The following is a 54,974-nucleotide window of genomic DNA, read 5'->3' as shown; positions in this document are numbered from 1 at the left end:
GCCGTGCTGTGAACGCGCCTGTCACCGATCTCGTGGCGCCGTCCCCGGGCACCGCCGCGACGCCCGAGGCCGATTTCGTCGACAGCCGCTTCACGGTTCCGGGCATGCGCTGTGCGGGCTGCATCGCCAAGGTCGAGCGCGGGCTGGGTGCGATCGCAGGGGTGGAGGCTGCGCGCGTCAACTTCTCGGCCAAGCGCGTCGCCGTCCACCATGCCGCCGCGATCACCGACGATGACCTGATCGAGGCCCTGCGCAAGCTCGGCTTCGAGGCCGAACGCGCTGCCGAAAACCCGCTGGCGCGCGACGATGGCGAACAGCGCCGGTTGGCGCGTGCGCTGGCTGTGTCCGGGTTTGGCATGATGAACATCATGCTGCTCTCGGTATCGGTCTGGTCGGGCGCGGACGCGATCACGCGCGACATGTTCCACTGGATCAGCGCGCTTATCGCGGTGCCGGTGATCGCCTATGCCGGGCGTCCCTTCTTCGCATCGGCCGCGATGGCGCTGCGCTATCGGCGCACCAACATGGACGTGCCGATCAGCATCGGCGTGCTGCTCGCCACGGGCATGAGCCTCTATGAGACACTGACCGGGGGCCCCCATGCCTATTTCGACGGCGCGGTGATGCTGCTCTTCTTCCTCCTTGCAGGGCGCGTTCTCGATGCAATGATGCGCAGCCGTGCGCGCTCGGGGATTGCCGCGCTGCTGGGGCGCATGGGCAAGGGCGCGCAAGTGCTGAACCCGGACGGCTCGACCCGCTACGTCGCGGCCGAGGGGCTGGCGCCCAACATGGTCATGCTGGTGGCCGCGGGCGAATCACTCGCCGCTGATGGCGTCATCGTGGCAGGGCGCACCCGCGTCGATTCCTCGATGCTGACGGGCGAGAGCGATCCCCGCCCCGTGCTGGAGGGCGAGACCATCCACGCCGGGATGATCAATCTGGGCGACCCGGTGCGGGTCAAGGTGACGGCGGCCGCGCAGGACACCGCGATTGCCGACATCGCGCGCCTCATGGACGAGGCCGGACAGTCGCGTTCGCGCTACGTGCGCATCGCCGACCGTGCCTCGCGCCTCTATGCGCCCGCCGTGCACAGCCTCGCCGCGCTCAGCTTCCTGGGCTGGTGGCTGGCGGGGGCAGGGGTCTACAAGGCGCTCCTCATCGCCGTTTCGGTGCTCATCATCACCTGCCCTTGCGCGCTGGGCCTCGCCGTGCCCGCGGCGCAAGTCGTCGCCTCGGGCGCGCTCATGCGCCGGGGCCTGCTCATCAAGGACGGTTCCGCGCTCGAACGTCTGGCTGAGGTGGATCAGGTGCTGTTCGACAAGACCGGTACGCTGACGCTGGGCGAACCGCGCCCGGTGGACCTGGACGTACTCGATGCGCAAGGCCGCAGCGTGGCGCTCGCGCTGGCGCAGGCGAGCCGTCATCCGCTCAGCCGCGGGCTGGCCAAGGCGCTGCGTGCCGCAGGTACCGAGCCCGCCGTGCTCGACGGTGTCAGCGAGGAAGCGGGGCAAGGCATGCAGGCGCGCTACCACGGCCGCGAGGTCGCGTTTCTGCGCCCCGAATTCGAGGTCGGCGGGCTTGCCGTCGACTTGCTCGTTGATGGCACGCGCACGCGCCTTGCCTTCTCCGATCCGCTGCGCCCCGATGTGCGCGAAACACTGGCAGAGCTTTCCGGGCAGGGCGTCACGGCGGCCATCGTTTCGGGCGACCGCGAAACCTCCGTTGGCGCCGTCGCCAAGGACCTTGGGCTGTTCGCCACCCATTCGATGAAGCCGGCCGGAAAGCTGGCGCTGCTCGAGCGGCTGAAGGGCGCAGGGCACTTCCCGCTGATGGTCGGCGATGGCCTGAACGACGGGCCGGCCCTTGCCGGAGCGCATGTCTCCATTGCGCCGGGCGGGGCCAGCGATGTCAGCCAGCAGGCGGCCGATGCGGTCTTCGTGGGCGAGCGGCTGATGCCGGTCGCGCTGGCGCTGCGCGTGGCGCGCCGGACCATGGCGATCGTGCGCCAGAACTTCGCGATGGCCGCGATCTACAACGTCTTTGCCGTGCCGCTTGCCATTGCGGGCCATGTGACCCCGCTCGTCGCCGCAATCGCGATGTCGGGCAGCTCGCTGGTTGTCGTGGGCAATTCGCTGCGTCTTGCCCGCGCGGCGGGCCGGGCACGCGAGCAGGCGTAAGCGCGCACCATGACGATTCTTGGCTTTCTGATTCCGCTCGCGCTCATCATGGGCCTCGTTGGCCTGGTCGGCTTCTTCTGGGCGATGAAGAGTGGCCAGTTCGAGGACCTCGACGGGGCGGCCAACCGCATCCTCATCGACGAGGAAGACGACAGCGACGACGCCGCGAAGGGGTGAGGCCAAGGCGCCCTTTCGGCCCTGCAATCATCCCCTGTGCGATCTTGTCGGCGTGGCTTGATCAATCGCAATGAAGCGCGCGGTAGGATCGCCCAAGGTCCCCTGCATGTGGACATATCACCCCGATCTGCTGGCGGTCCCGGTACCGCGCTACACGAGCTTCCCGACCGCGGCCGAATTCGGCGACGAGGTGGGCGAAGGCGACTTCGTCCAGGCTCTTGCCGACGTGCGCGGGGACATATCGCTCTACGTGCACATCCCGTTCTGCGAGAAGATCTGCTGGTACTGCGGGTGCAACACGAGCGCGGCCAACAAGGCCGAGCGCGTGGCGAGCTATCTCGACGCCCTCAACCACGAGATCGGCCTGGTCGCCGAGCGTGTGCCCAAGGGCGCAAAGGTCTCGCGCATCGCCTTTGGCGGGGGCAGTCCCAACGGCATCTCGCCCATCGACTTCGTGCGCATCGTCGACACGCTGATCGTGCATTTCGGGGTGACGAACCCGGTCATGTCGATCGAACTCGATCCGCGCACGCTGGGCTCGGAATGGGCCTCGGTGATCGGAGCCATTGGCATCGAGAGGGCGAGCCTTGGCGTGCAGACGTTCGCGCCGCACCTTCAGGAAGCCATCGGCCGCGTCCAGCCGACCCGCATGATCGAGAATTCGACCGCGATGCTGCGCGCGGCGGGGATCACCTCGCTGAACTTCGACCTGATGTACGGGCTTCCCGGACAGACCATGGCCGATCTCGACGCTTCGCTCGAACAGACCGTGGCTCTGGGCGCGGACCGCATCGCGCTGTTCGGATATGCCCACGTCCCGCACATGATCCCGCGCCAGCGCAAGATCGACGCCAGCGACCTGCCCGATGCCCAGGCGCGCTTCGCGATGGCCGCGCATGGCTATTCCTTCCTGCTCGATGCGGGCTACGTGCCGGTCGGTTTCGACCACTTTGCCCTGCCCGGCGACGGTCTTGCGCAGGCCATGTTGAAGGGCACCTTGCGGCGCAACTTCCAGGGCTTCACCGAGGACCCGTCCGAAGTTCTGCTGGGGCTGGGCGCTTCGGCGATCAGCGGCTTCCCGGGCCTGCTCGCCCAGAATGAGAAGAACACCGGGCGCTACCGCATGATGCTCTCGCAGGACCGGCTGCCGGTGAACCGGGGCATCGCGCGAACGGCGCAGGACCAGCACCGCGGCGCGGTAATCGAGGCGCTGCTGTGCCGGGGACGCGCGCGGATTGATGAGGCCCTGCGCGCCGAGGCCCTGCCACTGCTGCGCCCTTATCTCGATGCGGACTTGTGCGAGATCGATGGCGAGGATCTTGTCATCCGACCGGGCGGCGTGCCCTACGCGCGCTCGATCGCGGCGCGTTTCGATCCCTATCGCAAGGATTCGCTGCGGCGCTTCAGCTCCGCGGTTTGAGCGCGCCCTCGCGGGTATCGAACTCGACCCCGAAGAGATTGCCCTCGCGCCAGCGCACCAGGCCCCACAGCTCCTGACCGTCCTCCAGCCGCGCACGCACGACGCTCTCGGCGGGGGGCGGTGTGCCGAGTGCGGCTGCGCTCAGCCCGCGCGAGGATATGTCGCGCACCATCACTTCGATCGGCTGGCCACAGGCGTCGGTGAGCGCAAAGCGCGCGCACTGGCGAAGCCGCCGTTCGCGCGGGGTCGGGGTCGGTCGAAAGCGGTCATGTCCCATCCAAGACCAGAACGGCGCAGGGGGGCGCGAATTAAGGCTTCTGCGAAGAACTTCGCGAAAGATGTTCGCAGCACCTCCACGCGTGAGTGGGGCGCGTCAAGAATTGTGATCAACGCAACTGCGATTTGACCATGATCAAAGCCGGTTCCTGCCGCATCTGCGAGAAGAGAGTTGCCGGTCGCGCACCGCTGGCTGTCTCTGGCCCCGGTGCGAACCGCTTCTCCCCACCTTCGGGCGGCCCTACCTCGTGACGGGCCGCCTGTTTTTTGTCTGCGCGGCGCCTGCTCTCAGGCGCGGGTCAGGGCTTCGATGGGCAGGCTGTGCTGCGCCAGCGAAAGCGGATGCGGACGGTGGGAAACCAGCACCAGGCCCGTGCCCGTGCTTTGCAGCCAATCGCCAAGGCGCCGCACCAGTTCGCGTTCGGTTGCACCGTCGAGCCCTTCGGTCGGTTCGTCGAGCAGCAGCCAGGGACGCTCGGCCAGCAGCGCGCGGGCCAGCGAGAGGCGCTTGCGTTCCCCGCCCGAAAGCGGTGCGCCGTCCTCGCCCAGCATCGTGTCGAGGCCTGCGGGCAGGCGCGCGATCCTTTCGTCGAGGCAGGCAATGGTGAGCGCGGCGCGCATCGCGTCCTCGGTGATTCCGGGGCGGGCGAGGCGCAGGTTGTCGGCGATCGATCCTGTGAGCAAGGGCGCGTCCTGCGCGCTCAGCGCAAACTGGCTGCGCAAGGTATCCTCGGTGCATTCGGCCAGCGGGGCACCGTCGATCCAGATCGGCGCGGTACTTGCGCGAAGCCCGGCGAGCGCCTCAAGCGCAAGGGTCTTGCCTGAGCCGGATGTTCCCAGCAGGGCGATGTGGCCACCTGGGGCAAAGTCGTGGGTTCCCAGTCGCAAGGGGGCGGCGAGGGGGGGCTCGCTCGGCGCCGTCGGCAAAGGCTGCTCGGCAAGGTCCAGCAGGCTTTCCAGGCGGCGCAGGCCTTCCTCGACGCGGGCCTGGCGCAGCGCGGTGCGCGAGATTGCGGCGAGCGCCTCGATAGCCGCGGTGGCGGCGAGCAGGCCGAGCGCGGCAAGCGCGGGGCCGCCCGAGGCTGTGGCAAGGACGGCGATGGCCGCCAGCGCGCCGTAGAGGAGCTGGAAGGCCGCAACACCGGCTTCCGCCCGGAACAGCGTGCGGCGTGCGGCATCGAGGCGCGCGATGGGCTCGACCAGCTCGTCGAGGACTGTCTCGACAAGACCATAGGCGGCGATCTCGGCGCGGGCCTGCGCCATGTCGACATAGCGGGCGCGCAGCTCTCCCAGCGCTTCGGCGGCGTCGCGCGCGGGCGCGGCGGTGAGGCGGCGCGACAGTGCGGTCACGGCGAAGGGAAAGACAACGAGCAGCCCTGCCAGCAGCAGCGCGGGTAGCCAGCCCGAAAGGGCGGCGAGGGCCACGCCCGCCAGCGCGGCGGCCAGGCTGCCTGGGCGCGTGGGCTGGCGCACGATGAGGTCTTCGAGCGATTCGATGTCGCCGATCAGCCGCGCGCTCGCCTCGCCCGCCGAGACATCGGGGGCACGGCGCGTGTCCTGCGCGGCGAGCAGGCGGAAGAGGCGGCTGCGCAGGTCCGCCATCGCGGTCAAGGCGGCCTTGTGCGAGAGCATGCGCTCGCCGTAGCGGCTGACCGTGCGCAGAATGGCCAGGAGGCGGATCGCGGCGCTGGGGATCAGGTAGTTGAACGCCTGCACGGCCAGGAGGCCCGAGGCGCCCGCGATGGCCGCGCCGGTCAGGAACCAGCCCGAGACACCAAGCAGCAGCAAGCCGCTCAGCGCCGCGACCACGGCCGAGAGCGTGCCCAGACGCAGCACGCGGCGGACAGGGGCTGTCGGGCGGGCCAGTTCGACCGGATGCGAGGAGGCGGGGCGACTCACAGGGCGATCTCCTGTTGGGCGATGGCCCGGACGGTTTCATCGTGGGTGGCGACAAGGAGCGCCCGCTCGCGGGAAAGCTCCTGCAACACGGCCACGATCTGCGCGGCGCTGGCGGCATCAAGGTCGGCGGTGGGCTCGTCGCACAGGAGCAGCGGGCGGCCTGAAAGCAGCGCGCGGGCCAGCCCGATCCGGCGACGCTCGCCGCCCGAGAGGCCCGAGCCCTTGTGGTCGATGACAAGGTCGAGCCCGCCGCGTTTCTCCAGCAGCGGGCCAAGGCCGACCCGGCGGGCGGCGACCAGGACCGCGGCATCGCAGGCCTTTGGCGCGGCGAGTGCGAGATTGCGGCGCAGCGAGCCGGGCAGCAGCAGCGGGCGCTGCGCGGCCCAGGCTACGTTGGCGGGATCGAGCGGGTGTCCGGCGAAGGTCGTGATCCGGCCCGAGGAGGCCTCGATCTGCCCGGCGATGGCGGCCAGCGTGCTGGTCTTGCCGCTGCCCGAGGGGCCGCTCAAGGCCACGATGCCCGTGCGTGGCAGGCGCAGGTCGACAGGCCCGATGCAGACGGTGGGCCAGGCAAGAATCAGCCCCTCGACGACGAGCCCGTCGAAAGGGGGAGACTTTGGGGCCGAAGCGTCGGAGGGTTCTTCCTGGCGTTCGGGGGCATACTCGGCCAGCGCGCTCTCGGCGGCCTCGCCCATCTGCTTCTCGTGGTAGGCGGCGGCAAGGCGGCGCATGGGCAGGTAGACCTCGGGCGCCATGGCGAGCGCAAAGAAGGCGCGGCCCAGCGTCAGCGGCTCGGGCGGGGTGAAGGGCAAGAGGCCCAGCAGCGCGAAGCCGCAGTAGATCGCCACGAGCGCAACCGCGATGGCCGCAAAGAATTCGAGCACCGCGCTCGACAGGAAGGCCGCGCGCAGCACCGCGACGGTGCGGCTCGCCACGCCGTGGGTGGCGTCCTCGACCTGGCGGGCGATGCGCGCCTGCGCGCCGTAGTGCCGGATGAGAGGAAGATGCCGGACCCGGTCAACGAAGAGGCCGGAGAGCGCGGCCAACGCGTCGAGCTGACGTTCCGAGGCCCGCCGCGCGGCGGTGCCGGCAAAGATCATCCCGACCACGAAGGGCAGCAGCGTTGCCAGCAGGATCAGCGCGGAAAACCAGCTCGCCAGGGCAATGAGGCCGATGGCAAGGAGCGGGCCGACCACCGCCGAGACGCGGGCCGGCTGGAAGCGGGCACCGTGCTCCTCGATGGCCTGGACGTGATCGATGGCCAGCGCCGCGCTGGTTCCCGCGCTGACCGGTGCGGGGAGGCGCCCCCCAAGCAGCCGCGCCATCGCGGCGCGGCGCCAAAGGTTTGCACCGTTTTGCGCACCAGGCATTGCGAAATGGTGCACGAGGAGGACGCTGCTGGCGCGCAGGAGCGCTCCTCCTGCAAGGCAGGCGAGCCAGCCAAAGAGGGCCGTACCCGCCACAAGTGCTTCCACGCCGCCGGAAATTCCCCAGGAAAACAGGGCCGCACCGAGGATATCGAGGGCCCAGAACTGCCCGGCTCTTTTGGGTTTCATAAATCGGCAACTGTGTAAGTGATATTGACTCAAGACCTGGCGAGGCCTAGGCGGGGGCTATTGAGTGCAAGCGCGTGACGCAAGTGCCGCGTTCGAGCACGCCGCTACTTGGGATTGACTGCGATCAATGCCCGGAATGCCTTTGCACTCCAAGGGGCTACGCACGGATCGCACCAGAAATGCAAAGGTGACCCCCCATGATCGACTTCGCTGTCGTCGAATTGTCACGCCTTCAGTTCGCCCTCACGGCACTCTACCACTTCCTTTTTGTCCCGCTCACCCTTGGCCTGTCCTTCATGCTGGTCATCATGGAGAGCGTCTATGTCATCACCGGACGGCCGATCTGGCGCGACATCACGCGCTTCTGGTCCAAGTTGTTCGGCATCAACTTCGTCCTGGGGGTCGCCACCGGCCTCACCATGGAGTTCGAGTTCGGGACCAACTGGTCCTATTACTCGCACTACGTGGGCGACATCTTCGGCGCGCCGCTCGCGATCGAGGGCCTCATGGCCTTCTTCCTGGAAGCGACCTTCGTGGGCCTCATGTTCTTTGGCTGGGATCGCCTCTCCAAGCGCGGTCACTTGCTGACGACGATCATGGTGGCGCTGGGCTCCAACCTCTCGGCGCTGTGGATCCTCATCGCCAACGGCTGGATGCAGCACCCGACCGGTTCGAGCTTCAACCCCGACACCATGCGCATGGAGGTGACGAGCTTCTTCGACGTCGTCTTCAACCCGGTGGCGCAGGCCAAGTTCGTCCACACCGTGAGCGCAGGCTACGTGACCGCCAGCGTCTTCGTCCTGGGCGTTTCCTCGTACTACCTGCTGCGCGGCCGTTTCCTGGAACTCGCCAAGCGCAGCTTCACCGTCGCGGCTGCCTTTGGCCTGGCTTCCTCGCTCTCGGTCGTCGTGCTGGGCGATGAAAGCGGCTATGCCCTTGGCGACAACCAGCAGATGAAGCTCGCCGCGATGGAAGGCATGTGGCACACCGAGGCCAGCCCCGCAGGCCTTTCGGTCATCGCCTACCCTTCGCAGGAAAGGCGCGAGACGCTCTTCGAGGTCAAGGTGCCCTACGTGCTGGGCCTGATCGCCACGCGCTCGCTGACCGGCCAGGTCGAGGGTATCTATCCCCTCGTCGCCGAGGCCCGCGGCCGCATCGAGAACGGCCTTGTCGCTTACGATGCGGTCGAGAAGCTGAAGCTCGATCCCGCGAACACCGCCGCGCGCGCGCAGTGGGAGACCGCCAAGAACGATCTTGGTTACGCGATGCTGCTCAAGCGCTACGTTGCCGACCCGCGCACGGCCGATGCGGTGACCATCGACAAGGCAGCCTGGGACACCGTGCCCGAAGTGCCCGTCCTGTTCTGGGGCTTCCGCGCCATGGCGGGCATCGGTTTCGTTCTCATCGCCTTCTTTGCGACCGCCTTCGCGCTCTCCTCGACGCGTCGGTTCGACAAGCGCTGGTTCCTGCGCGCGGCTCTCTTCGTCATGCCGCTGCCCTGGCTGGCTGCGGAGCTGGGCTGGATCGTCGCCGAAGTCGGGCGCCAGCCCTGGGCGGTCGACGGCGTGCTGCCGACGTTCCTCGCCAACTCCAGCCTGACCGTGCCGCAGCTGTGGACCACGATTGCCGGCTTCACGCTCCTTTACGGCGCGCTGGCGGTGATCGAGGTGCGCCTCATGCTCGCCTCGATCCGCAAGGGGCCGGAGGAATACCGCCCCTGGCGCCCGGGCCGCGAAGAGCCCGCCGAAGTCGCGACGGCTTACACCGCCGTCCCCGCGGAATGATCTGAAAGGACAGATGAAATGCCTTTCGTACCTCTCGATTACGAAACCCTGCGCCTGATCTGGTGGCTGCTCCTGGGCGTGCTCCTGATCGGCTTTGCGATTGCCGATGGCTTTGACCTTGGCGTGGCCGCCCTCCTGCCGTTCGTGGGCAAGACCGATGTCGAGCGGCGCCAGGTGATCAACACCATTGGCGCCACCTGGGAAGGGAACCAGGTCTGGTTCATCCTCGCGGGCGGCGCGATCTTCGCGGCCTGGCCCTTCGTCTACGCGGTGAGCTTTTCAGGGTTCTACCTTGCCATGTTCCTGGTGCTGGCCGCGCTGATCCTGCGTCCGGTGGGCTTCAAGTACCGCTCCAAGAAGGCCGATCCGGCCTGGCGTTCGCGCTGGGACTGGGCGCTGTTCGTGGGCGGCTTCGTGCCCGCGCTGGTCTTCGGCGTGGCGGTCGGCAACGTGCTCCTGGGCGCGCCCTTCCGGCTCGATAGCGACCTTCGCACCTTCTACGAAGGCTCGCTGCTGGGTCTGTTCACTCCCTTCTCGCTGCTGACGGGCCTGCTGTCGGTGACGATGCTGGTGCTGCATGGCGCAGGCTGGCTCAGCCTCAAGCTGGAAGAGGGCCCGGTGCTCGACCGAGCCCTGAAGTTCGGCAAGATCGCCGCGCTCGCCTCGCTCGTGCTGTTCGTGCTGGGCGGCGTCTTCGTGGCCTACGGCGACATGGGTTACCGCCTTGCCGCCGAGGCCGATCCGGCTGGCCCCTCCAACCCGCACCTGACGGGCGCGGTGGCCGCTGCTGGCGCCTGGCTCGACAACTACGCCGCGCACCCCTGGATGCTGATCGCCCCCGTGCTGGGCCTCCTTGGCCCGGTCCTCGCGTTCCTGGGCATTTCGGGGCGCAAGCACGTGCTGGTCTTTACAGGTTCGACGCTGGCGAACGTGGGCATCATCGCCACCGTGGGGCTCTCGATGTTCCCCTTCATTCTGCCCAGTTCCATCGATCCGGCCTCGAGCCTGACCTTGTGGAACGCCTCCTCGAGCCAGGGCACGCTGTTCATCATGCTGCTCGTCACGCTCATCTTCCTGCCGATCGTGCTTCTCTACACCGCCTGGGCCTACAAGGTGATGTTCGGCCGCGTGACCGACGAGGAAGTCCGTCTCAACCCCGATTTCTACTGAGGAGTTCGTCCCATGTGGTATTTTGCCTGGATCCTGGGTGTGGGCCTTGCCGTCAGCTTCGGCGTCATCAACGGCGTGTGGCACGAGTTCCACTCCGACCCGTCCGAGGATCGTACCGTCCTCGACTGAGCAGCGGTTGGCCTGACCAGAACGCCGCCTGTGTCCCAAGGGATGCTGGCGGCGTTTTCGTGTGGGGCAAGGACGTCTTCTCCCAAGGGGCCATCGCCCCTTGACCCCATACCGGGCGACCTCACCATATTCGGCCACGGCGGCGCGTGGGAGGTGAGGTAGGCGGTATGGGGAGCCCGAGGGCGATGGCCCTCGGAACCATTCCTTGGCCCTTCAGTCCTGTTTGCCAGGCAGGTGGATACAAAAATCCCGGCCGAGGCCGGGATCATGTGCTCTCAGGCAACGTGCCTCAGTGCGTGGCGGCAGTTTCCGCCCGCGCCTTGCGCCACCTCTGGAAGGTCTTTTCCGAGATGCCGCCGACCTCGCGGCAGCTTTCGACCACGCCCTTGCCCTGCGCGATGAGGGCGAGGATCGCCTGGCACCTGGCCTCCTTGTCGGGGATCGCGCTCACAGGACGCCGCCGGACTTCAGCAGCATGTAGATGGCGACGACGAAGATGAGGACGGCAAAGACCGTGGTGAGCAGGCCCTGGCCGGAGAGGCGTCGGGCGGTCCAGGTACCACCGAAGCCGCCGAGCACGCCCCCTGCGATGAGAACGGCGGCCAGCATCCAGTCGACGAGGCCCGAGAGCGCGTAGTTGGCCGCGGTGGTAAGGCCAAAGGCGGTCACCGCAACGAGGCTGGTGCCGACCGCGTTGATCATCGGCATCGAGGTCGAGGCGATCAGGCCGGGCACGATGAGGAAGCCTCCCCCGATCCCGAAGAAGCCCGAGAAGGCCCCGGTGCCAAGCCCGAAGCCCAGCACCTTGGGGGCGTTCTCGCGATTGCACTGCGCGCCGGGTATGCCCATGTTGCGCCGTCCCCGGATCATCAGTCCGCCCACCACCATCATCACGAGCGCGAAGAGGAAGAGCAGTTTCTGCCCGTCGATGGCCTTGCCCAGGGTCGAGCCGAGGAAGGCGCCGAAGATCCCGGCAAAGGCGTACATCCCCCCGCAGCGCCACTTCACGTTGCCCGAGCGCGCGTGCTGGATGAGCCCGGTTGCCGCGTTGATCGCCACGGCAAAGGCGCTTGTCCCGATGGCGACGTGGGGGCTGGGCACGCCGACAAGATAGACCATCAGCGGCACGGCCAGGATCGAGCCGCCCCCACCGACAAGGCCCAGGGTAAAGCCCACGAGAACGCCCGAGAAGGCTCCTAGGAGCAGGTAGGCGAGGTCGATGTGGGAGGCGTCGAGCATGGCGGGGGACCGGTTCAGCTGGGGGAGGGATCAGGAGTTCAGAGCAGCGGGGCGGGCGGCACCAGCCACTCCCGGCCCTTGAGCATGCCGTGCCAGTAGATCGGGGGCAGGGCGTCGGCCTTGAGGTGCCAGGCCACGCGCGAGGGCCTGGTCCCGTCGATCAGCCACCTGGGCAGCGAGGGGGCGAGCTTGCCGCCGTAGGTGAACTCGGCCAGGACGATGTGGCCGCGATCGACCGTCAGCGGGCACGAGCCATAGCATCGTAGGCCGCGACCGGGTCCTTGCCGTCGAGGGCTGCGAGCACGTTGACGGCAACCACGGGCGCCTGCTTGCGCGCGGCCGCGGCGGTCTTGGCGTTGGGGGTGCTGCACCCATCGCCCAGCGCGAAGACATTGGGCCAGCCCAGCGACTGGAGCGTCACCTGGTCGACCTCGGCGTAGCGGCTGCATCGGCAAGCGGGCTGTTCGCGATGATCGGGTTGCCCTCCTGCGGGGGGACGGCGTGGAGCATCTCGAAGCTGCGGGTGATCTCGCCCGTTTCGGTGCGGAACGTCGCTTCACGCGCAGGGCCGTCGACCGCGACGAGGGTGGAGCCGAACTTCAGGCCGATGCCGTAGCGCTCGACCGTCTCCATGAGCGCGGGCACGTAGTCGGGCACGCCGAACAGGACGCCGCCTGCGTTGTGGAACTCGACCTCGATGTCGCCCAGGACGCCGCGCTCCTCCCACTCGCTGCACGAGAGGTACATGGCCTTTTGCGGCGCGCCCGCGCACTTGATCGGCATTGGCGGCTGGCTGAACAGCGCGCGGCGCGGGGCCGGCGTGCGGGCCAGCTTCTGGACCATCTGCCAGGTGTAGGGAGCAAGGTCGTAGCGGTAGTTGGAGGTTACCCCGTTCTGGCCGAGCGCGGCCTCCAGCCCCTCAATCTTGTCCCAAGCGAGGCGGTTGCCCAGCGCGACGACAAGCACGTCGTAGGTGACGGCTGCGCCGCCTTCCAGCTCGACGGTGTTGCTGTCGGGCGCGAAGCCGCTGACGGCCGCGCGGATCCAGCTTGCGCCCTTGGGTAGGACCTCGCGGGTCTTGCGCACGGTGTCGGGCTGCTGGAAGACGCCGCCGCCGACCATGGTGAAGCCGGGCTGGTAGAAGTGGTCCTCGCTGGGCTCGACGATGGCGACATCGAGCGCGGGGCTGCGCTTGAGGAGCGAGGCCGCCGCCGCGATCCCCGCCGAGCCGCCGCCCACGATCACCACCTTGTGGTGGAGCGCGCGTCCGTTCGTGGCTCCGTTGGCGGCCGACCGGCGTCGCGCCGCGCAGGCGACCTTTTCGGAGCGGTTTCCGGTGCGGCAGAAGGCGAGGGTCGGGCCGGGATTTTCCGCGAGGATCTTCGCGAATGCCTCGGCCTGGTCCTCGGGCGCGATCTTGCCGCCGACGGGCAGGTAGAAGGGCGCGATACCCCGCCCCCGCGCGGCCTGCGCAAGCTCCTCGAAGTTCGGCTGGCCGGGCTCTTCGTTGTCGGGGCGGTTGCAGATCAGCGTGGTGATGCCGGCGGAGACGAGACCGTCGATGTCCTGCGGGTGAACCTGCCCGGAAACGTGGAGCTGACCTTCGATGTGCCGCGTCTGCATGCGCGCTTCTCCTGGAATATGCGTACTTCTGAGGTGGGGGGGAATCAGCCGCGGCGCCTGTCGACCAGGCGGAAGGCGAGCATGCCTGCCAGCATGGCGGCGACGAAGACGCCGGCGGAGACGGGGTGTAAGACGAGCGAGGCGATCGCGGGGCCCGGGCACAGGCCGCCAAGCCCCCAGCCCACACCGAACAGCGCGGCGCCGCCGATGAGGCGTGCGTCGATGAGGCGCGTGCCGGGTAGGGCGAAGTCTTCGCAGGCGAGCGGGCGGTGCATGCGGCGCTGGAGCGCCCAGGCGAGCGCCATGACGAGGACCGCGCCGCCCATCACGAAGGCGAGCGTGGGGTCCCAGTCGCCCGCAATGTCGAGGAAGCCGCGCACGCGCGCCGGGTCCATCATGCCGGAAAGGGCAAGTCCGGCGCCGAACAGCAGGCCGGAGAGTAGAGCCATCAGATTGCGCATGTCAGATACCTCCTCCCAGAGCGTTGACCAGCGCGACGGTCACCATGCCGGTCGCGATGAAGGTGAGGGTGGCGACGATCGAGCGGGGCGAGAGGCGCGAGAGGCCGCACACGCCGTGGCCGCTGGTGCAGCCACTGCCCAGGCGCGTGCCGACGCCCGTCACCAGGCCTGCGATGGCGAGAAGGACGAGCGAGGGCGGAAACTGCGCCGGGATGCCGCCGATCAGCGCCGCCACGGCCAGTGCGCCTGCCGGAAGTCCGGCGAGGAACAGGGCTGCAAGCGGCCAGGGCGCGCCGCCCGAAAGGCCCGCGACGCGCGCGGTCATTCCGCTGATCCCGGCGATGCGGCCGGGGCCCAGGAGCATGACGGCACCGGCAAGGCCGATGAGGACGCCGCCGGCCAGTCCGTGGAGCGGCTGGGCATCTGGAAACGATTGCATGAACCAGTCGAACATGAGGGGGGCTTTCTGTCTCTCTGGAAAAAAGGCTGCTTTAGAGGGCGTTGACGGGAATCTTGAGGTAGCGCACGCCGTTGTCCTCGGGCTCGGGCAAGTGCCCGCCGCGCATGTTGACCTGGACCGAAGGCAGGATGAGGTTGGGCATCGAGAGCGTCGCATCCCGGCGGGTGCGCATGTCGACGAAATCGTCCTCACTCACGCCGTCGTGGACGTGGACGTTGGCGGCGCGCTGCTCGGCCACCGTGGTCTCCCAGACGAACTCCTCGCGGCCAGGTGCCTTGTAGTCGTGGCACAGGAACAGCCGGGTTTCGGGCGGGAGCGTCAGCAGGCGGCGGATCGAGCGGTAGAGCTGGCGGGCATCGCCGCCCGGAAAATCCGCGCGCGCGGTGCCGTAGTCGGGCATGAACAGCGTGTCGCCCACGAAGGCCGCATCGCCGATCACGTAGGCCATGTCGGCCGGCGTGTGGCCGGGGACATGGAGCGCGGTGCCGGTCAATGTGCCGAGCGTGAAGGTCTCGCCATCGGCGAAGAGGTGGTCGAACTGCGAGCCGTCCCGGGCAAAGCGCGTGCCCGCGTTGAAGATCTTGCCGAAGACCTCCTGCACGCGCACGATCTCGCGTCCGATGGCGAGCTTGCCGCCCAGCTTTTCCTGGAGATAGGGTGCCGCGGAAAGGTGGTCGGCGTGGGCATGGGTCTCGATGTGCCATGCGACTTTCAGATTTTTTGAAATCACGTAGGCAAGGACCTGGTCGGCCGAAGCGCTCGAGGTGCGACCCGAAGAGGCTTCGTAATCGAGGACCGAGTCGATGATCGCTGCTTCGCCGCTGGCCGGGTCGTGGACCACGTACGTCACGGTGAAGGTCGTTTCATCGAAGAAAGCTGCAATTTCCGGTTGCTTGGCGCTGTCGCCGCGCGCCGTTTCGATCTGGGTGGCGGCCTGGCTCAGGGCCGTGTGGGGGGCTGGTGCGTCAGGCATGTCGTTCTCCAAATTTTGATTTAATGTAATTATGTAACTGTCTTGCGTCAAGAGGCATCTTGCGCTAGAACTTTTCCATGGAAGACGAGACCCGCAAACACTGTTGTCCCTTGCGTATCGGCGATGCCGTGCCCGCGTTCACCGCGCGCAGCACGCAAGGCCCTGTGGCGATGAAGGATTTTGAGGGGCGCTGGCTGGCGTTTTTCTCGCACCCGGCCGATTTCACGCCGGTATGCACGTCCGAATTCGTCGCCTTCGCGCGCGCGGCTGAACGCTTTGCCGAACTGGATTGCGCGCTGATGGCGCTTTCGGTGGACAGTCTCTACGCGCATTTCGCATGGTTGCGCGCGATCCGTGACCATTACGAAGTCGAAGTGACCTTTCCGGTTGTCGAGGATCCCACGCTGGTGATCGGCCGCGCCTATGGTATGGTGGCGAACGACGCCCATGATGCCGGGACGGTGCGCACCGTCTTCATCATCGACCCCGCGCAGGTCGTTCGGGCCATCGTGACCTACCCGGTCGAGATCGGGCGCTCGGTGGAGGAAGTGCTGCGGATTGTCGCGGCACTGCAGGTCGCCGATGCCGGCAAGGGGCTGCCGCCGGAAGGCTGGGAGCCGGGCAAGCCGCTTTTTGCCCACCCCGAGCCGACGATGGACAGCGTGCTGTCGGCCGACAACCCGGTCGGCTGGTTTCTGAAGGAGTGTGAATGATGGCCAGTGCATCCACCCCGCCTTCGCCGCCCGGAGGGGACGGCGCCCCGATCGAGCTCATCAAGGCGATCGCGCATCCCCTGCGCTACGAGATCCTGTCCTGTGTCGCGCGCGGAGAGCGCAATGTGGGCGAGATCGAGGCCGCCACGGGGATCGGCCAGCCCACGCTCTCGCAGCAGCTCTCGGTGCTGCGCAACGCCGGGCTCGTCTCGGCCCGGCGCGAGGCCAAGCTGGTTTTCTACGCAGTCGAGGCCGAGGCGCTTGAACAGGTCTGCTCGGCTTTCCAGGCGATCTGCCCGGCCGAGTTCCAGGGGCGGATCGTCGCCAAGCTGACGGGCGGTGCGGTCACCTCGGTGCAGCCTTTGCCGGCCAACACGCAGGACGGCAGCGACACGGCGGCGCTGCGGCGGCGCGGTGGGGCGGCGGTCTTCGCCAAGCTGGACTGATCGCTCGGGTACCGTGCAGCGGCCCGTAGTCTGAAGCTGCGGACATAGAAAAGGCGGCTCTGCGGCCGCCCTTTCCCTCTCCGAACCGGGAAACGAAAACAGCGCCAATCGGCGCTGCTTGTCGTTCAAATCTGTATCAGCCGCCCTTGGCGTCGCTCTCGTTCGCGGCGAGGCCCGACTGCATGTAGGGAACCGGGTTCACCGCGGCACCGTCCACACGGACTTCGTAGTGCAGGTGGGGGCCAGTCGAGCGGCCGGTCGAGCCCACGAAACCGATGAGATCGCCCTTGTGGACGGTCTGGCCTTCGGCAACGTTCAGGCGCGAGAGGTGGCCGTAGCGGGTCTGCAGTTCGCCGCCGTGCTCCAGCGAGATGTAGAGGCCATACGAGCTGAACATCGAGGCGCGGCTGACGATACCGTCGGCGGGCGCGTAGACCGGGGTACCGGTCGGCGCGGCGAGGTCGATGCCCTTGTGGCCCTGGCGACGCCCGAGGATCGGGTGGTTGCGCATGCCGTAGCTGCTGGTGGTAACCGAATGTTCGAGGGGGTTGCGCGAGGGGATCGAAACCGGGGCGATGGCGCCGACCTTGGCCGCGGGCTTGGCGGCGGCAAGGCCGGTTTCCTCGAAGTTCTGCCAGGAGCTGAACAGGGTGCGGAACTGGGCGTCTTCGTTGCCCGAGGCCGACTGGCCGGCCGACTGTGCCGCGCGCAGCGGGGCGGCGATGTCGGCAGACGCCGCGCTGGAGTTGGCCATGGCCGGATGGGCGGCGATAGCGCTGCCCGCGATCACGGCGGCACCGGCCACTGCGCGGATTTTGGCGAAGACTTTCGTTACGACCACTCGCAATACCTTGTTATCCGCCGAACCCCTGAGGGCAAGGCGCTTGAACCCTTCGACCGCGATCCTGGGATGCGGACCGTGTCGAACCTTGATTTCGGAGATGGTCGGAACCCCCCGCCGTCTCTCGAGTTTCAGTTATGACCGGGAATGTTAATCAAACAAGGGCGGCGTAGAATTCGCGCGATAAACCGGCAGCCGAGCGCGCCGAGTCGTTGAACGGTGGCTTAACGACCCCGTGGAAATGGCGGGAAACCAAGGTTTTCCAGAGAATCGCAGGCGCCGCATTTCGGCGCTTCGCCTCCGCGTCGAAATGATTTGCACCGTACCGGACGTGCCGGATTTCATCGTCAAGGATTCGTTGGAGGATAACGGCGCCCCGTGCATCGCCTAGGGCTTTAACCCTATCGCGGGTGCCCGGCGTCACGTCGAGCCCGCGCGCTTCGAGCACCATCGGCACCACGGCAAGGCGCGCGGCGACATCGTGGCGGGTCTCGCTTGCCGCGTCCCACAGCCCACCATGGGCGGGAAGCGCGCCGTAGTGGCTGCCCATGGTCGCGAGGTGCCGCTCGATGAGGGCGAAGTGCAGCGCCTCGTCGGCCGCGACGTTCAGGAAATCGTCGATGAACTCCCGGCTCATTTCGCCCCCGAAGCGCCCGGCCATGTCGAGCGCGAGGTCGATCGCCACGAACTCGATGTGCGCGAGCGAATGCCACAGGGCGATGCGCCCGCGCTCCGAGCCCGCCTTGCGGCGCTTGGGCATATCGCGCGGGGGGGAGAAGTTCGGGATGGGCCGGGCGGCCCGGCGTGTCGGGCATGGCCACGTCGAAGACCGGCGCAAGGCGGCCCTGGCGCCACTCACGCACCAGCTTGCGGGTCGCCATGACCTTGGTGCGCGGGTGGGGCTCGAGCAGGGCTGCCCGGATCGCGCGCGCCAGCGTTGGCGGCGGGTTCGACATGTCGCAGGTCATGGCGCTCAGAGGGCCTTGGCGGCCTCCAGCACGGCCTTGGCGTGCTCCTTGACCTTCACCTTGTCCCAGACCTGGGCGATCCTGCCTTCGGCGTCGATCAGGTAGGTGGTGCGCACCATGCCCATGTAGGTGCGGCCGTAGTTCTTCTTCTCGGTCCAGATGCCCAGCGCATCGGAGACGCCGTTCTCTTCCGCATCGGTGGCGAGAGGGGCCTTCAGGTCATGCTTGGCGATGAAGTTCTGGTGCTTCTTGGCCGAATCCTTGCTGACGCCCAGCAGCGCCACGCCCGCCGCGTCGAACTCCGGCTTGAGCGCGGAAAAGTCGATGTTCTCGGTCGTGCAGCCGGGGGTGTTGTCCTTGGGGTAGAAGAACACGACGAGCTTCTGGCCCGCAAAGTCCGAGGCCTTCACGCTGCCGCCTTCGGGCGTCTCCATGGCAATGTCGGGGAAGGCGTCGCCGGGGCCGGGGCGTTCGGTCATGGTGTCTCAATCTCCAGTTCTTCGCCAAAGGCGTCGCGCCAGGCCTGGGCCACGCAGCTGCGTGCGCCCGCCAGCGCGGTTTCGAGTTCGCTCCAGTCCCCATAACCACATGCGCGCACGAGGGCCAGCCGTGCGGCGGGCACAGGCAGCTGCGAATCGGGCGCGAGCAGGCGCGCGGCAACGAGGAAGCGGGTGAGCGTGTCGTGCGCGGGGCCCAGGTCCTCCGGCAACAGGCCGTGCGTCGCGAGCGCGGCGATGGCGTGCCCGAGATCCGGGACAAGCCCGCGCCCGCTGGCAAGCTGGGCGTGGTGGACAAGGAACTCGAGGTCGACGAGCCCGCCGCGCGCGAGCTTTACATCGAGCGGGCCCTTGGCGGGTTTGTGCCCGGCCATGCGCGTGCGCATCTCCAGCACTTCGCCGCGCAGCACCTCGGGATCGCGCGGGCGGGTGAGGACGCGGGCGATCTCGTGCTCGACGGCAAGGCGCGCTTCGGGAGATCCGATGAGGACGCGCGCGCGGCACAGCGCCATGTGCTCCCAGGTCCAGGCGTCCTCGCCCTGGTACTGGCGGAAGCTTTCCAGCGAAGCTGCGGGCGGTCCCTGTTCACCCGAGGGGCGCAGGCGCGTGTCGACTTCGTAGAGCGCGCCCTCGGCGGTGGGCACCGAGAGCGCGGCGATCGCGCGCTTGGACAGGCGGTTGTAGTAGAGCGTGGCGCCCAGCGGGCGTTCGCCGTCGCTCTCGGCCTGGAAATCGCCGGTGAAGAGGTAGATGAGGTCAAGGTCCGAGGCGTGGGTGAGGATCCCGCCGCCAAAGCGTCCGAGGCCGAGCACGACCATTTCGCTCCCGGGAATCGTCCCGTGGCGCTGGGCAAACTCCTCGCTCGCCGCGCGGGTGAGGACGAGGCTGGCGGCCTCGGCGATGCGCGCGAGGCCCTGGCCGATGGCGATGGGATCGTTGACGCCTTCGATCAGCTGGACGCCAAGCCGGAAGCGCGCCTCGCTGACCCGGCGGCGCACCGTGTCGAGAACGCGCTCGTAGTCGCTCCCCGGCTCAAGGCGCGCGAAATTGGCGACGAGGCTGTCGACGTCGCCCGGAAGTTCGAAGGCGCTGGCGTCGATCAGTGGATCGAGGAGGTCTGCCCGGCGGGCAAGGGCATCGGCGAGCGGGGGGGCGAGGCTGAGAATGTTGACCAGGACGCCCAGCAGCGCGGGGCGCGCCTCCAGCAGGCGGAAGAGGTTGATGGCGCTGGGCAGGTTGCCCAGAAGCTGCTCCCAGCGCAGCACCGCGCGTTCGGGCTCGGGCGCCTGCGCCAGCGCGGCCATGAGTTCGGGGCGCATTGCCTCGAACGCGGCGCGGGCTGCGTCCGAGCGCAGGGCGCGCACCCGCCCGGAGAGCCAGCCCTCGATCCGCTCGGCCAGCGCGGCCGGATCGGCGAAGCAAGGTCCTCCAGCTCGTCGCGAAGGCTCGCTTGGGCGGGCATGGCAACGGCCGCGTCGGCCTGGAGCGGGGTGTTGGCCATGACCAGCGCGTCGTAGCGCGCGCCCACCTCCTGCGTGATCGCGGCGACTTCCTCCACCAGCGCGGCGCCATCGGCAAGGCCATCGAGCCGGGCGGCGGCGTCGAGCGCCTCCGGGTCGGAGGGCAGCGAATGGGTCTGATGGTCGCGCAGCATCTGCAGGCGGTGCTCGATGGTGCGCAGGCGGTCGTAGCTTTCGCCCAGGAGGCGCGCGTCCTCGGGCGGGACGAGGCCAGCCTCGGCCAGCGCATCGAGCGTCGCGCGCGTGCCGCGCAGGCGCAGCGCGGGCTGGCGGCCACCGTGGATCAGCTGGTGGGTCTGGGCGTAGAACTCGATCTCGCGAATGCCGCCGCGGCCTTTCTTGAGGTCGAAGCCGGGGCCGACAGCTTCTGTGCCGCGTGCGCTGGCGCGGATCTGGCGGGTGAGGCGGCCGATCTCGGCAATGGCCCCGAAGTCGAGGCTCTTGCGCCACACGAAGGGGCGGATCGCGGCGAGGAACTGCTCGCCAGCCGCGATGTCGCCCGCACAGGCGCGCGCGCGGATGAAGGCGGCGCGCTCCCAGGCGAGCGCCGAGCTTTCGTAGTGGGTGAGCGCGGCGTTGATCGAGATGGCGAGGGGGCTGACTTCCGAGGCCGGGCGCAGGCGCAGGTCGACGCGAAAGACATAGCCCTCGCCATCGACGTTCGAGAGTGTCTGGACGACATGGCGCGCGACGCGCTGGGCAGCCTCGCCCGGATCGTCGCGCTCGCGCCGGGGCAGGGTCTCGGGATCGAACAGCAGGATCGGGTCGATGTCCGAGCTGTAGTTCAACTCGCCCGCGCCGTGCTTGCCGAGCGCCAGGGCCAGAAACCCGCCGGGCTCGGCGTCGGGCGCGCGGCGGCGGATGCCATCGGCGATGGCGGCATCGAGCGCGCGGTCGGCAAAGGCGGACAGCTCGCCCGTCACTTTCAGGAGCGGGAAGGCACCGGCCAGGTCGCCGATGGCCAGCGTCAGCGCGAGGGCCTGGCGCTCGCGCCGCAACGCCGCGCCCACCGAGGGCGCGGCGTCCCCGGCCGTGCGCGCCATCGCCAGCGCGGCCTCGCCATCGCCCGCAGCCAGCACGTCGGCCAGTTCGGGGCGTCGCTCGAGCAGCGTTGCAAGAAACGGTGCATGGGCACGTGCACGCGCGAGCGCGCCGCTCCAGTCCTCTCCGGTCGTCGTCGTCATGGTGCCTGTCCTGCCGACTTGGACTGGGCCGGGCAAGCGCCTTGTTCACCGCGCGCGCCTCTGGCACCTCTGGGCCAGGGGCGCCGCCGGGGCGCCATATTGCCAATCCAGGGGACTTCCCGTGAAGAACCGCCTTCTCCTTCTTGCCGCGCTGGGCCTCTCGGCCTGCTCCTCCACGTCCTACTCCGGGCCCGATATGCCCAAGGGCACCGCGCTGCCCCCGCCCGAGCGGCCTGTCGCGGACGAGACGGCGGATGCGCTGCCGAGCAAGGCCAGGGCGATCATGGGGGAGGTGACCGCCACGCTCTCCTCCGATGCGCTGGAGGGCCGCGCGCCCAGCACCGCGATCGAGCCCAAGGTGCTCGATGCGATCATCACCCGCTTCAAGGCCGCCGGATTGCAGCCGGGCAATCACGGCGAGTGGCTGCAGGAGGTCCCCACGGTCGAGATCACCGCGACCGATCCCACCCCGATGGCGGTGACGGGCAAGGGCACCTCGCAGACCTTCGGCTACGGCGATGGCTACGTCGCGGCGAGCTACCGCGTCGTGCCCGAGACGCGCATCGCGGACAGCGAGCTGGTCTTCGTGGGCTATGGCATCAACGCCCCCGAACTGGGCTGGAACGACTACGCCGGGATCGACATGAGGGGGAAGACGGCGGTCATCCTCGTCAACGATCCCGATTACGCTGCCGAGACCGAGGACGGGCTCTTCAAGGGGCGGCGCATGACCTACTACGGGCGCTGGACCTACAAGTTCGAGGAAGCGGCCCGGCAGGGCGCGGATGCCGCGCTGATCGTGCACGATACGTTTCCGGCCGCCTATGGCTGGAACGTCGTCAACTCCAGCTGGACCGGCGCGCAGTATTACGTCCAGACCCCGGATGACGGGGCGAGCGCGACGAAGGCCAACGGCTGGATCCAGAAGGCGGTCGCCGAGACCTTGCTGAAGAGCGCGGGGCAGGACCTTTCGGCGCTGAGCGAAGCGGCCAGGCGGCCCGGCTTCAAACCCGTGCCTCTGGGCCTCAAGGTCCGCTTCGGGTTCGACAACAAGGTGCGCAAGTCCTCCTCGCACAACGTGGTGGGCGTGCTCCCCGGCACCGAGCGCCCGGACGAATACGTGCTCTATACCGGGCACTGGGATCATCTGGGCCACTGCACGCCCGATGCGAGCGGGGACGACATCTGCAACGGCGCGGTCGATAACGCGACCGGGATCGGCGCGCTGACCGCGCTGGCGAATGCCAACGTCGAGGCCGGCGCAACCGCGCGCAGCCAGGTGTTCCTGGCCGTGACGCTGGAAGAATCGGGGCTGCTGGGCTCGGAATACTATGCGGCCAACCCGGTCTTCCCGCTCGATCACACGGTCGGCGGGGTGAACATGGACGCGCTGCTGCCCGGCCCCCGCGCGCGCAGTTTTGCGATGGTGGGGGGCGACAAGTCGGACCTGACCGCGCTGTTCCGCGCAGCGCTGGCTGATGAGGGGCTTGGCGAAGTGCCCGAAGACCACTCGGAGCGGGGCAGCTACTACCGCTCGGACCACTTCTCCTTTGCCAAGCGGGGCGTGCCGATGTTCAACTTCGAGCGCAGCACCGACCTTGTCGAAGGCGGGCGCGCGGCGGGCGATGCGCTGAGCGAAGACTATGTCACCAACCGCTACCACGCCCCGTCCGACGAATATTCGGCGGACTGGAACTGGGATGGCATTGTTCAGGAGGTGTCGCTCTTCTATCGGCTCGGCCGCGATCTCGCCGATTCGGACAGTTGGCCGAACTGGCACGAGGACGATGAATTTAGGGCCGTGCGCGACAAGGCATGCGCGGCATCCCAAGGAGGCTGTTGAGTTGTCTTTCGCCCTTCCCCCCGAGTGGCACCCGCAGGACTGGATCTGGATCGGCTTCCCGCACGATCCGGTCGAATGGCCCGGCTTCCTGGAGGCTGCGCAGGAGCAGATGGCGCAGTTCGCCAGCGTCGTGGCCGAAGCGGGCCAGGAAGTGCGTCTGATCGTGCGCGACGAGGCCAACCGCGCGCGCGCGGCTTCGCTCGTCTCGGACAAGGTCACGCTGGAGGTGCGCCGCTACGGCGATGTCTGGCTGCGCGATACAGGGCCTCTGGTGACGATGGACGCCAAGGGCGCGCGCAAGGCGATGCGCTTCGGCTTCAACGGCTGGGGCGGCAAGTACCTGATGGACGGCGACCAGGAGATCGGCGCCGAGCTCGCCCGTGATGCCGGGCTGGCCGTCGAGACGGCGGACTGGGTCCTTGAAGGCGGCGCGCTTGACGGCGATGGCACCGGCCTTGTCGCCACGACCGAGCAGTGCCTGCTCAACCCCAACCGCAACCCGCACCTCACTCGCCAGGATCTGGAACTGCGCCTGGAGCGCGATCTGGGCTACGACAAGGTGCTGTGGCTGGGCGATGGCCTCATCAACGACCACACCGACGGGCATGTCGACAACCTCGCGCGCTTCGTCGCCCCGGGCGTCCTCGCCCTGCCGCGCGCGACCGGCGTGGACGATCCCAACGCGGCGATCTACGCCGATGCCAAGGCCCGCGCCGAGGCGATGGGCGTGCGCGTGGCCGAAGTTCCCTCGCCGGGCCGTGTCAAGACGGGCGGGCGGATCGAGCCCGCCAGCTACATGAACTTTGCGATCACCTCGAACCTGGTGGTCGTGCCGATCTACGGCACGAAGTACGACGAGGAAGGCGTCACCGCCATCGCCGAGCTGTTCCCCGACCGTGATACGGTGGGCGTAATGGCCGATGCGGTGCTTGCGGGCGGCGGTTCGTTCCACTGTTCGAGCCAGCAGATGCCCTCGCTTCCCAGCGGTGATTAACGTTTTTGCAAGGGCTCGGGCGCATAGCAGCGTCATGGCCCGAGTCCTTGCCCTTGCCTTCCCGTTCACGCGGCGCCCGGCCCTGCCGGTGGCGCAGGGCGTAGCGCAGGATGTGGCGCGCGGCCTGGTGGTGGCGGGCTGTGCCCTCGCGCTGATTCTCGCCGGGGTCGATCTCGGGCTCTGAGCCCGCGGCATTTTTCGGACATTTCATCGGATTGACGGGGAAGGTCTTTGCATAGGGCCTTCCGGCGCGCTGTTGGCCGCGTCTGATGCACTGCACAACCTCTCTATCGCAGTGCAGCAAGATTTCGTCGCAATCGGCTGATGCAGGCGTAACCAAGGCTTCCCACTTTCCCTCCTCGACACCACATCTGGGAGTGTGAACATGCGCCAATTCAGTGAAGCCGAAAGCGCCGCAGGGCGCGAAGCGCTCGTCGGCAACTTTCTCCTGTTCCTGTTCGGGTGCGGGGTACTGGCCTTCTTCGTCTCGGTGGACCGGGTCGACTGGCTGCGCATCCGTCCGGCCAGCGGCAGTTCAGCTGCCATGGCGCAGGCCGGTGCCAAGCCTGCATCCGTGCCCCTGATCGAACGCGCCGAACCGCGCGAAGGAGACGTCCGAAACCCATGATCGTTACTTCGGCCCCCCGTCCGGCCCGCATCATCCGCGAAGTCTGGAAGCCGCTGGCCGTCCTGTTCGTGTGGGACGTGATCGTCACGTTCACCTACTACGTCCTGCCTTTCGACGCGCCCGAGCTGCCGGTGACGCTGTTTGGTTCCGCGCTCGCGCTGTTCCTGGGCTTTCGCAGCAACTCGGCCTACAACCGCTGGTGGGAAGGCCGCCAGCTCTGGGGCCTGATGATCAACGCGAGCCGCAACATCGCGCGCGCGGCCCGCAATTTCCTGCCCGACCCAGAAGGGGAGGACTACAAGCGGCGTATTGTCCTGCGCCAGATTGCCTATGTTCACGCGCTGCGCTGCCAGCTGAGGCGCCAGAAGCCCGACGAGGAGGTGATCCGCCTCCTTCCCCGGCACGAGGCGGACCTGGCCCTCCAGCGCACCAACGTCGCCAACGGCATTCTCGATGGCACCGGTCGGCGCATCGACGAGGCGCGCCGCAAGGGCTGGATCGACACCATCCAGCAGGCCCAGATGGAGGCCGTTCTGGTCGACATCGCCAATTCGCAAGGGGGCATGGAGCGCCTCAAGAACACGCCGCTGCCCCACCAGTACCGCTGGCTGCCCACGGTCTTCACGCATATGTTCTGCGTGCTGCTCCCCATCGGGCTGGTCGAGACGCTGCAGTTTGCAACGCCGCTCGGCTCCACGCTGGCGGGCGCGATGTTCCTCGCCGTCCTCACCATCGGCGATGAACTGGTGGATCCTTTTGCCAACGACGTCCATGACCTTCCGCTCAACCAGATGTGCCGCACGATCGAGATCGACCTCCTGCAGTGCATCGGCGAAGAGGCGCCCGAGCCGCTCAAGCCGGGGAAGGACGGCGTGCTCTGGTAAGCGCTTGCCCTGCGCGGGCCCTCGGCGCATAGGCTGGTCCATGGCACGAGCAGATCGTCTTGAACGCATGGACCGCCGCCGCGAGGAGGCCGAAGAGGAATACACCGCCGCGCTGATTGGCGCGCTCAAGGTGACCGCCGCCGGGCAGTGGGGGCTCTTCGGGCACACCCGCGACAAGACCCACGTGGCCAAGGCCAGGCCGCTCCTCGCCGAACTGGAGGAGCTGGCCGACGAGATCGCGGACCTGCGCGAACGGCTCGACCTTGAACCCTTCGCGCTCCACGCCGAATTCCTTGCCGCGCGCGGGCCGGTGAACTCCCATGCCGTGGGTGAGCCCAAGCAGGCGCAGGCCTGGCTCGCGCGGCTGGAACAGGATCAGTAAGGTCGGTCCGAGGGCCATCGCCCTCGGGCTCCCCAAACTGTCGAGCTCACCTTATGTGCGCATCGGCGGGGGAGCGAGGTGAGGTCACCCATTCTGGGGTCAAGGGGCTATGGCCCCTTGAATCTTATTTCTACTTCGTACGGTTCTACCCCAGTTCGAACGTCGTGATCCCGTAGATCCGCTTTTCGTCGAGCGCGGGGGCTTGCCCCAGGTACATGCGCGCGCAGCCGAAGACCTCACGCAGGCCGTGGCGTTTCACCAACGCCATCGCGCCCGGGTGCGTCTCGGGCACGTCGAGCGTCACGAGGCCATCCTTGCCGTGTGCGGCCAGCGCGCAGAAGAGCGCTTCGGCGGCCTCGTCGTCATCGGCGAAGAGCGGGCCGATCTTGGTGCCCTCGCGGCAGGGGCGGATCGTGCCGAAGCCCGCCAGCTTTCCGTCCTTCACATAGCCGAGCGAAAGGGCGCCCTCCTGGGCGATCCAGCGTTCGAGGAACGGCTCGCGCGGGGCGGGAAAGCAGGTGCGGTCGTAGGCTGTGACCTCGGCGAAAGGCACCTCGGACAGCGGGGCCAGGGCGGCATCGGCGCGCATCGCGGCCTCGGTTGTCGGCCAGTCGGTGGGGATCGTGAACTGGAAGCGTAGGTCGCGGTGCGCAAAGACGAAGCCGCCCTTGGCGTAGTAGTCCTGCATCGTGAAGACGCCGTCCATGCCGATGGGGCGTCCCGGTTTCAGACGCGAGAGCAGCATCTCGCGCCGGTTCTGCCACAGCCGGTCGCCCAGGCCCTGCCCGCGCCAGTCGGGGCGCACGATGAAGAAGCCCATGAAGCCGAACTCGCCGCCGTAGGAGGCGATGGTGCCCCCGCCGATCAGTTCGCCGTCCATCTCGGCGGCGATGAAGGCGTTGGGCTCGGCCTCCCAAAACAGGTCGGCATCGTGCAGGCCCGGGTTCCAGCCTTCGTTCGCCGCCCATTCGACAAGGCGGTTGGCTTCGCGGCGGGTCATGGCGCGGATGGTGAGGTCGCTGAGCGTCATGCCGGGCAACCTAATGCGCCTGCGCCGATTTGCCAGCGATGTTGCGTCGCGGGCTTGCAAGTCTTTCTATCGGCGCAACAGCATCGCCCCGAAGATGGCGAGATGCAGGGCTATTCGCGGATCGTGGCGAACCAGATGACGTGCTTGGGGCCCTTGCCGTTCGAGCGCGAGGCGACCTTGCGCTCCTCGACCGCGAAACCGGCGCGTTCGAGCCGGCGGGTGAAGTCGGGATCGGGCCCGGCGGACCAGATCGCGAGCACGCCGTCGGGCGTCAGCGCGCGCTTGGCGGCGCGCAGGCCGGACTTGGAATAGAGGACGTTGTTGTCCTCGCGCACGAGGCCGTCGGGGCCATTGTCGACATCGAGCAGGATCGCATCGTAATCGCCTTCCGCGCCCGCGATGAAGGGGGCCACGTCGGAGAGGATCAGGTTGACGCGCGGATCATCGAGGCAGCCTGCCTCCAGCTCCTTCATCGGGCCCTTCGCCCATTCGATGATCTCGGGCACGATCTCGACCACGGTGGCCTTGCCGTTCTCGGGCAGGACCCGCAGCGCGGCGCGCAGGGTGAAACCCATGCCGTAGCCGCCGATCAGCATGTGCGGGCGCCTGGCGTGCTTGATGCGCTCGAAGCTCATCGTCGCCAGCGCCTCTTCGGAGCCCCACTTGCGGGTCGACATGAGTTCGTTGTGGCCAAGGACGATCATGAAGTCCTTGTCGTGGCGGTAGAGTTCGAGCTTTTCGCCGTCCGGCACCCATGCCGTATCGAGGAGTTCGCGCTGGATCATGGTTCAGCCTTCATAGCACAGGTGGACGATGGGAAAGGGACGCCCCTCGGCGTCGGTCGGGGAGCAGCCGGTGCGCACGAAGCCGCGCGCAAGGTAGAAGGGCAGGGCGTTGTCGGCCTGCTCGTTGGCATCGACGCGCGGGGCCGGGTGCAGCTCGAGCGCCTTGCCGACCAGCGCGGAGCCGAAACCCTGTCCGTGGACGTCGGGGTGGACGAAGAGCGCCTCGATCATGTCGCCGTCAAAGACCAGGAAGCCCTGAACCATGCCCTTGGCGTCCTCGGCCACCCAGAGGGCAACCTCGGGGAGCATGGCCGCGACCTGGACCTCGATCTGCGCGCGCTCGTCCGCGGAAAGAAAGCCGTGCGTGGCCACGACGGCCGCGCGCCAGATATCCAGCGCGCGGGAAACGTCGCGGGGCTCGCCCGGCCGGAGGATCACCGCAGGTCCGGGGCCGTGGCGGCCTCGCGCAGCATCGCGATGGCCTCGTCGAGCGGCATGACCTTCTGGTCCTTCTCACCCAGCGTGCGGATCGCGACGGTGCCTTCCTCGGCCTCGCGCGCGCCCACGACGAGCAGGTGCGGGACCTTGGCCAGGCTGTGCTCGCGCACCTTGTAGTTGATCTTCTCGTTGCGCAGGTCCGCCTCGACGCGGATGCCCGCGGCCTTGAGCTTGGCGACGGCCTCCTTGGCGTAGTCGTCGGCGTCCGAGATGATCGTGGCAACCACCGCCTGCACAGGCGCGAGCCAGACCGGGAGGCGGCCCGCGAAGTGCTCGATCAGGATGCCTATGAAACGCTCGTAGGAGCCGAAGATCGCGCGGTGCAGCATGACCGGGCGGTGCTTGGCGCCGTCCTCGCCAATGTAGGCGGCATCGAGGCGCTCGGGCAGGACGCGGTCGGACTGGATCGTGCCGACCTGCCAGGTGCGCCCGATCGCGTCGGTGAGGTGCCATTCCAGCTTGGGCGCGTAGAAGGCGCCTTCACCGGGCAGTTCCTCCCAGCCGTACTCTTCGGTGGCAAGGCCCGCCTCGATGACCGCGTTGCGCAGCTCGTCCTCGGCCTTGTCCCACATCTCCTCGGTGCCGAAGCGCTTTTCCGGGCGCAGCGCCAGCTTGATCGAGTAGGTGAAGCCGAAGTCCTTGTAGATCTTGTCGGCCAGTTCGCAGAAGGCGCGCACTTCGGCGACGATCTGGTCCTCGCGGCAGAAGATGTGCGCATCATCCTGCGTGAACTGGCGCACGCGCATCAGCCCGTGCAGCGCGCCGTGCGGCTCGTTGCGGTGGCAGCAGCCGTTCTCGTAGAGGCGGATCGGCAGCTCACGGTACGAGGTGATGCCCTGGCGGAAGATGAGAACGTGCGCGGGGCAGTTCATCGGCTTCAGCGCCATCCAGTCCGCATCGTCGGAAACGATCGGGCCTTCGTCCTCGGTGTTCGGCGTCTCGTCGGGAATGACGAACATGTTTTCGCGGTACTTGCCCCAGTGGCCGGACTGCTCCCACTGGCGCGCGTCCATCACCTGCGGGGTCTTGACCTCCTGGTAGCCCGCGCCGTGAATGGCGCGGCGCATGTAGTCCTCCAGCGCGCGGTAGATGGTAAAGCCGTTGGGGTGCCAGAACACCGAACCGTGGGCTTCCTGCTGGAGGTGGAACAGGTCCATCTCGCCGCCCAACTTGCGGTGGTCGCGCTTGGCGGCCTCTTCGAGGCGCGTGAGGTGGGCGTTGAGCTGCTTCTTGTTGAGCCAGCCGGTGCCGTAGATGCGGGTCAGCTGCGCGTTCTTCTGGTCACCGCGCCAGTAGGCGCCGGCCACGCGCATCAGCTTGAAGGCGGTCGGGTCAAGCTTGCCGGTGGAGGGCAGGTGGGGGCCGCGGCACATGTCGAGCCAGGCGCCTTCGGAATGGGGCTGGCCCGACCAGTAGACGGTAAGGTCCTCGTCGCCGGGAAGCTCGGCGGCCCATTCCGCCTTGAAGGTCTCGCCTTCGGCGGTCCACTTGGCGATCAGCTGCTCGCGGGTCCAGACCTCGCGCACCAGCGGCTTGTCGGCCTTGATGATCTCGCGCATCTTTTCCTCGATGGCGGGAAGATCGTCCATCGAGAAGGGCGCGCGGCCTGCCGGCGCCATCACGTCGTAGTAGAAGCCGTCATCGGTCGAGGGGCCGAAGGTGATCTGCGTGCCGGGCCAGAGCGCCTGCACCGCCTCGGCCAGCACGTGGGCGTAGTCGTGGCGAGCGAGATCAAGTGCCTCGGCCTCATCCTTGGCCGTCACCAGCGCGAGCTGCGCATCGCCTTGGAAGGGGCGGGTGAGGTCCACCAGTTCGCCGTCGATCCTGGCCGCGAGGGCCGCCTTGGCAAGGCCCGGACCGATGGCCGCGGCCACGTCGAGCGGAGTCGCGCCTTCGGGCATCTCGCGCACGGAACCGTCGGGAAGGCTGATCTTGAACATCTCGGACATCGAACTCGTCTTTCGCTCCTGGGCCGCGCGGGCGGTGCCTTGGGCCTTTGGCACAAGCGCACGCCTCGCGGAAGGTCCGGCGTCGGCTATTTTGGCTTGGGATCGGGAGATTGACGCCACATCGCCCGAGCCCGGGCAACGGCGCTGCGTGGTCTCAGCCCACGACCTGCCGTGCCCGGGCGCGCCGGGTGGTGGTGGTCGTGGTGGGTGTTACACGCTTGGTCATCGAACGCGCTTCTAGCAGGGAAGTGCGGGCGAGTCACGCGGCCCGGCCGGCTGGCACCACGCTGTCGGCCGACCTGTCATTATGTCAACTATGCTTGACACGACTCGCGGTGCAATGACAAGCAGGCTTTACACAAAAGCAAGGGAGCTTGTCGTATGTCCCGTAATGTTTCGCTGCTCTGGGGTGGCGGCGTGATCGCTGTGGCCCTTCTCAACATCGCCGAGGTCCTGCCCGACTGGACCACGATTGCCGCAATCCTGACCATGCCCGCGATGGTGGCCCTGCGCATCCGCAAGGGGCGCACGCACGGGAAAGGGTGCTGAGCGTGGGCCTCTCGAGCACAAATCCGGCGTATCGCCGCTATCTGCGGCGCTTCATTCCGATCACGTTTGTCTACGTGGCCCTGTTCGCGCTGGCGACCTGGGTGATCCCTGACGACGCCCCGGCCAGCGTGCTGACGGTGGGTGTCGCGATCCTGCCGGGGCTGGCCGTCCTGGGCTGGATCTGGGCGATGGCGCGGCTGCTGGTCGAACTTCAGGATGAGTATCTGCGCATGCTGGAAGTGCGCAAGTTCCTGGTTGCGACAGCGCTGACGCTGGCGGTTTGCAGCGTCTGGGGCATTCTCGAACTCTATTCGCCCCAGGTGCCGAAGCTCCCGATCTTCTTCGTATTCCCGATGTGGTGCGCAGGGCTGGGGCTGGGAATGGTGGTCAACAAGCTGACGCTTGGCGATGCGGGGTGCATGTGAAGAACCGCCTGAAAGTCCTGCGGGCCGAGCGTGGCTGGAGCCAGCAGGACCTGGCCGGAAAGCTCGATGTTTCGCGCCAGAGCGTCAACGCCATCGAGACGGGACGTTACGATCCCTCGCTGCCACTGGCCTTTCGTATTGCCGAAGTATTCGAACTTGCGATAGAAGAGATCTTCCTGAGAGGAGAGTAACGATGCCGCGCGCATCTCGTCCCGTTCGTACACGGCTGCTCATGCTGGCCGCTTCGCTGGCCCTGTTCGCAGGGCTGGGGGCGCTTGCATTTGAGCGTTTGGGCGCCGAAAGCGTCGCATCGGACATCACGGGCGCGCCGATCTACGCGATCACGCAGACGGGCAATCACATCCTTGTCGAGGTCGTGAGCCCGATTCTCTACTGAGGCCGCTTGGGGCGCCGCTCGGCGATCCGCTGCCAGCTCCACATGGTGAACCCGCCTGCGGGAAGGCACAGCAGGGCCAGGGCCGCCGCGAGCAGGTTGGGCGCAGGGGCGAGCGCCGCGCCGAGGAGGACGGCATAGGGCAGTGTCCACCAGCCCCGGCCGCGGCGTTGCAGGAGCGCGACGACCAAGGCGCTCGCCGAAGCTGCCAGGATCAGCGCACTCCAGGCAAGCTGGGCTGGGCCCAACTGGGCGAGAACTTCGCCCAGATTTGCAGGGCCGGGCACGCGGGCGAGGAAGGCCTCCGGGCGGCCAAGGTAGGGCCAGGTCCAGGGCGCCGTGGCGACGAGCACGATGCCGAGCACGAGTACACCTTCCCCCAGTACACCGCCAAGACGCCGCCACGTGAAGGGCGCGCGCAGCGAGTCGAGGACGAAGAGCAGCGCGGGCACGAGAAGGCTCGCCGGCTCGGTCAGCGCGGCGAGCGCGAAGACGAGACCCGCGCTCCCAAGGTGCCAGCGGCTCGTGCGCACGATCACCAGTCCGCACCCGGTCAGCACCAGCGCGGTGAGGAAGAGCCCAGGGCCCGCCAGCGGAACCGACGTTATGGCACGCGGCGAGATCGCCAGCAGCAAAAGGCTGATGCGCGCGGCGGCCTCGCTGGCAAACAGGCGTCGCCCCAGCACCAGAGTCAGCGCGCCGATGGCAAGGGCGTTGGCGAGGTTGAACAGTCCCAGCGTGACCGCACTTGCGCCGAAACGGGCATAGGCCAGCGAGAGGACCATGGGCCAACCGATCGGCGTGAAGATAGCCGGGTCGCCGGGCGCGGCGAAATAGCCTCCGCCAACTGCCAGCGCGAGCGCCGCTTCGTGATGCCACTGGGCCTCGGGCGGGACCGCGATGTCGAGGAACAGCGCCCCGACCCGCAGCCCGAAATAGAGCGCCCAGATTGCGAGCAGGACCGAGCGCTGCTGCGCGAACCATTCCAGCCGCCGCGCGGTGCGCGTGGGCTGAGTGGGAAAGTGGATGATCTCGGCGCTCATGGTGGATTTTCGTAGATGCGGCGGCGAAGGTGGGCAAGGGGGCGTGAAGAAGGAAGATAGGATTCAAGGGGTTATTACCCCTTGACCCCCAAATGGGCGTCCTCACCTTCCACACGCCACTTTGGCTGAGATACGCGAGGTTGCCCGTTCGGGGTGCCCGAGGGCAATGGCCCTCGGATCTGTCCTTGCCCTTCTCGGTCCCAGCCCCCACCTTGCGCGCCATGACCGAGATCCGCTTCCACGAAATGGCCGATGGCCGCCGCATCGCCCACCGCTTCGCGCCCGGACAGGGCCCTACGCTCGTCTTCCTGCCGGGCTACATGTCCGACATGTCGGGCAGCAAGGCGACGGCGCTGTTCGAAATGGCCGTCCACACCGGCCGCGCCTGCCTGCTTGTCGACTATTCGGGCTGCGGGGCGAGTGACGGCGATTTCGCCGACGGCACGCTCAGCCGCTGGCGCGACGAGGTGGTGGCCGTGATCGAGGCGGCCGCGCTCGACAAGGTGGTCCTGATCGGCTCCTCGATGGGCGGCTGGCTGATGCTGATGGTGGCCGATGCCCTGCCCGACAAGGTCCACTCGATGATCGGCATTGCCGCCGCGCCCGATTTCACCGACTGGGGCATCGCGCAGATGGACAAGGGACTGCTTGCCGATGGCGAAACCATCTACGAAGACAACCCCTATGGCCCCGAACCCACGCCGACCCACCCCGCCTTCTGGGCCGACGCAGGCGAACCTCCAGCTGGAAGCACCGATCGAGTTCTACGGTCCGGTGCGTCTCCTCCACGGCCAGCGCGACGAGGACGTGCCTTTCGACCTTTCGCTGCGCTTGTGCGAAATGCTGCGTTCAGACGATGTGCAGGTGACTTTCATCAAGGACGGCGACCACCGCCTTTCGCGCGAGACCGATATCGCGGTTCTCATGCGCACCGTGGCCGACCTGCTTCTGGCCCGTGACCCGGAAAGCTGATCGTCCGCACGGCCGACCGGAGACGTAACCCTCGATGTCGATTTCGCTGCTTCTGATGCCCCTTCTCGCCCAGGCGGCGGGGACCATCGGCTCGCCCTATGCCTCTTCGCTTCCGCTCGAGATCATCGAGAAGAAGAACGACGAGGCGCGCAAGCAGGCGCAGGAGCGGGCCTATGCCGGGCCCGCCGCGCCGGTCAGCCGCAAGGGGTGCATGGACCTTGTCCAGTCCGATCCGCAAGGCTCGGCAAATCTGGCGCAGGAGGCTCTCTATGAGGCGATGGGGCGCGAACGCGTGCGCGCCGGCCTGTGCCTGGGCGCGGCGCTCACCGTGCTGGAACGCTTTGACGAGGCGCGCGAGGCCTTCGTCACCGCGCGCGATGCGACCGAGGCCGAGGACCACGTAAGCCGCGCGCGGCTGGGCGACATGGCGGCCAACGCCGAACTGGCACAGGGCAACGGCGCCAAGGCGCTGCTGCTGCTGGGCCCCGCACTCACCGAGGCCAAGGCGAGCGGCGATGACCGCGTTCTCGCCGAAGTCCAGATCGACCGCGCGCGCGGGCTTGTCGCCGTCGACCAGGCCGAGCAGGCGGCCGATGCCCTTGCGGCGGCGCGCGTTGCCGATCCGGAGAACGCGCAGGCCTGGCTTCTTTCGGCGACGCTGGCGCGGCGCCAGGACCAGCTGATTGTCGCCTCGGGCCAGATCGAGACGGCGGCCAAACTGGCACCGCGCGATCCGGCGGTCGGCCTGGAGGCGGGCGTGATCGCGATGCTTTCGGGCGATGCGGATGCCGCGCGCCGAAGCTGGCAGTCGGTACTGGACGTCGCCCCGCAGAGCCCGGAAGCCCAGACCGCGAAAACCTATCTTGCGCAGACGGCCCCCGATGATGGGCCGGAGCGCCCCTGAGACACCAGACTACGGATAACGATGCCCATGGTACCCCTTTCGGTTCTCGACCTTGTCACCGTTCGCGAAGGCGACAGCGTGGCCCGCTCGCTCGACATCACCGTCGACACCGCCAAGGCCGCCGAGGCCAACGGCTTCAAGCGCTACTGGGTGGCCGAGCACCACGGCATGGCCGGCATCGCGGGGGGCGCGACCTCGGTCGTGCTTGCGCACATCGGCAACGCGACCAGCACGATCCGCATCGGCGCGGGCGGGATCATGTTGCCCAACCACACGCCCTACGTGATCGCCGAGCAGTTCGGCACGCTTTCGGCGATGTTCCCGGGCCGCGTGGACCTGGGGCTGGGCCGTGCGGCGGGCGCGGACGGGCGGCTGGCGAACGCCTTGCGCAAGGACATCGTGAGCGCGTCGGAACGCTTCCCGCAGGACGTCGTCGAACTGCGCGCCCGCTTTGCCGGACAGGCCGTGGGCGGGGTGGAATCCCCGCAGGCGAGCGGGGCGGATGCGGAAATGTGGATCCTGGGCTCCAGCCTCTTCGGCGCGCAGCTCGCCGCCATGCTGGGTCTTCCCTATGCCTTCGCTTCGCACTTCGCGCCCACCCATCTGGACGAGGCCGCGCGCATCTACCGTGAGCGCTTCGAGCCCTCCGAATTTTGCGACAAGCCCTATTTCATGGCCGCGATCAACACGATGGCCGCCGAGACCGAGGAGGAGGCCTGGTACCTCTCCTCCTCGACCGACCAGAGCTTCGTGGCGTTGCGCACGGGTAGTCCCGGCAAGCTGCAGCCGCCGCTTCGCAATTACCGCGAAAGTCTCCCCGGTCCGGCGCGCGCGATGCTCGAGCAGATGCGCGGGGTCGCCGCCGTCGGCACGCCCGACCAGGTGCGCGCGGGGCTCGAGGCCTTTGTCGCGCGTACGCAGGCCGACGAGCTGATCCTGAGCGCCTCGACCTTCGATCCCGCTGCGCAGATCCGCTCGCTCGAACTGATCGCCGGGGCATTCGACTGAGCCGCGGGGACAAGAGCCGGTACAAGACCATGTGCGTGCAGGGGTATTGCCAGCGCCGCCGCAAGCGGCCAGACAGGCCCGGCCAGGAGGGGATATGAACCAGTCTGATGTTGTTATCGTGGGGGCCGGCCACGGCGGCGCCCAATGTGCGCTGGCTCTGCGCCAGAACGGTTTTGAGGGCTCGATCACGGTGATCGGGCGCGAGCCGGAGTACCCCTACGAGCGCCCGCCGCTCTCCAAGGAGTACTTCGCCCGGGAGAAGACCTTCGACCGCCTCTACATCCGCCCGCCCACGTTCTGGGCCGAAAAGGACGTGACCTTCCGCCTTGGCTGCGAAGTCATCAAGGTCGATCCCAAGGCGCATACCTTGCGTCTTTCGGACGGCGAGACCTTCGAATACGGCAAGCTGGTCTGGGCGACCGGCGGCGATCCGCGCCGCTTGTCCTGTTCCGGCGCCGAACTGGCCGGTGTCCATGCGGTGCGCACGCGCGCCGACTGCGACACGCTGATGGCCGAGGTGGACGCCGGGATCCGCAAGGTGGTGGTGATCGGCGGGGGCTACATCGGCCTGGAAGCGGCCGCTGTGCTGGCCAAGCTGGACCTGGAGGTCACGCTCCTCGAAGCGCTGCCCCGCGTCCTTGCGCGCGTGGCGGGCGAGGAGCTTTCCGCCTTCTACGAGAAGGAGCACCGCGAGCACGGGGTGGACCTGCGCACGGGCGTTGCGGTGGAATGTCTTGAAGGCGATGGCAAGAAGGTCACAGGGGTCAAGCTTGCCGATGGTTCGGTCCTTCCCGCCGAGGCGGTGATCGTGGGCATTGGTATTGTGCCCGCCGTCGGCCCGCTGATCGCGGCAGGCGCGGCCGGGGCCAATGGCGTCGATGTGGATGAATACTGCCGCACCTCGCTTCCCGACATTTACGCCATCGGTGATTGCGCGGCCTTTGCCTGCGGCTTTGCGGGCGGCGATGTCATGCGCGTGGAATCGGTGCAGAACGCCAACGACATGGCGACCTGCGTCGCCAGGGCGCTGTGCGGCGATGAACAACCCTACAAGGCCTTCCCGTGGTTCTGGTCGAACCAGTATGACCTGAAGCTCCAGACAGCGGGCATCAACAAGGACTTCGACACCACCGTGGTGCGCGGCGATCCCGACACCCGCAAGTTCTCGGTGGTGTACCTGCGCGCGGGGCGCGTCGCGGCAATCGACAGCGTCAACATGGTCAAGGACTACGTCCAGGGCCGCAAGCTGGTCGAAGCGGGCGCGAAGGTCGACGTCGACCAGCTCGCCGACCCGGAGGTTCCTCTCAAGTCGCTGCTGTGAAGCGATAGGTCCTGTATCGCACCTGCGGGCTGGACCTGTGCAAAAATGTCGTTAAGGCCCGCCCTTTCGTAATTTTCGAAGGGGCGGGCGTCGACGCACGCACGCACCCGTGCAAGGGGTGAAGCGGTATGAACGCGCGGACAGACGCGGAAAGCAGGCAGGTGCGCGGGTTCGAGCCCTATCGGCGCAACGCGCGGGTGCTGGGCGCGAGCCTGGTCGGCACGGCGGTCGAGTTCTACGACTTCTACATCTACGCCACGGCCACCGCGCTCGTCTTCGGGCCGCTGTTCTTTCCCGCCGATTCGGCCTCCGCGCAGCAGCTGGCGGCCTATGCCAGCTTTGCCATCGCGTTCCTGGCCCGTCCCATCGGCGCCACCTTCTTCGGCCATTTCGGCGACCGCGTGGGACGCAAGTCCACGCTGGTCGCCTCGCTCATGCTGATGGGCGGGGCGACCGTCGCGATCGGCTTCCTGCCGACCTACCAGAGCATAGGTTGGTACGCGCCGCTCCTCCTGTGCGTGCTGCGCTTCGGGCAGGGGCTGGGGCTGGGCGGCGAGTGGGGCGGCGCGGCGCTGCTGGCGGTGGAGAGCGCGCCGCCGGGCTGGCGCGCGCGCTTTGGCATGTTCCCGCAGCTGGGCGCGCCGCTCGGGTTCTTGGCGGCCAACGGCTTGTTCCTGATCCTGTCCGGGATTCTGAGCGAAGCGCAGTTCATTGCCTGGGGCTGGCGCCTGCCGTTTCTGCTGAGCTCGGTCCTTGTCGGGCTGGGCCTGTGGATTCGCTTCAGGCTCTCCGACAGCCACGCGCTCGACGCCACCGGGCACATCGCGCCGCCCAAGGCCATTCCCCTGTTCGAGCTGTTCAAGGGTCACCTGCGCCAGACGGTTGCGGGGACCTTCGCGGTCGTCGCCTGCTTTGCCATCTACTACCTCACCACCGCCTTCGCGCTGGGCTATGGCACGGGAGAGCTGGGCTATGACCGGCAGGATTTCCTGGGCGTCCAGCTCTTCGCGATCCTGTTCATGGCGCTGGGCATCGTGGTGGCAGGCTACGCCGCGGACCGTTGGTCCTCGCGCTCGGTGCTGCTGTTCGGCTCGCTGTGCGCCATCGGTGTGGGGATCGCGATGGGGCCGATGCTGGGCGCGGGCTCGCTCGCCGTGATCGCGCTGTTCCTGGCGATGGGCCTGTTCACCATGGGCCTCGTCTACGGTCCGCTGGCCGCGCTCCTGCCGCAGCTGTTCCCGGCACGGGTGCGCTACACCGGCTCCTCGATCGCCTTCAATGTCGGCGGGATCCTCGGCGGTGGTTTTGCCCCGGCGGTGGCGCAGGGGCTGGTCGACCAGGGCGGACTGGCCTTTGTCGGCCTCTACATCTCCGGCGCGGCGGTACTCACGCTGGTCGGGCTGCTCAGCCTTTCGCGCAATACGGAGCGCGACTTCACGGTTTAGAAGTGCGCATATATCGAATAGTGTAGTATGGTTTTATCGTTTCTGCATGGCGCGGTGCGAGCGCTCGAAATCGCAGATCATGCAGGGCCTGTGGGTCTGCTATGAACTGGGCGAGAAGCGCGAGGGCTTCTTCGTCGAGTTCGGGGCGACCAACGGCCTGAAGAACTCGAACGCCTGGCTGCTGGAACACGAACTGAGCGGTATCGCCGCCTTTTCCGATGGCGATCACTTTGCGGATCGGCGCCGCAGGATCACGCGCTCAGGCGGTGGAATGCCCATTCGGCGGCTTCGGCCACCACCTCGTCGGCATCCGCGCGCAGCGCTTTGACCTGTGGGAGCAGGGCGCTCCACCCACTGTTGCCCGCCGCATAGAGGCAGTTGCGCACGAACCGGTTGCGCCCCACGCGCTTGATCGGGGAGCCCGAGAACAGCTTGCGAAAGCCCGCATCGTCGAGGGTGAGCAGGTCGGCGAGATCGGGGGCGGTCAGCTCCGCGCGCGGCAGGAAGGGCTTCATCGTGTGGGCTGTCCGGGCAAACTTGTTCCAGGGGCACACCGCCAGGCAATCGTCGCAGCCATAGATGCGGTTGCCCAGCCCTGCGCGCAGATCCTCGGGCACCGGGCCCTTGTGCTCGATGGTGAGGTAACTGATGCAGCGCCGCGCATCGAGCTGGTAGGGCGCGGGGAAGGCGTCGGTCGGGCAGGCGTCCTGGCAGGCGCGGCACGAGCCGCAGGCATCGCGCGCGGGCGTCGAAAGCGGGAGCGCAAGCGTGGTGTAGATCTCGCCCAGAAACAGCCAGGAGCCATGCTCGCGGCTGACGAGGTTGGTGTGCTTGCCCTGCCAGCCAAGCCCGGCGGCGGCCCCCAGGGGCTTTTCCATGACGGGCGCGGTGTCGGTGAAGACCTTGACCCCCGCTTCGCCAAGGCCGCGCGTGTCCGCCTCGGCGACAAGCCAGCGCGCCAGGTGCTTGAGCGCCTTCTTGACGGTGTCGTGGTAGTCCGCGCCTTGCGCATAGACCGAGATGCGCGCGCGCTCGGGATCGTCCGCCAGCGCCAGCGGATCGTGCGCGGGGGCGTAGCTCATGCCAAGGGCAATGACCCGCTGCGCCTCGTTCCAGAGCCCTTGTGGCGAGCGGCGGTGATGGGCGCGCTCGGCCATCCAGCCCATCGTGCCGTGCATGTCGGCCTCCAGCCAGGCCTCGAGTCGCGCGGCGCGTTCGGGATCTTCCTCGGCATCGGCAATGCCGAAGGCGCAGAAGCCCAGCGAACGCGCTTCCTTTTCAAGGTCTTCTCGAAGGGCACTTAGGACGGTCTTAACCAAGACGGCTCCATGGACGGGGTTCACACGCCGCAGCGCGCGCACGAAGATAACGGGGTCGATATGGAGTGTGCACTAGGAGATAGGCCCATGACGGGCAATGCGCCATCGCGGGAGAGTGCGGCTCAGGGACCCGTATCTTCGACCCCTGCGCGTCCTCTGGCGATCGAGGCGCGGGGCTTGATCAAGAGCTTCGATGGCACGCGCGCGGTCGACGGGGTCGACCTTTCCGTGCCCGAAGGCGCGGTCTACGGCATTCTCGGGCCCAACGGGGCGGGCAAGACGACGACCTTGCGCATGGTGCTGGGCATCATCGATCCCGATGCGGGCGTGCGCCGGATCCTGGGCCACGACCGGCCGCACGAGGTGGCCCACGCCATCGGCTACCTGCCCGAGGAGCGGGGGCTCTACCCCGCGATGAAGGCGGTGGAGGCCATCGCCTTCCTGGGCGCGCTGCGCGGCTTGCCGCTCAAGGAGGGGCGCAGGCGCGGGCGCGAACTGCTCGAACGCCACGGCCTTGGCCACGCCGCTGACCGCCAGATCCGCCAGCTTTCCAAGGGCATGGCGCAGCAGGTCCAGATCCTGGGCACGCTTGTCCATCGCCCCCGTTTGGTCATTTTCGATGAGCCCTTCTCCGGCCTCGATGCGCTCAACCAGGGGCGGCTCGAGGCGATGATGCGCGATCTCGCCGCCGAAGGGACGACCGTCATCTTCTCCACCCACGTCATCGCCCATGCCGAGCGCCTGTGCGACGAGGTCGCGATCATTGCCGGGGGCAAGGTGCCCTTTGCGGGCTCGGTTGACGTCGCGCGCGACCGTATCCCGGCGCAGGTCCGCCTGGAGACGCGGGCGCGCGAGGGCGCCTGGCGCGCCGCGCTTCCCGAAGATGCCCGGCGCGAGGGGCGTTTCTGGTATTTCCCGCTTCCCGAAAGCGGCATTGAACCCTTGCTGCGCGCGCTGATCGAAGGCGAGGCGGGCATCCTCTCGCTCTCGATCGAGCGGGCGGGCCTCCACGATGCCTTCGTCGCCATCGCTGGCGAGGCGGCGGCGCGCGCGATGGGGCAGGACACGCCGGAGGAGACCGGTTCGTGAGTGATATGCGAGAGCCAGGCCACTCGGGCCGCCTGTCCACGCTGTCGGCGGCCTGGGTGATCGCCCGGCGCGACTTCGTGGCGATCCTGTTCAGCCGCGCCTTCTTCTTCTTCCTCCTGGGGCCGCTGTTCCCGGTCCTCGTCGGCATCCTGGCAGGCTCGGTCGGCCAGCGCGTGCAGCAGACCGCGCAGAGCCCCGAGATCGGCCTCGTCATGGCCGAGGCCGAGGCGCGCCGGATCCTCGCCGCGCGCGAGGTCCTGGCTGCGCGGCTGGGGGAAGCGGTTCCGCGCATGACCCTGGTGCATCCACTGGCCGAGGGAGAGGACTATGAACCGCGCAGCGCCCTGGAAGGCCGCGCGGCCAATATTGCCGCGATCCTTTCAGGGACCGCCGAGGCGCCGCAGTTGACCGGCCCGCGCACGCGGATCGAGAGCTGGCGCGGCCCGGTCGCGATGGTCGCTGCGCAGGCGCAGGCGGGTGAACTTGCGCCCTGGCCCAAGGTTCGGCTGGAAACCACCACCTCGAGCAGCGCGGTCGAGCGGCGCGGGCGCCTCACCACCGCGCAAGGCGCCCAGACGCTGCTGTTCCTCCTGACGATGATGCTGGCGGGCATGGTCCTCTCCAACCTCGTCGAGGAAAAGGGCAACAAGATCATCGAGGTGCTGGCCGCCGCCATTCCCATGGAGGCGGTCTTCATGGGCAAGCTGTTCGCCATGCTCGGCGTTTCGCTGGTCGGCATTGCGACCTGGGGCGCGACTGTGGGCGCGGTGCTGCTGGCCGGCAGTTCGGTGCTGCCCACGCTCACCACGCCCGCGGTCGGCTGGCCGATGCTCGTGGTCCTGGGCGTGGTCTACTTCGCCACGGCCTACCTGCTGCTGGGCTCGGTCTTCCTGGCCGTAGGTTCGCTGGCGACGACCGTGCGCGAGGTGCAGACGCTCTCGATGCCGGTGACGATGGTGCAGTTGCTGGTCTTCTTCCTCGCCAGCTACGCGATGACGCAGCCGGGTACGGCCATCGAGTACTTTGCGCTCATCTTCCCTTTCAGCGCGCCCTTTGCGATGCTGGCGCGCGCCGCGCAGGACCCGGCGCTCTTGCCTCATGTTCCGGCGGTGCTGGCGCAGTGCGCCTGGGTGCTGCTGCTGGTGCGGCTGGGCTCGGCGCTGTTCCGCAAGCGGGTGATGAAGTCGGGCCCTGCGCGGGTGAAGAAGCCGCGTCGCTCGCTGTTCAGGCGCAAGGCAGGCGCGAAGGTGTAGTCTTCTCTCGTGCGAATCACAGGCGGGAGCGGCGTGGCGGCTTCCGCGCGATTGGGGAGAGACCATGGCGCAGATCCGTTCCGAAAGGCGACCTTCGGGTGGCTTCGATGCTGGCCGCAGGCGTGCGCTCGGCTTTCTGAGCAGCGCGCTGGCGAGCGGCATTCTGGCCGCCTGCGGCGCGCAGGAGGCCGATGCGAAAACCTATCCGGTGCAACTCACCAAGGCGCAGTGGAAGGCGCGGCTGACCCCGCTGCAATACCGCATCCTGCGCGAAGGAGCGACCGAGCGGGCGGGTTCGTCTCCGCTCGACACCGAAAAGCGGCGTGGCATTTTCGCGTGCGCGGGGTGTGACCATCACCTTTTCGATTCGGCGACCAAGTATGACAGCCGCACCGGCTGGCCCAGCTTCTGGCGGCCTCTGCCCGGCGCCGTCGGCACCTCCACCGACCACAAGATCGGCTATCCGCGCACCGAGGTCCACTGCGCGCGCTGCGGCGGGCATCTGGGTCATGTCTTCAACGACGGGCCGCGGCCCACCGGCAAGCGTTATTGCATGAACGGGGCGGCGATGCGCTTCATTCCGCGTTGATCGCAGGCTTGGGTACGCCCGATACGGCGGGCGCAAGCGGCTGGACGAAGGCAAGGCGGACGGAAATCGCCAGCGCGAGCGCGATCAGGCTTCCTGCAAACAGGGCGACCCCGCCCCAGCCCGCGTGGGTCCAGGCGTAACCGCCCGCCGAGCCCAGGACGCTCGATCCCATGTAATAGCCGAAAAGGTAGCTTGCGGTTCCTTGCGCGCGGGCCGTGCGCGCGCGGCGACCGACCCACGAGGAGGCGACCGCGTGGGCGGCGAAGAAGGCCACGGTGACGACCCCGATGCCCGCGATCACGAGGGGAAGAGCCTGGGCACAGGTCAGCGCGATCCCAATGAGGAAGAGGGCGAGCGGGGGCCACAGCGCGCGGCGCGGGCCGAACTTTCCCGAAACATGGCCTGCCAGCGCCGAACTGGCCGAGCCGAGCAGGTAGAGAAGGAATATCAGGCCGACCTCGCCCTGCGAGAGCGCATAGGGCGCGGCCAGCAGGCGGTAGCCCGCGTAATTGTAGACCGAGATGAAGGCGCCCATCAGCAGGAAGGCGACAAGGAACAGCCAGGGCAGCGCGGTGTCGGCAAAGAGCCCGGCGAAGCCCTTGGCATAGCCCGTCAGCGACTGGCGGCGCGGCGTGAACTGGCGCGAGTGGGGCAGGATGCGCCAGAAGACGAGCGCGAGAGCGAGGGCGGCAAGGCCGGTCGCGCCCAGCGCCGTACGCCAGCCCCACCATTCGGCGAGCAGGCTGACGAGCAGGCGCCCGCTCATCCCGCCCACGGCAGACCCTGCGATATAAAGCCCCATCGCGCGCCCGACGGCGGCGTCCTCCACTTCCTCGCTGATATAGGCCATGGCGACCGCCGGAACGCCTGCCAGCGCGATCCCGCACACGAGGCGCAGCGCCAGGAGGCTGTGCCAGCCGGGCAGGAGCCCGAGCGGGGCCGTCAGGACGGCGGCGCCCAGCAGGGAGCCGATCATCATGCCGCGTCGTCCGATGCGCTCCGAGATCATCCCTGCGACCAGCAGCACGAAGGCCATCGGGCCCGTCGCGAGCGAGACCGCCAGGCTCGCCTCCTCGGCGTTGAGGCCATAGTCGGCGCTGAACTGCGGGAGCAGCGGCTGGGTGCAGTAGAGCAGCGCAAAAGTGGACAGCCCGGCAAACAGCATGGCCGCGCATAGGCGGCGGTAAGCCCCTGTTCCGGGGGAGATCTTGGCCTGGGTCATCGCCCCTTCCTATGGGGACGGGACCCGGGCGGTGCAAGGTGAAGCGCGCCGAAGGCTTCAGGACGGCGGACCTGTGTGAGCGGTGTCTCCACCGCGTGGGGTCACAAGTGGTGGTCCGCCGTCCCGCTCCTCAGGTCCCGGTCGCGCGGGCGGCGGGCACGTCCATCCCGGCACGCTCGAGGATCTGGGAGACACTGCGCTGGGTGGCCGCGATGGGCGCCCCGGCGACGAGGTTGGCAAAGCGCTGGCGCTCGGCGGCGATGCGCTCGGCGAGCTCGCCTGTCGGCACGAAGTCGTCGATCTCCTGGCGCGTGACCGTCCCTTGCGTCTCGAGCAGGTACTCGGTGACGATCTGGCGGTCGCGCTGGATCCACACCTCGCTCATCAGGGCCATGACCATGCGCGCGACGTCGGTGACGCTTTCGGGGCCCAGGTAATCCGGGCCGGTGTCGGTCTTGGGAGTGTTCATGCCTGGGCCTCCACAGCGGTGCTCTCGGGTTTGCGGGCGCGGGTGATCCAGGGGTACTGGTCCTGCCCGATGGCGTAGGATTCCACGGCTTCGAAACCAGCCTCCTCAAGCATCGCATCGAGGCTCTCATGCAGCACCGGCGAGAAGAAGGGCTCCTCGCGGTGGAGCGTGTCCCAGTCGAGGATGACGGCGTGGAACATCGAGACCGCGCGGAACGGGGGCGGGTCGGAAATGACGATGTCCGCGCCCGGCTTCATGATCCGGAACAGCTCGGCAAAGAGCGCGCGGTTGGCCTTGGGCGGCAGTTCATGGTGCAGGGCATAGGTGATGACCCCGTCGAAGCTGGCGTCGGCCTCCCCGGTATCGGTCGCGCAGTCGGCCTGCTTGAGGTGGACCGGAAAGCCGAAGCGGGCGGCCATGCGCGCGCCGTTCTTCAGCAGCAGGGGCGAAAGGTCGGCGCCGTGCAGTTCGGCCTCGGGAAAGACGCTGTGGACGGCCTTGAGCGTCGAGACCCCGCCGCAGCCCGGCTCGTAGATGCGCGCGTAGCTGTCCTTGGGGAACTGGCGGATGGTCTTGAGGCGCTGGCCGACGATGTCATCGCCGATGCCGACCGCCGCATAGCCGCCCTTGCTGAAGACATAGGGGCCCACGCCAAAGGCGAAGAGCGCGCCGTAGAGGTCGTATCCATCCCAGCCACCCGGCTCCAGGTGCCACTCGATGGGGGCGAACCAGGCGGGGATGGCGAGGTCCTCGGCCAGGGTCAGCGAGCCAGCCTCCGGTGTCTCATCCGAGCCTTGCGCCATCGCCGCGTCATAGGCCAGGAACTCGGCTCGCCGCTCCTCGATGGCGGGGATGCCGCGGTTGAAGTTTTCCTCGGCGACGTAGCGCTGGAAGAAGCGTTCGAGGCGGTAGATCGCATCGCCCTCGCACACGGTGCGGGCCTTGGCGATGCGCTCGCGCTCGGAAAAGGCGGGGGTGGGGGAGGCGTGGTCCTCGCCCAGCATGCGCCTTGCGGGTTCTCCTCGAAGTTGGCGGCGGCCATCGGGCGCAGCGTGCCCGAGGAAAAGGTCTGGATCGCGCCCAGGATCTCCAGCCCGGCGCGTCCGCGCTGCGAAAGCGCGAAGGTCGGGGCGGCACCTTCCTTGAGGGAGCCATCGTCAAGGCGGGTCAGGAATGTCATCGGCAAGCCTCCACAGGGCAGGGGATGGGGGAATGTCTCAGGGGGTTTCGGAAGGATCGGGCCGCTCGGGCCGGGCGCGGGCCATGCCGCCCAGCACCTTCCACTCGCCCTTCTCGCGTACCCAGCTGTGGGTGACCTCGAAGCGCTCGTCGACAGGCGTGCCATCGGCCAGCCGGGTGCGGTGGGTGTGGTAGTAGATGACCGCGAAATCGCCGTGGAGGGCCAGGTCGAGGAAGGTCATCTCGAGCGCTTCGAGCGTCTTGCCCGCCATGCGCTGGCCGGTCTCCTCCAGCCCCTCATTGCCCTTGGGAAGGGGCGCATAGGGGGGCCAGGCCTTGTAGCCGTGCGCCGTGCTGGCGAGGTAGATCGAAAGATCGCCCTTGGCCCGGCCGTTGTAGATCGCCAGTTCGCGCGCCCAGATCGCCTCCTTCGCGGCCTGCCAGGTGGCATCGGAAGGGGGCTGGGCTGCGGCGAGGCGCGGTGCGGCAAGGCCGGCCAGAAGGAGGCCGGACAGGGCCAGTCGGGTCAAGCGGCGGAGTTTCACGCGCTCTCCTGTGTCGGGGTGGGGATGTGGGGGAGAGGCAAGGCTCCCGGCCCGCTACCGGGAAGGCTCGGGGCCTCGGGGGGGGCGGGGCGCGGGTCCCTTGCGTGGGGTCAGTAGTCGAAGGTCAGGGTCACGCCGAAGGTGCGGCGATCGCCCAGGTTGACGTTGTACTGGAAGATCGAGGGCACCACGAACGAGGCCTCGGCGTACTTCTCGTCGAGCAGGTTCTTCACCCAGAAGAAGCCCTTCCAGCGATCCGCGCTGACACCGACGCGGGCGTTGGTAAGGAAGTAGGCCGCGGTCGAGGCGGTATTGGTCTCGTCCACGTACATCTTGCCGCGGTAGATCTCGTCGGCGCCCATGAAGAAGTCGAGATCGTCGTTGACAGGCGTGCGGTAGTCGAAGCCGAAGGTGCCCTGGAACTGCGGCACGTTGCCAAGGTAGTTGCCCGCAACGTTGCCGTCCGTGCGACACACGATGTCATCGCAGGTGCTGCTGGCGGTGGGCGCCACCGCGCCGTCCTTGGCCGTCGCGTGCTGCCAGGCGAAGGAGCCGTTGAGCGTGAGCGGAGTTGCGACGCGGTAGTTGGCGGTCAGTTCCACACCGTAGGATTCGGCCGAGCCGCCGCTGATGTAGGCGCCGGGCACCGCACCGCCGCCTTGCGTCGAATCGACAGGGGGCACGTAGTTTGCGGGCGGCGCGCTGATCTGGCGCTTCTGCCAGTCGATGTAGAAGGCCGCGAGCGAGTAGTTGAAGCGGTTGTTCAGCAGCGAGCCCTTGGTGCCGACCTCGTAAGTCCAGTTCACTTCCTCGCCGTAGGCGCGCTCCTCGGGCAGCAATTCGACCGAGCCGGTGACGTAGCCGTTGAAGCCGCCCGCCTTCACGCCCTTGGCCGCGCTGGCGTAGAACATCAGGTCCACGCTCGGCTCGTAGCGGATCGAGAAGCGTGGGGTGAGGTTGTTGTAGTCGGCCTCCAGCGCGGGCAGATCGGGAGTCTGCATGTCGATGGTGGTGAGCGCGGTGTGGGTGTAGCGCGCCTCGGCGCCGAGCGTGAGCTGGTCGTCGAGGAGCTTGAGGCCGACGCGGCCGTAGCCGGAGTCGATCTTGTAGTTGGTGCGCCGGTTGTTGAACAGGATCACCCCGCCGTCGTCGAGCGGGTCCCAGTTGTCGCTGAGGACCGGGCCGCCCGGCTGCATGCCCAGGCGCAGACCGAAGAGGAAGGCGTCCGAGGTCTTGGAGCGGAAGTAGCCGAAGTCGAAGGTGAAGGGACCGCCGTTGTCGAAGGCAAGGCGCGCGTCGTGGCTGGTGTACTTCATCAGCCCCGCCTCGCGCTGCATCGAGAACGTCGGCGACTGGCCGGGCAGGCGGAAGGAGCTTTCATCGAGGTAGTACGAGTTGCTGGCAAAGCTCGACTGCTCGATGCCCTCGCCGCGTACGCGCCCGAAGTCGTAGTTGAAGGTCCAGTCGGGCGAGAAGGCGTACTCGGCCGCGACGTGGTACATCTCGGTCTTGGCGCGCATGCCCGGCTGGGGCGCGGCGAAGAGGCCGTCGGGATAGTGGTCCGTGTTTTCGCCCGAGCGCTTGCCCGCCGGGCTGCTCGGCAGGTTGCCGCACCACAGGTAGGGGCTGCCGTTCGAACCGACCGCGCCGCAGTTGAGCTGGTCTTCGCGCAAGTTGCCGTCGATGGTGTAGAAGGCGCGGATCTTCTCGTTGCGGGTCAGCCGGTAATAGGTGCCGGTGATTGCCATGCCATCGGTCGGCGTGAGCTTGAGCGAGGCGGAGAAGTTGCGGCGCTGGTAGCCGCCGAAGTCGGCCATACCGCTCGAGCCCGCGCCCGGAAAGTTGTTCTTCCACACGCCGTCGAAGTCGGCCGTGGCGTAGTAGATCCGGCCCGAGAGGATACCCGGCACGATCGGTCCGCCGACAGCGGCGCGCACGTCCGTATAGCCCCCGTTGCCGACCGAGGCGCGGCCGCTGGCGTGCAGTTCGTCGGTGGGCTCATTGAGCACGTAGTTGATCGCGCCCGAGAAGGTGTTCTGGCCGTAGAGCGCGCTCTGCGGGCCCTTCACGACCTCGATGCGCTGGACATCGCCCAGCTGCGAATCGACCATGTAGCCGCGCTGCAGGTAGATCCCGTCGATGAACACGCCGGTGTTGCCCACCGCGTTCTGCACGTTGGTCTGCGACAGGCCGCGGATGACCGCGTTGCCGTTGAACTTGGAGAGGAAGTCGGTGAAGCGCAGGCCCGGCGTGTAGTTGGCGATGTCCTGGAGGTCGGTCACGCCCTTCTCGGCCATGTCCTCGGAAGAGATCGCCGCGATCGAGAGCGGCACGTCCTGCAGGCGCTCCTCGGTGCGGCGCGCGGTGACGATGATGTCGCCCGAGGCCGGTGCGCTCCGGGCGCTCTCGGCGCTCTGTGCGCTCGCGGTGCCCGGGGCGCTGGCCAGCAGCGCGGCGGTGCAGATGCTCGAAAGAAGCGCGCTCGTACGCACGATGTGATGACGGGCCATGCCCACTACCCCCTGTTTCTTGTGAACCCCATTTGCGCGGTGGCTGCCGTTGCCGGTGCGCCGCGTGCCCCATGGGTAAGGGGAGGATGGGCTTCACCCGAACTGCAAGTTCGGGGCGTGTTCAAGGGATGAACACGGCGCCCGGGGACCCGTGACCTTGCCATGGGGAGGCGGAAGAAAGGGATGTGTCACAGCGCTTTGCCATCGTGCGGGTGCACCCATCGGCCACTTCAGGAGCCTGCCCATGCCCTCTCGCCGCGATGCCTTAAGCGCCGGTCTTCTCCTCTCCGGAGGGCTGGCGCTGGCCCCATCCGCAGGGGCGGCGGCGGCACCTTCCGACGTGCGTACCGGGACGCCAGCCGGTCAGGGCGCCGCGTCCACGCTGACGACGCCCGCAGGCCTTGTGGTCGAAACTACGGGAGGGCGCGTGCGCGGCTATGAGAGCCGCGGCATCGCGACCTTCAAGGGCATCCTCTATGGGGCCGACACCGGGGGCGAGGGGCGCTTCCTGCCCCCGCGCAAGGTCGATCCCTGGCCCGGCACGCGCCTGTGCCTGGTGCCCGGTGCGATCTGCCCGCAGGCCGGCGAAGGGCCCTCGGCCAGCCCGATGGCCTTTCTCAATCCCGGCACGCCTTCGGTCCAGAGCGAGGACTGCCTCAATCTCAATGTCTGGACGCCTGGCACGGGCTTGGGCACGGGCACGGGCTCGGCAAAGCGCCCGGTCATGGTGTGGATCCACGGGGGCAACTATTCGACGGGATCGAGCCTCGCCATCCGCGCCACCGACGGAGAGGCGCTGGCCCGGCGCGGCGATGTGGTGGTGGTCTCGGTCAACCACCGTCTCAACGCGCTGGGCTATCTGGATCTGGGTGCGCTCGGCTCCGACCCGGACTTTGCCGCCTCGGGCAATGCGGGGATGCTGGATCTTGTCCTGGCGCTTGAATGGGTGCGGGACAATATCGCGCAGTTCGGCGGCGATCCGGACAACGTCACGATCTTCGGCCAGTCGGGCGGCGGGCTCAAGGTGACGACGCTCTGCGCCATGCCCGCGGCCAGGGGGCTGTTCCACAAGGCCATCGCGCAGAGCGGCTCGATCCGCCAGCTGTTCAGCCGCGAGATGACCGAGCCGCTGGCGCGCGGTCTTCTCTCCCAGCTGGACGTTCCTGCCAGCGATCTGCGACAGCTCCAGTCGCTTCCGCTCGCGCAGGTGCAGGCCGCTGCACAGGCCGCGCAAGGGCAGTGGTTCGCCAAGGCGAAGCCGGGCGAGATCTGGCACCTTGTCGGCTGGGCGCCGGTGCGCGATGGCACGATCATTCCCGCCGATCCCTATAGCGTGCAAGGCCGGGCGTTCAGCGCGGACATTCCGCTCATGGTGGGGACCGTGCGCCACGAGTTCTGCCTCACGATGTTCACGCTGGAGGCGGAGAAGCGCACTTGGGCGGACCTGCGCGAGGGGATCGGGGCCGCGTTCCGCGATCCCGATCCGCTGATCGCGGCCTACCGCGCGGCTTGGCCAGACGAAAAACCGGTGGGCCTTCAAGCCATGATGTCGGCCGACAGCTTCAACCGCCACAACGCGCTCGAGCAGGCGCGCGGGCAGACCGCGGCAGGCGGGGCGCCGGCTTTCCTCTACCGCTTCGACTGGATCACCCCGCAGTTCGACGGAGCGCCGCGTGCCTACCACTGCAGCGAGCTGCCACTGGTCTTCGACAGCCTCGAAATCGCGCCCGAGGCGGCGGGCACGGGGCCTCGCGCGAAGGCCATGGCCGCGAATGCGGCCAATGCCTGGATCGCCTTTGCCCGTACCGGCAATCCCTCGCATGCAGGGATCGGCACGTGGACGCCGCTGTCCTCACCGCAGGATGCCGCGACCATGGTGTTCGACGACACCTGCCGGATGGAGCGGCAGAACACCGATCTCATCGCGCGCATGCGCGATCATGCGCTCTGGCTTTAGGCCGCGTCAGCCAGAGGGCAGGCTCGCGCCCGGAGGCACCATGGTTCCGGGCACCGTGCGCAGGTGCAGGTCGCGCTGCGGGAAGGGGATCTCGATGTCCTCGTCGGTGAAGCGGCGGGCAATCGTGAAGTTCATGCGCGAGCCGGCCTGGAAGGCCTCGATGGCATCGGAGGCGAAGGCCTGGAGCCTGAGGTCAAGCGAACTGTCGCCAAACCCGGACATGATGACGACCGGCTCGGGATAGGCGAGCACGCCTTCGTCCTTGGCGGCAATGTCGAGCAGGACCTCGCGCACGCGTTCGAGGTCGGTGCCGTAGGCGACCCCTATCGGCACGACCACGCGCGAGGGACCGGACGAGAAGCTGCGGTTCTTCACCACGCCCGCGATCAGCTGCGAGTTGGGGACGATGATCTGGTGGCGGTCGAAGGTCTCGATATGGGTCGAGCGCACCGCGATCTTGCGCACGATGCCCGAGTTGTCGCCCACCTCGATCCAGTCGCCGACCTTCACCGGACGCTCGATGAGAAGGAGGATGCCGCTGGTGAAGTTCTCGACCACCGACTGCAGGCCAAAGCCCAGGCCCACCGAAAGCGCGCCCGCCACGAAGGCAAGGTTGGAGAGGTCGAGCCCGGTCGTCGCGATGGCGATCAGCGCGGCAAGCGTGATGCCCAGGTACCCCAGGAAGGTAAGAAGCGCAGCCTCGGCGCCCGCGTCCATCGCGAACTCGGGCAGCACCGTCACCCTGAGGAAGCGCTGCAGCCAGCGGGTGATGAAGAAACCCAGGAAGAAGACCGCCGCAAAGGTCGCGACGTCCCCGATCGAGAGGCGCACCTCGCCAAGGTCCACGCCGTTGCGCAGGAGCAGGATGCCGTCGGAAATCTCCGCGCCGCTGAAACCCCAGATCATCGCGATGATCGGGAGCACCAGCAGCGTCAGGAGGAAACCGGCCGCCAGCGGCACGAAGTGGAGCGCGCGGCGGTAGGCGTGCAGCTTTCCGGTGGCGAGCAGCCCCGTCACCAGCGCGATCGAGCGGTGGAAGTAGATCGCGATGCCAATGACCGCGAGGCTGATCAGCGTCGAGGCGAAGAGGAAGCGCGCGAGCATGGCATAGCCCACCAGCGCGGCAAGCACCGAGGCCGCGCCGAACAGGCGCATCAGGCGCGAGATGGGGGTCGCGAAGTCGATGGCCTCGTGGGTTGCCACACTCTGCGCATCGGCCTCGATCCGGGCCTTCTGGAAGGCGCTGGAGAGGTGCCACAGCAGCCATGCGCCGATCACCGCGAAGAGTGCGGAGAGGACGTGGGACACATTGGCCCCCACTGCGCCGTGGTTTTCCAGGCTGCTGAGCACCGAGATCAGCGCGAGCAGGATCGTCAGGCGCTGGATGGTGCGATTGGCGCTCGCGCCGTCCTCTTCGGGAAGCGAGATAAGGCGCAGCTGGGGGAAGGGGGAAAGGACCGCACCCCGGCCCAGCCAACGGCCGACCGCGATAAGGCCGCCCGCCCCGATGAGGGAGGGGACGATACCCAGGACCATGTCCTTGGGCATGAGGGGCAGGAGGATCAGGAGTGCAGTGGTGACGCAAATGGCAAGAATGATGGCGAATACAACAGTGGCGCTGGCATCGAGCGCGAGCGTCCAGGCAAGCTTGCTCGCGATCGAGGTGGCCCGTGCCCGGCGCCGGTCGACAAGGGCCGAGAGCCACTTCCAGCCCAGCAGGCCAAGCATAGGCACGCCCACGATGACGGCGAGGCTCACCGCGATCATGCCTGCAATGGAGACCTCGCCCTGTTCCCGGCGGAACTCACGGGTGCGGGCCTGCGCGGTGACATAGGCCTTCATGAGTTCACCGCCCGCGCGAATCCACTGGCGCGGGTCGAGTGGGGACACGTCGTGGGAGAAAAGGCGCTGCTTGTTCAGCGAGGCGAGGCGTGCGTCGAGCTCGGAGACCAGCACGGCGGCGCGGGCCTGTGCGCTCTGCAGGCGCAGCGTGGGGCGCATCAGCTTGCTGAGCGTGGCTTGCAGCCGGGCGCGTTCCTCGGTCACGCTTTCCGGTTCGCTCTCGCCTTCGGCGGGCGGCTCGCCCAGCCCCTCGATCTGCGCTTCGAGAATGCGCAGGTCGAGCGATCCGTCGTTGGCGAGCGCCACGGCCCGGTCGCGGTCCGCGGCAAGATCGGCGCGCAGGGCGCGCAGCTGGGCGGTCTGATCGGTGTCGGGCGTGCGCTGGAGAAGGGCCTGGGCCTCGCGGGTGTGTCCGGCCAGATCCTCCATGAGCGCGGCGACGGCGGCCTCGCCCTCGTCCTGCGCAGCGGCCCGGGCGGGCGGGATGCCAAGAGCCGCAGCGACAGCGAGCAGAAGCAGGGCCGCAAGGCCAATCGTGCGCAGGGCGTGAAGGGAAACGAAGTCCGGGCGAAGTCCGGAGCGGACAAGATATCTGGCCGAAAGCACCTGCTCTCCTCTAGGTGTATTTCGTATCAGGAACTGGACTTATGGCATCAATCTGCAATCGATGCTGCCCCTTAACTGCGTGCGGACTTGAAAAGATTGCGCGGGACGAGGGGTAAAACGGAAGGCGCACGTTGCAGGCTTGCCGCACACACCGCATGCGGTCTTTGGCGTGTGTTGCGTGAAATCGACAGGCCGTGCCGGGAACGTCGTCTCACTTGACCCGGGCAATTGACGAACGGGGGCTGCGCGCATAGCCGGGTAGGCACTTCCCCCATGTGTGCTACGCTTCGCCCCCGAAGCCGTAGCTCGACTATCCGGCCCACCGCTGTGCGAACGCGGGCATGAGCCGCCAGACAAGGACGATACCCATGAGCCTGACGGCCGCTGCCGCCGCGTTGATGATCGGCTCCGCCATCCCCCAGGCGGTCGCGCAGGGACCCGAGGACACGCCTGTCCCGGCCGCGCAGGAGGCAACGCCGCAAGCCGAGCAGGCGCCTCTCGCCACGCCCGAAACGGTTGCGGACGAACCCGGTGCGTCCGATGCGCAAACGGGCGATCAGGGGCTCGAAGGTTCGGAAATCATCGTGACTCGCCGCCCCGGTGCGCCTCCGGGCGATCCGCTCGAGGCGATCAACGAAACCTCGTTCCAGGTCGTCCAGTCGGTTGACAAGGCGGTCGTCGAGCCGGTCGCCAAGGCCTACAACAAGGGCATCCCGCATCCGGTGCGCGAAGGCCTGCGCAATGTCTTCTCCAACCTCCAGGAGCCGGTGGTCTTTGCGGCCTACATGCTGGAATTGAAGCCGGGCAAGGCGCTGGAGACGGCAGGGCGCTTCCTCATCAATTCGACGCTGGGCCTCGCCGGCATCATCGACGTGGCCAAGCGCAAGCCCTTCAACCTGCCCTACCGGCCCAATGGCCTGGCCAATGTGCTGGGGTACTATGGCGTGGGGCCAGGCCCTTACATGTATCTGCCGATCATCGGCCCGACGACGGTGCGCGACCTTATCGGCGATTCGATCGACCGGCTGGCCTCGCCCGCCATGCTGGGCAAGCCCTTTACCAAGCCCGAGGTGGCGATTCCGATGATCACGCTGGCGCAATTGGGCGAACGCGCGGCCTTCGACGACGAGATCAACCGCATCCGCGATACCGACAATCCCTACGCGACCTATCGCGAGCTCTACCTGCGCCAGCGCGAGGCCGAGATCGAGGCGCTGCACGGTCGGATCATGCCCGATGTCGTGCCGGTCTATGGCCGCATGATGCCGACCGCAGGCAGTGAGCCCCAGGATACGCCGGAGCTGATCGAAACCCCTGAGACGCCCGAGCCTGCCGCACCCGCGGCTATTGCAACGCCCGTGGAGCCGACGATCCGCTATGTCTCGGAGCCGGTCGTGCAGCCGCTGCCGGAAGGGTACGGGAATATCTAGAAAAATGGATCCGAGGGCCATCGCCCTCGGGCTCCCCGAACGGTCGACCTCACCTTCCGAGCGTGATGTGGCTTGAGAAAGGTGAAGTCGCCGATTCTGGGGTCAAGGGGCGATGGCCCCTTGAATCGTAGCTTTATTCCTTCGGCATCGTGTCGATGGCACGGCGACCCAGAGCGGGATCGTCGGTGAAGAAGCTGTCGATGCCGGTTGCGATATAGGCCTGCATCATGCGCACCGAACCTTCGTCGTGGCGCGCCGCCTCTCCGCCTTCGCCGCGGTAGTCGGTGGGCAGGAAGACGTTTTCCGGCCGGAACGTCCAGGTCGAGACCTTGAGCCCGGCAGCATGCGCGTCGCGGACCAGAGCCGTCGGCGTGCCGAGAGGGCCGGGCTTGCCGTC

Annotated in this window: 55 protein-coding genes and 2 pseudogenes (2 of these 57 cut by a window edge); 29 read left to right on the top strand and 28 right to left on the bottom strand. The window is 67.9% G+C overall.

Features of this window, described 5'->3' with window-relative positions; all coding sequences use genetic code 11:
• The 4 genes from MBENS4_RS06985 to hemN form a co-directional block, all read left to right on the top strand.
• On the top strand, window positions 1-12 hold the 3' end of the coding sequence (locus MBENS4_RS06985; RefSeq protein WP_039391919.1) for a FixH family protein. It extends 453 nt beyond the left edge of the window; 12 of the gene's 465 nt are visible here — the last part of the coding sequence; its start codon lies off the left edge, out of view; it ends in the stop codon at window positions 10-12.
• Entirely contained in the window at window positions 9-2,177 is a 2,169-nt protein-coding gene (locus MBENS4_RS06980) for a heavy metal translocating P-type ATPase (RefSeq protein ID WP_039389676.1), read from the top strand. The genes MBENS4_RS06985 and MBENS4_RS06980 overlap by 4 nt, the downstream gene beginning before the upstream one ends.
• 9 nt (window positions 2,178-2,186) lie before the next feature.
• Complete coding sequence (gene ccoS, locus MBENS4_RS06975) at window positions 2,187-2,354, top strand: cbb3-type cytochrome oxidase assembly protein CcoS (RefSeq protein ID WP_039389675.1); 168 nt, start codon at window positions 2,187-2,189, stop codon at window positions 2,352-2,354.
• Between the two features lie 106 nt (window positions 2,355-2,460).
• Window positions 2,461-3,774, top strand: coding sequence for an oxygen-independent coproporphyrinogen III oxidase (hemN, locus tag MBENS4_RS06970; protein ID WP_039389674.1), 1,314 nt, complete (start codon window positions 2,461-2,463; stop codon window positions 3,772-3,774).
• Here the strand turns inward: hemN and MBENS4_RS06965 are convergent.
• The 3 genes from MBENS4_RS06965 to MBENS4_RS06955 form a co-directional block, all read right to left on the bottom strand.
• Window positions 3,758-4,051, bottom strand: a complete 294-nt coding sequence (locus tag MBENS4_RS06965; RefSeq protein WP_039389672.1) for a histidine kinase — start codon at window positions 4,049-4,051, stop codon at window positions 3,758-3,760. The genes hemN and MBENS4_RS06965 overlap by 17 nt on opposite strands.
• A gap of 287 nt (window positions 4,052-4,338) precedes the next feature.
• On the bottom strand, window positions 4,339-5,949 hold the full coding sequence (locus tag MBENS4_RS06960) for an amino acid ABC transporter ATP-binding/permease protein (protein WP_052322064.1): 1,611 nt from the start codon (window positions 5,947-5,949) through the stop codon (window positions 4,339-4,341).
• The gene (locus tag MBENS4_RS06955) at window positions 5,946-7,505 is read right to left on the bottom strand and encodes an ABC transporter ATP-binding protein/permease (RefSeq protein ID WP_039389670.1); all 1,560 of its coding nucleotides are present in this window, start codon (window positions 7,503-7,505) and stop codon (window positions 5,946-5,948) included. The genes MBENS4_RS06960 and MBENS4_RS06955 overlap by 4 nt, the downstream gene beginning before the upstream one ends.
• Window positions 7,506-7,705: 200 nt before the next feature.
• On the opposite strand from MBENS4_RS06955, the gene MBENS4_RS06950 reads away from it, so the two are divergent.
• Genes MBENS4_RS06950 through cydX form a run of 3 tightly spaced genes read left to right on the top strand, consistent with a single transcriptional unit; the run spans window position 7,706 to window position 10,588 of the window.
• Window positions 7,706-9,289, top strand: a complete 1,584-nt coding sequence (locus MBENS4_RS06950) for a cytochrome ubiquinol oxidase subunit I (RefSeq protein WP_199904401.1) — start codon at window positions 7,706-7,708, stop codon at window positions 9,287-9,289.
• Between the two features lie 18 nt (window positions 9,290-9,307).
• The gene (cydB, locus tag MBENS4_RS06945; RefSeq protein WP_039389666.1) at window positions 9,308-10,459 is read left to right on the top strand and encodes a cytochrome d ubiquinol oxidase subunit II; all 1,152 of its coding nucleotides are present in this window, start codon (window positions 9,308-9,310) and stop codon (window positions 10,457-10,459) included.
• Between the two features lie 12 nt (window positions 10,460-10,471).
• Window positions 10,472-10,588: a cytochrome bd-I oxidase subunit CydX gene (gene cydX, locus MBENS4_RS24660; RefSeq protein WP_039389664.1), complete on the top strand. Its 117-nt coding sequence runs from the start codon at window positions 10,472-10,474 to the stop codon at window positions 10,586-10,588.
• Window positions 10,589-10,877: 289 nt separating this feature from the next.
• Here the strand turns inward: cydX and MBENS4_RS25290 are convergent, their stop codons facing one another.
• From MBENS4_RS25290 to MBENS4_RS06915, 7 genes are all read right to left on the bottom strand, one after another.
• Window positions 10,878-11,039, bottom strand: coding sequence for a helix-turn-helix domain-containing protein (locus MBENS4_RS25290; protein ID WP_144400865.1), 162 nt, complete (start codon window positions 11,037-11,039; stop codon window positions 10,878-10,880).
• Window positions 11,036-11,827, bottom strand: coding sequence for a sulfite exporter TauE/SafE family protein (locus MBENS4_RS06935; protein WP_039389662.1), 792 nt, complete (start codon window positions 11,825-11,827; stop codon window positions 11,036-11,038). Before MBENS4_RS06935 ends, MBENS4_RS25290 begins: the two co-directional genes overlap by 4 nt.
• A gap of 238 nt (window positions 11,828-12,065) precedes the next feature.
• Window positions 12,066-12,248, bottom strand: coding sequence for a hypothetical protein (locus MBENS4_RS27350; RefSeq protein ID WP_340140800.1), 183 nt, complete (start codon window positions 12,246-12,248; stop codon window positions 12,066-12,068).
• Window positions 12,245-13,450 (bottom strand): bifunctional protein tyrosine phosphatase family protein/NAD(P)/FAD-dependent oxidoreductase, encoded by a 1,206-nt coding sequence (locus MBENS4_RS06930; protein WP_340140799.1) that lies wholly within the window; start codon window positions 13,448-13,450, stop codon window positions 12,245-12,247. The genes MBENS4_RS27350 and MBENS4_RS06930 overlap by 4 nt, the downstream gene beginning before the upstream one ends.
• Before the next feature lie 44 nt (window positions 13,451-13,494).
• Window positions 13,495-13,911: a DUF6691 family protein gene (locus MBENS4_RS06925; protein WP_039389660.1), complete on the bottom strand. Its 417-nt coding sequence runs from the start codon at window positions 13,909-13,911 to the stop codon at window positions 13,495-13,497.
• A gap of 1 nt (window position 13,912) precedes the next feature.
• Window positions 13,913-14,365: a YeeE/YedE family protein gene (locus MBENS4_RS06920; RefSeq protein ID WP_242404818.1), complete on the bottom strand. Its 453-nt coding sequence runs from the start codon at window positions 14,363-14,365 to the stop codon at window positions 13,913-13,915.
• Between the two features lie 37 nt (window positions 14,366-14,402).
• Window positions 14,403-15,344 carry an MBL fold metallo-hydrolase gene (locus tag MBENS4_RS06915; protein ID WP_039391913.1) on the bottom strand — a complete coding sequence of 314 codons (942 nt, stop codon included), beginning with the start codon at window positions 15,342-15,344 and terminating at the stop codon, window positions 14,403-14,405.
• Window positions 15,345-15,421: 77 nt separating this feature from the next.
• On the opposite strand from MBENS4_RS06915, the gene MBENS4_RS06910 reads away from it, so the two are divergent.
• Both MBENS4_RS06910 and MBENS4_RS23940 read left to right on the top strand, forming a co-directional pair.
• On the top strand, window positions 15,422-16,057 hold the full coding sequence (locus MBENS4_RS06910) for a peroxiredoxin (protein WP_039389658.1): 636 nt from the start codon (window positions 15,422-15,424) through the stop codon (window positions 16,055-16,057).
• The gene (locus MBENS4_RS23940) at window positions 16,054-16,503 is read left to right on the top strand and encodes an ArsR/SmtB family transcription factor (RefSeq protein ID WP_340140798.1); all 450 of its coding nucleotides are present in this window, start codon (window positions 16,054-16,056) and stop codon (window positions 16,501-16,503) included. The genes MBENS4_RS06910 and MBENS4_RS23940 overlap by 4 nt, the downstream gene beginning before the upstream one ends.
• A 136-nt stretch (window positions 16,504-16,639) precedes the next feature.
• On the opposite strand, the gene MBENS4_RS06900 is transcribed toward MBENS4_RS23940, so the two are convergent.
• The 4 genes and pseudogenes from MBENS4_RS06900 to MBENS4_RS06885 all read right to left on the bottom strand — a co-directional run bounded on the left by MBENS4_RS06900 (window position 16,640) and on the right by MBENS4_RS06885 (window position 21,513).
• Window positions 16,640-17,344: a M23 family metallopeptidase gene (locus tag MBENS4_RS06900; protein ID WP_039389656.1), complete on the bottom strand. Its 705-nt coding sequence runs from the start codon at window positions 17,342-17,344 to the stop codon at window positions 16,640-16,642.
• A 154-nt stretch (window positions 17,345-17,498) separates the two neighbouring features.
• Window positions 17,499-18,300, bottom strand: a pseudogene (locus tag MBENS4_RS06895) (ferritin-like domain-containing protein).
• Window positions 18,301-18,317: 17 nt separating this feature from the next.
• A complete protein-coding gene (locus MBENS4_RS06890; protein ID WP_039389653.1) occupies window positions 18,318-18,791 on the bottom strand; it encodes a peroxiredoxin in 474 nt (157 codons plus the stop codon).
• Window positions 18,788-21,513 (bottom strand): annotated as a pseudogene (locus tag MBENS4_RS06885) (bifunctional [glutamine synthetase] adenylyltransferase/[glutamine synthetase]-adenylyl-L-tyrosine phosphorylase). Before MBENS4_RS06885 ends, MBENS4_RS06890 begins: the two are co-directional and overlap by 4 nt.
• A 121-nt stretch (window positions 21,514-21,634) precedes the next feature.
• Here MBENS4_RS06885 and MBENS4_RS06880 point away from each other — a divergent pair.
• The 6 genes from MBENS4_RS06880 (at window position 21,635) to MBENS4_RS06860 (ending at window position 26,244) form a co-directional block, all read left to right on the top strand.
• Complete coding sequence (locus tag MBENS4_RS06880) at window positions 21,635-23,356, top strand: M28 family metallopeptidase (protein ID WP_039389651.1); 1,722 nt, start codon at window positions 21,635-21,637, stop codon at window positions 23,354-23,356.
• Window position 23,357: 1 nt separating this feature from the next.
• Window positions 23,358-24,350 carry an agmatine deiminase family protein gene (locus MBENS4_RS06875; RefSeq protein ID WP_039389650.1) on the top strand — a complete coding sequence of 331 codons (993 nt, stop codon included), beginning with the start codon at window positions 23,358-23,360 and terminating at the stop codon, window positions 24,348-24,350.
• A 34-nt stretch (window positions 24,351-24,384) separates the two neighbouring features.
• A complete protein-coding gene (locus tag MBENS4_RS25715) occupies window positions 24,385-24,534 on the top strand; it encodes a hypothetical protein (protein WP_159108025.1) in 150 nt (49 codons plus the stop codon).
• Between the two features lie 201 nt (window positions 24,535-24,735).
• Window positions 24,736-24,978, top strand: a complete 243-nt coding sequence (locus MBENS4_RS06870) for a hypothetical protein (RefSeq protein WP_052322063.1) — start codon at window positions 24,736-24,738, stop codon at window positions 24,976-24,978.
• Entirely contained in the window at window positions 24,975-25,862 is an 888-nt protein-coding gene (locus MBENS4_RS06865) for a bestrophin family protein (RefSeq protein WP_039389648.1), read from the top strand. Before MBENS4_RS06870 ends, MBENS4_RS06865 begins: the two co-directional genes overlap by 4 nt.
• A gap of 40 nt (window positions 25,863-25,902) precedes the next feature.
• A complete protein-coding gene (locus MBENS4_RS06860; RefSeq protein WP_039389647.1) occupies window positions 25,903-26,244 on the top strand; it encodes a hypothetical protein in 342 nt (113 codons plus the stop codon).
• A 145-nt stretch (window positions 26,245-26,389) separates the two neighbouring features.
• Here MBENS4_RS06860 and MBENS4_RS06855 read toward each other — a convergent pair whose 3' ends face one another.
• From MBENS4_RS06855 to thrS, 4 genes are all read right to left on the bottom strand, one after another.
• A complete protein-coding gene (locus MBENS4_RS06855; protein ID WP_039389645.1) occupies window positions 26,390-27,274 on the bottom strand; it encodes a GNAT family N-acetyltransferase in 885 nt (294 codons plus the stop codon).
• 110 nt (window positions 27,275-27,384) lie between these two features.
• Window positions 27,385-28,059 carry a spermidine synthase gene (locus MBENS4_RS06850; protein WP_039389643.1) on the bottom strand — a complete coding sequence of 225 codons (675 nt, stop codon included), beginning with the start codon at window positions 28,057-28,059 and terminating at the stop codon, window positions 27,385-27,387.
• Between the two features lie 3 nt (window positions 28,060-28,062).
• Window positions 28,063-28,497: an acetyltransferase gene (locus MBENS4_RS06845; protein WP_039389641.1), complete on the bottom strand. Its 435-nt coding sequence runs from the start codon at window positions 28,495-28,497 to the stop codon at window positions 28,063-28,065.
• Window positions 28,494-30,506, bottom strand: coding sequence for a threonine--tRNA ligase (gene thrS, locus MBENS4_RS06840; RefSeq protein ID WP_039389638.1), 2,013 nt, complete (start codon window positions 30,504-30,506; stop codon window positions 28,494-28,496). The genes MBENS4_RS06845 and thrS overlap by 4 nt, the downstream gene beginning before the upstream one ends.
• Before the next feature lie 381 nt (window positions 30,507-30,887).
• On the opposite strand from thrS, the gene MBENS4_RS25710 reads away from it, so the two are divergent.
• The 4 genes from MBENS4_RS25710 to MBENS4_RS06825 are packed head-to-tail and all read left to right on the top strand — an operon-like array spanning window position 30,888 to window position 31,877.
• Window positions 30,888-31,055, top strand: a complete 168-nt coding sequence (locus tag MBENS4_RS25710) for a hypothetical protein (protein WP_159108024.1) — start codon at window positions 30,888-30,890, stop codon at window positions 31,053-31,055.
• Window positions 31,049-31,480 carry a hypothetical protein gene (locus tag MBENS4_RS06835; RefSeq protein WP_242404817.1) on the top strand — a complete coding sequence of 144 codons (432 nt, stop codon included), beginning with the start codon at window positions 31,049-31,051 and terminating at the stop codon, window positions 31,478-31,480. Before MBENS4_RS25710 ends, MBENS4_RS06835 begins: the two co-directional genes overlap by 7 nt.
• The gene (locus MBENS4_RS06830) at window positions 31,477-31,671 is read left to right on the top strand and encodes a helix-turn-helix transcriptional regulator (protein ID WP_039389637.1); all 195 of its coding nucleotides are present in this window, start codon (window positions 31,477-31,479) and stop codon (window positions 31,669-31,671) included. Before MBENS4_RS06835 ends, MBENS4_RS06830 begins: the two co-directional genes overlap by 4 nt.
• Before the next feature lie 2 nt (window positions 31,672-31,673).
• A complete protein-coding gene (locus MBENS4_RS06825; protein ID WP_039389635.1) occupies window positions 31,674-31,877 on the top strand; it encodes a hypothetical protein in 204 nt (67 codons plus the stop codon).
• On the opposite strand, the gene MBENS4_RS23935 is transcribed toward MBENS4_RS06825, so the two are convergent.
• Complete coding sequence (locus MBENS4_RS23935) at window positions 31,871-32,917, bottom strand: hypothetical protein (RefSeq protein WP_052322062.1); 1,047 nt, start codon at window positions 32,915-32,917, stop codon at window positions 31,871-31,873. The genes MBENS4_RS06825 and MBENS4_RS23935 overlap by 7 nt on opposite strands.
• A gap of 185 nt (window positions 32,918-33,102) precedes the next feature.
• Here MBENS4_RS23935 and MBENS4_RS06815 point away from each other — a divergent pair, with 185 nt between their 5' ends.
• The 5 genes from MBENS4_RS06815 to MBENS4_RS06795 all read left to right on the top strand — a co-directional run bounded on the left by MBENS4_RS06815 (window position 33,103) and on the right by MBENS4_RS06795 (window position 38,567).
• A complete protein-coding gene (locus MBENS4_RS06815; RefSeq protein WP_242404816.1) occupies window positions 33,103-33,876 on the top strand; it encodes an alpha/beta fold hydrolase in 774 nt (257 codons plus the stop codon).
• Between the two features lie 47 nt (window positions 33,877-33,923).
• Window positions 33,924-34,793 carry a hypothetical protein gene (locus MBENS4_RS06810; RefSeq protein WP_039389633.1) on the top strand — a complete coding sequence of 290 codons (870 nt, stop codon included), beginning with the start codon at window positions 33,924-33,926 and terminating at the stop codon, window positions 34,791-34,793.
• Window positions 34,794-34,820: 27 nt separating this feature from the next.
• On the top strand, window positions 34,821-35,801 hold the full coding sequence (locus tag MBENS4_RS06805) for an LLM class flavin-dependent oxidoreductase (RefSeq protein ID WP_039391904.1): 981 nt from the start codon (window positions 34,821-34,823) through the stop codon (window positions 35,799-35,801).
• A 94-nt stretch (window positions 35,802-35,895) separates the two neighbouring features.
• On the top strand, window positions 35,896-37,122 hold the full coding sequence (locus MBENS4_RS06800) for an NAD(P)/FAD-dependent oxidoreductase (protein ID WP_039389631.1): 1,227 nt from the start codon (window positions 35,896-35,898) through the stop codon (window positions 37,120-37,122).
• A 128-nt stretch (window positions 37,123-37,250) separates the two neighbouring features.
• Window positions 37,251-38,567 carry an MFS transporter gene (locus tag MBENS4_RS06795; RefSeq protein ID WP_039389629.1) on the top strand — a complete coding sequence of 439 codons (1,317 nt, stop codon included), beginning with the start codon at window positions 37,251-37,253 and terminating at the stop codon, window positions 38,565-38,567.
• Here the strand turns inward: MBENS4_RS06795 and MBENS4_RS26205 are convergent.
• A complete protein-coding gene (locus MBENS4_RS26205; protein ID WP_206778135.1) occupies window positions 38,557-38,796 on the bottom strand; it encodes a hypothetical protein in 240 nt (79 codons plus the stop codon). The genes MBENS4_RS06795 and MBENS4_RS26205 overlap by 11 nt on opposite strands.
• A gap of 22 nt (window positions 38,797-38,818) precedes the next feature.
• A complete protein-coding gene (queG, locus tag MBENS4_RS06785; protein WP_039389626.1) occupies window positions 38,819-39,886 on the bottom strand; it encodes a tRNA epoxyqueuosine(34) reductase QueG in 1,068 nt (355 codons plus the stop codon).
• Window positions 39,887-39,973: 87 nt separating this feature from the next.
• Here queG and MBENS4_RS06780 point away from each other — a divergent pair, with 87 nt between their 5' ends.
• From MBENS4_RS06780 to msrB, 3 genes are all read left to right on the top strand, one after another.
• Window positions 39,974-40,975, top strand: coding sequence for an ABC transporter ATP-binding protein (locus MBENS4_RS06780; protein ID WP_052322061.1), 1,002 nt, complete (start codon window positions 39,974-39,976; stop codon window positions 40,973-40,975).
• Window positions 40,976-40,980: 5 nt separating this feature from the next.
• The gene (locus tag MBENS4_RS06775) at window positions 40,981-42,228 is read left to right on the top strand and encodes an ABC transporter permease (protein WP_039389624.1); all 1,248 of its coding nucleotides are present in this window, start codon (window positions 40,981-40,983) and stop codon (window positions 42,226-42,228) included.
• 64 nt (window positions 42,229-42,292) lie between these two features.
• Window positions 42,293-42,817 carry a peptide-methionine (R)-S-oxide reductase MsrB gene (gene msrB, locus MBENS4_RS06770; RefSeq protein ID WP_039389622.1) on the top strand — a complete coding sequence of 175 codons (525 nt, stop codon included), beginning with the start codon at window positions 42,293-42,295 and terminating at the stop codon, window positions 42,815-42,817.
• Here the strand turns inward: msrB and MBENS4_RS06765 are convergent.
• From MBENS4_RS06765 to MBENS4_RS06745, 5 genes are all read right to left on the bottom strand, one after another.
• Window positions 42,804-44,039 (bottom strand): MFS transporter, encoded by a 1,236-nt coding sequence (locus MBENS4_RS06765; RefSeq protein WP_039389620.1) that lies wholly within the window; start codon window positions 44,037-44,039, stop codon window positions 42,804-42,806. The genes msrB and MBENS4_RS06765 overlap by 14 nt on opposite strands.
• Window positions 44,040-44,169: 130 nt before the next feature.
• Window positions 44,170-44,508 (bottom strand): hypothetical protein, encoded by a 339-nt coding sequence (locus tag MBENS4_RS06760; RefSeq protein WP_039389618.1) that lies wholly within the window; start codon window positions 44,506-44,508, stop codon window positions 44,170-44,172.
• Window positions 44,505-45,512 (bottom strand): class I SAM-dependent methyltransferase, encoded by a 1,008-nt coding sequence (locus tag MBENS4_RS23930; protein ID WP_052322060.1) that lies wholly within the window; start codon window positions 45,510-45,512, stop codon window positions 44,505-44,507. Before MBENS4_RS23930 ends, MBENS4_RS06760 begins: the two co-directional genes overlap by 4 nt.
• A gap of 213 nt (window positions 45,513-45,725) precedes the next feature.
• Window positions 45,726-46,232, bottom strand: coding sequence for a nuclear transport factor 2 family protein (locus MBENS4_RS06750; protein WP_039389615.1), 507 nt, complete (start codon window positions 46,230-46,232; stop codon window positions 45,726-45,728).
• Window positions 46,233-46,342: 110 nt separating this feature from the next.
• Window positions 46,343-48,742, bottom strand: a complete 2,400-nt coding sequence (locus MBENS4_RS06745; RefSeq protein ID WP_039389613.1) for a TonB-dependent receptor — start codon at window positions 48,740-48,742, stop codon at window positions 46,343-46,345.
• Between the two features lie 244 nt (window positions 48,743-48,986).
• Between MBENS4_RS06745 and MBENS4_RS06740 the strand changes: the two genes are divergently transcribed.
• Window positions 48,987-50,699 carry a carboxylesterase/lipase family protein gene (locus MBENS4_RS06740; protein WP_039389611.1) on the top strand — a complete coding sequence of 571 codons (1,713 nt, stop codon included), beginning with the start codon at window positions 48,987-48,989 and terminating at the stop codon, window positions 50,697-50,699.
• 6 nt (window positions 50,700-50,705) lie between these two features.
• Here MBENS4_RS06740 and MBENS4_RS23925 read toward each other — a convergent pair whose 3' ends face one another.
• Window positions 50,706-53,147: a mechanosensitive ion channel family protein gene (locus MBENS4_RS23925; RefSeq protein WP_052322059.1), complete on the bottom strand. Its 2,442-nt coding sequence runs from the start codon at window positions 53,145-53,147 to the stop codon at window positions 50,706-50,708.
• A gap of 368 nt (window positions 53,148-53,515) precedes the next feature.
• On the opposite strand from MBENS4_RS23925, the gene MBENS4_RS06730 reads away from it, so the two are divergent.
• Window positions 53,516-54,577, top strand: a complete 1,062-nt coding sequence (locus MBENS4_RS06730) for an MlaA family lipoprotein (RefSeq protein ID WP_039389609.1) — start codon at window positions 53,516-53,518, stop codon at window positions 54,575-54,577.
• Between the two features lie 133 nt (window positions 54,578-54,710).
• Here MBENS4_RS06730 and MBENS4_RS06725 read toward each other — a convergent pair whose 3' ends face one another.
• On the bottom strand, window positions 54,711-54,974 hold the 3' end of the coding sequence (locus tag MBENS4_RS06725; protein WP_242404928.1) for a glycerophosphodiester phosphodiesterase family protein. It continues 759 nt past the right edge of the window; only the last 264 of its 1,023 coding nucleotides appear in the window; its start codon lies beyond the right edge, outside the window — the gene reads right to left on this strand; it ends in the stop codon at window positions 54,711-54,713.

Source organism: Novosphingobium sp. MBES04 (assembly GCF_000813185.1).
GTDB lineage: Bacteria > Pseudomonadota > Alphaproteobacteria > Sphingomonadales > Sphingomonadaceae > Novosphingobium > Novosphingobium decolorationis.
Note: the sequence above shows the minus strand (reverse complement) of the source record. Positions and strands in the feature narration are given on the sequence as shown.

Excerpts from the sequence above, each read along its gene's own strand:
- ccoS (WP_039389675.1), top strand. The coding sequence starts at position 2,187 with ATGACGATTCTTGGCTTTCTGATTCCGCTCGCGCTCATCATGGGCCTC.
- hemN (WP_039389674.1), top strand. The coding sequence starts at position 2,461 with ATGTGGACATATCACCCCGATCTGCTGGCGGTCCCGGTACCGCGCTAC.
- MBENS4_RS06965 (WP_039389672.1), bottom strand. The coding sequence starts at position 4,051 with ATGGGACATGACCGCTTTCGACCGACCCCGACCCCGCGCGAACGGCGG.
- MBENS4_RS06955 (WP_039389670.1), bottom strand. The coding sequence starts at position 7,505 with ATGAAACCCAAAAGAGCCGGGCAGTTCTGGGCCCTCGATATCCTCGGT.
- cydB (WP_039389666.1), top strand. The coding sequence starts at position 9,308 with ATGCCTTTCGTACCTCTCGATTACGAAACCCTGCGCCTGATCTGGTGG.
- cydX (WP_039389664.1), top strand. The coding sequence starts at position 10,472 with ATGTGGTATTTTGCCTGGATCCTGGGTGTGGGCCTTGCCGTCAGCTTC.
- MBENS4_RS06935 (WP_039389662.1), bottom strand. The coding sequence starts at position 11,827 with ATGCTCGACGCCTCCCACATCGACCTCGCCTACCTGCTCCTAGGAGCC.
- MBENS4_RS06930 (WP_340140799.1), bottom strand. The coding sequence starts at position 13,450 with ATGCAGACGCGGCACATCGAAGGTCAGCTCCACGTTTCCGGGCAGGTT.
- MBENS4_RS06925 (WP_039389660.1), bottom strand. The coding sequence starts at position 13,911 with ATGCGCAATCTGATGGCTCTACTCTCCGGCCTGCTGTTCGGCGCCGGA.
- MBENS4_RS06920 (WP_242404818.1), bottom strand. The coding sequence starts at position 14,365 with ATGTTCGACTGGTTCATGCAATCGTTTCCAGATGCCCAGCCGCTCCAC.
- MBENS4_RS06915 (WP_039391913.1), bottom strand. The coding sequence starts at position 15,344 with ATGCCTGACGCACCAGCCCCCCACACGGCCCTGAGCCAGGCCGCCACC.
- MBENS4_RS06910 (WP_039389658.1), top strand. The coding sequence starts at position 15,422 with ATGGAAGACGAGACCCGCAAACACTGTTGTCCCTTGCGTATCGGCGAT.
- MBENS4_RS23940 (WP_340140798.1), top strand. The coding sequence starts at position 16,054 with ATGATGGCCAGTGCATCCACCCCGCCTTCGCCGCCCGGAGGGGACGGC.
- MBENS4_RS06890 (WP_039389653.1), bottom strand. The coding sequence starts at position 18,791 with ATGACCGAACGCCCCGGCCCCGGCGACGCCTTCCCCGACATTGCCATG.
- MBENS4_RS25715 (WP_159108025.1), top strand. The coding sequence starts at position 24,385 with ATGGCCCGAGTCCTTGCCCTTGCCTTCCCGTTCACGCGGCGCCCGGCC.
- MBENS4_RS06870 (WP_052322063.1), top strand. The coding sequence starts at position 24,736 with ATGCGCCAATTCAGTGAAGCCGAAAGCGCCGCAGGGCGCGAAGCGCTC.
- MBENS4_RS06865 (WP_039389648.1), top strand. The coding sequence starts at position 24,975 with ATGATCGTTACTTCGGCCCCCCGTCCGGCCCGCATCATCCGCGAAGTC.
- MBENS4_RS06860 (WP_039389647.1), top strand. The coding sequence starts at position 25,903 with ATGGCACGAGCAGATCGTCTTGAACGCATGGACCGCCGCCGCGAGGAG.
- MBENS4_RS06855 (WP_039389645.1), bottom strand. The coding sequence starts at position 27,274 with ATGACGCTCAGCGACCTCACCATCCGCGCCATGACCCGCCGCGAAGCC.
- MBENS4_RS06850 (WP_039389643.1), bottom strand. The coding sequence starts at position 28,059 with ATGATCCAGCGCGAACTCCTCGATACGGCATGGGTGCCGGACGGCGAA.
- thrS (WP_039389638.1), bottom strand. The coding sequence starts at position 30,506 with ATGTCCGAGATGTTCAAGATCAGCCTTCCCGACGGTTCCGTGCGCGAG.
- MBENS4_RS25710 (WP_159108024.1), top strand. The coding sequence starts at position 30,888 with ATGTCCCGTAATGTTTCGCTGCTCTGGGGTGGCGGCGTGATCGCTGTG.
- MBENS4_RS06825 (WP_039389635.1), top strand. The coding sequence starts at position 31,674 with ATGCCGCGCGCATCTCGTCCCGTTCGTACACGGCTGCTCATGCTGGCC.
- MBENS4_RS23935 (WP_052322062.1), bottom strand. The coding sequence starts at position 32,917 with ATGAGCGCCGAGATCATCCACTTTCCCACTCAGCCCACGCGCACCGCG.
- MBENS4_RS06810 (WP_039389633.1), top strand. The coding sequence starts at position 33,924 with ATGTCGATTTCGCTGCTTCTGATGCCCCTTCTCGCCCAGGCGGCGGGG.
- MBENS4_RS06805 (WP_039391904.1), top strand. The coding sequence starts at position 34,821 with ATGGTACCCCTTTCGGTTCTCGACCTTGTCACCGTTCGCGAAGGCGAC.
- MBENS4_RS06800 (WP_039389631.1), top strand. The coding sequence starts at position 35,896 with ATGAACCAGTCTGATGTTGTTATCGTGGGGGCCGGCCACGGCGGCGCC.
- MBENS4_RS06795 (WP_039389629.1), top strand. The coding sequence starts at position 37,251 with ATGAACGCGCGGACAGACGCGGAAAGCAGGCAGGTGCGCGGGTTCGAG.
- MBENS4_RS06780 (WP_052322061.1), top strand. The coding sequence starts at position 39,974 with ATGACGGGCAATGCGCCATCGCGGGAGAGTGCGGCTCAGGGACCCGTA.
- MBENS4_RS06775 (WP_039389624.1), top strand. The coding sequence starts at position 40,981 with ATGCGAGAGCCAGGCCACTCGGGCCGCCTGTCCACGCTGTCGGCGGCC.
- msrB (WP_039389622.1), top strand. The coding sequence starts at position 42,293 with ATGGCGCAGATCCGTTCCGAAAGGCGACCTTCGGGTGGCTTCGATGCT.
- MBENS4_RS06765 (WP_039389620.1), bottom strand. The coding sequence starts at position 44,039 with ATGACCCAGGCCAAGATCTCCCCCGGAACAGGGGCTTACCGCCGCCTA.
- MBENS4_RS06760 (WP_039389618.1), bottom strand. The coding sequence starts at position 44,508 with ATGAACACTCCCAAGACCGACACCGGCCCGGATTACCTGGGCCCCGAA.
- MBENS4_RS23930 (WP_052322060.1), bottom strand. The coding sequence starts at position 45,512 with ATGCTGGGCGAGGACCACGCCTCCCCCACCCCCGCCTTTTCCGAGCGC.
- MBENS4_RS06745 (WP_039389613.1), bottom strand. The coding sequence starts at position 48,742 with ATGGCCCGTCATCACATCGTGCGTACGAGCGCGCTTCTTTCGAGCATC.
- MBENS4_RS06740 (WP_039389611.1), top strand. The coding sequence starts at position 48,987 with ATGCCCTCTCGCCGCGATGCCTTAAGCGCCGGTCTTCTCCTCTCCGGA.
- MBENS4_RS06730 (WP_039389609.1), top strand. The coding sequence starts at position 53,516 with ATGAGCCTGACGGCCGCTGCCGCCGCGTTGATGATCGGCTCCGCCATC.